The organism is Mycobacterium sp. IS-1264 (genome assembly GCF_001954195.1).
In the GTDB taxonomy this organism is placed as follows: Bacteria; Actinomycetota; Actinomycetes; order Mycobacteriales; family Mycobacteriaceae; genus Mycobacterium.
On sequence record NZ_MBES01000044.1, the window covers coordinates 1 to 55,494 of the forward strand.

Below are 55,494 nucleotides of genomic sequence, written 5' to 3' on the forward strand. Positions count from 1 at the left end.
CAGGGAAGCGCGCAAGCGCGCCGAGTCGGCCGAGATCTACACCCAGAACGGGCGCGGCGAGCTCGCCGCCAACGAGCACGCCGAAGCGCGGATCATCGACGAGTACCTGCCGACACCGCTCACCGAGGCCGAGCTGGCCGACGTCGTCGACACCGCGATCGCGCAGGTGGCCGAGGCCATCGGAGAGCGCCCCGGCATGAAGCAGATGGGACAGGTGATGAAGGCCGCCACCGCGATCGCGGCCGGCAAGGCCGACGGCGCGCGCCTGTCGGCGGCGGTCAGGGAGCGCCTCTAACCCAGGTTTGGCCCGTTTGCGCTAGTCGTCGCGGGGTACAGGTCGGTTATGACCAAGTTCGGCTACACCTTGATGACCGAGCAGAGCGGCCCCAAAGACCTTGTCCGCTATGCGATTTCAGCCGAAGACCGCGGATTCGACTTCGAAGTCTGCAGTGATCACTTCTCACCATGGCTGACATCTCAGGGACATGCACCGAATGCCTGGGCGGTGCTGGGCGCGGTGGCCAACGCCACCGACCGGGTCGATCTGTACACCTACGTGACCTGCCCGACCATGCGGTATCACCCCGCGATCGTCGCGCAGCAGGCGGCCACCGTGCAGATTCTCGCCGACGGGCGGTTCACCCTCGGGTTGGGCAGCGGCGAGAACCTCAACGAACATGTCGTCGGCGCCGGCTGGCCGACCCTCGAGCGCCGGCAGGACATGCTGCGCGAGGCCATCAAGATCATTCGCGAGCTGTTCGGCGGTCGCCTGGTGAACTGGCGCGGCGACTACTTTCAAGTGGACTCGGCCCGGCTGTGGGACGTGCCCGACGTGCCGGTCCCGATCGGCGTGGCGGCGAGCGGCCCGAATGGCGTCGAGAAATTCGCCAAGCTCGCCGATCACCTGATCGCCGTGCAACCCGACGCGGACCTGGTGAGCGCGTGGCATGCCGCGCGTCAGGCCGCCAACGGGACCGAAGGCGGTCGGGTGGTGGGGCAAATACCGGTGAGCTGGGATCCCGACCGCGACGCGGCGATCGAACGTGCCCACGACCAGTTCCGGTGGTTCGGCGGCGGCTGGGCGGTCAACGCCGACCTGCCGACGCCGGCCGGTTTCGCCGGCGCGACCCAATTCGTGCGCACCGAAGACGTCGCCGAGAGCATTCCCTGCGGGCCCGACCTCGATGCGATCGTCGACGCCGTCCGGCCGTACTGGGAGGCCGGGTTCACCGACGTGGCGCTGCTTCAGATCGGCGGCGACACCCAGGAGCTTTTCCTGAAGGAAGCGGCGGAACCATTGCTGCGGGCGTTGCGGGCCGCCGCGAACTGACCGCGAGTTTGGTGGGCTCTGGCAAGGGTATTCGAACTCCAACGTCAGAAGGAAAGGCATGATGTCAAACGAATTGCAAGGCAAGAGAATCGCCATTCTGGCCGCCGACGGCGTGGAGAAGGTCGAACTCGAGCAGCCGCGTGAGGCGCTGCAGGGCGCCGGGGCGGAAGTTCAACTGCTGTCGCTGAAATCCGGTGAGATTCAAGCGCGTAACCATGATCTCGAACCCGCGGGCACCTTCGCGGTGGACCGCACCGTGTCGGATGCCTCGGTCGACCAGTTCGACGGCCTGGTGCTACCCGGCGGGACGGTAAACCCGGACAAGTTGCGGCTGGATGATTCGGCGGTCTCGTTCGTCCGGGACTTCGTCAACTCGGGAAAGCCGGTCGGCGCGATCTGCCACGGGCCCTGGACGCTGGTGGAGGCCGGGGTGGCGGCCGGGCGAAGGCTCACCTCGTATCCAAGCATCCGCACCGACCTCCGCAATGCGGGCGCGCATGTCGTGGACGAAGAAGTCGTGGTCGACGGGAACTTGATATCAAGCCGGTCGCCGTCCGACCTGCCCGCGTTCTGCTCGACGGTGGTCGAACAGCTCGCCAGAGCCTCGGCATCCGCGTGAATCGGGCCCAGCGGTGACGGCCACCTATCCGGATCTGCGGTCGGAGCTGCTTGTAACCGAGTCGGCCCAGCCGGATGGCGGCGTCTATCCGCCGCAGGAAGACTCGGAATTGCTCGTCGACGCGATGCACCTGAGCGGACTCGTTCCGCGGCGGCGCGTGCTCGACCTGTGCACCGGCAGCGGCTTCGTCGCGATTGCCGCCGCCGAAATGGGTTGCGCCAGCGTCACCGCCTTCGACATCTGTCCGCACGCCGTGCGCTGCTCCCGGGGCAACGCGGCCGTCGCGGGTGTCGAGGTCGACGTCCGCGAGGGCTCCTGGATCGGGGCGCTGAGCTGCGAACCGTTCGAGGTGGTCGTGTCCAATCCGCCGTATGTGCCGACACCTCCCGCCGACGACACGGAGACGATCTCACCGAGCGCGGGTCCGGCGTGGGCATGGAATGCGGGTCCCGACGGACGGTTGGTGCTGGATCCACTGTGTGCATCGGCGTCAAACCTGTTGTGCCGCGGCGGTTCTCTGTTGCTCGTCCACTCGGCGCTGGCCGGTGTCCGCCAGTCGCTGGACTCGTTGCGGGCCACCGGACTCGACGCGGATGTCATTGCGTCCCAGTGGATTCCGTTCGGCCCGGTCATGTCCGCGCGGGCGGAGTGGCTGGAGGAAACCGGGCGGTTGCCACGCGGCTGCCGGGAAGAGGAACTGGTCGTGATCCGGGCGGACAAACCGTGACCGGCACCCGGGTGCAGGTGGTACCGAAGGGCCCGGTGCTGGTGTCCGGCCCGGTGCGCATCGAGATGCCCGACGGTCACGTCGTCGAATCCGACCGATTCATGGTCGCGATCTGTACCTGCGCGCGCAGCAAGGAGTACCCGCTGTGCGACACCAGCCACCGGCGGTGCCGCCGCACCGGCTCGTAGGAGCTAATCGAGGGGTCGCCGTAGCGATGTCTCGTCGCGCTTCCAGGCGGCGATGATGTTGTCCGCCAAGCGATTTTCGACCACTGCGTGCGCGCGCATTCCGAAGACCACGTCACGGTCGAGCCTCGGTTCGCGAGCGACGAGATCGCCGACCACGTCGAGGCGCACCACCTGTTCGTGCACCGCGTCGGCCTCGACGTGCTCGCGGTAGAAGGCAATGCACTCCGGCGGTGCGTCCAAGCGCTCGAGCGCCTGGACCATCCGTCGGGAGCCCGGCGGTGAGGTGATCTCGGTGGATGCGAAGTGCCCGATCGCGGCGCCGCGCAAGCGGCGGTGCAAGCCGAAAAGCGACATCAGGTTCACGGCCGCAAGCGCTTCGGCGGGAACGGCGTCGAGGTAGCCCAGATACGTCGAGTCCAGCCCGGCGGCCGCCAACAGGTCCGCGAAGAGCTGCTGGTGCAGCCGCGGGCCCTGGCCGGCGCCGTACTCGTCGAATTCGATCGCCACGAACGCCGCCTTGGCGCGGCCCGTCAGCCGTGGAATCGCCCAGGCGTGCGGATCGCCCTCTTTGAGGTGATACAGCGATCGGTGCACGAAGTATTCGCGCATCTGCTGCCAGGTCGCGGTGTCGCGCAGGTAATACGACGGTCCGGTGCCGTCGATGGGTTCGATCGAAATCGCGTCCATTTCCTCGGCCGACGTGCGGCCGGGATCGACGGGCCCGACGTCGCGACGCACGCCCGCCAAGAAAGCCCGCTCGAGTTCGGCGCGCAGATGCAGCAGGGCGGGATTCCACTCCCAGGCGGGATCCACGCCCGCGAAACCCCGGTAGTGCAGCTCGTAGCACATGCACAGGGCCAATTGCAGGTCCAGGCCGTAGGGATCGGAATCCCGCACGGAGGTGCTGACGCGGACGAGGTGATCGCCCGACGGCGGCCCCGTCAAGGCGCGACGGACCGCCATCGACAATGGCCCGTGCGCCGCGGGAAGGGCGGGTTCGACCGTGATCGATGCGCGGGTCACGCCTGTGGGTACCACCGTCGGGGAGCGCGCAAACGGTGCGCGACCATCAAACCTGATCGACAGACGATCGGAAGCTGATGTCGACGGTCGTTCCCGTTGGGGAACTGTCGATTTCCATGGTGTCGCTCAGCGCCCGCATGAGCACCAGGCCCCGCCCGCTGTTGCCCGGGTTGGCGGCCGGTGTCTTCCAGGAACCCGCATCGACAACCCGGACCCGGATGTCGCCCTCCGTGGCGTCGGCCTCGACCAGCATGAACCCGACGGGGTGTCCGCGATACGCGTGCTCGACGCAATTGGTACACGCCTCGTTGACGACCAGCACGATGTCGGCGGCCAACCCATTAGCCACCCCGACAGACTGCAGCCACACTGCAAGCCGGTGCCTAATGTTGACCAAATTGTCTGCGGCAGCATCACTTTCGATGCGAAAGCGCTTGGGCTGGTGACGGTATATCACCATCGCGACGTCGTCGTCGTACCCCGACGCGGGAGCCAGCTCACGCAGCACCGCATCCGCGACGCCGTCCAACGGAAGCTGCAGTGCTTCCGTCAAAACGTCTGCGGCGCGGGCGATTCCAAGGTCGATCGACTCGTGCTTCCGTTCCACCAGGCCGTCCGTGAACAGCATCAGCGTCGAGCCCGGCGGGAGCACCAACGAGGTTTGGGGGCGGGGTTCGTCCCGCCGTACCGCGAGGGGCACCGACGACGCGTCCGTCAGGACGCTCGTCGTGGCGGGCGCTGGCCCGGCGAGCAGTGCGGGCATGTGCCCCGCATTGCTGTACTGCAGCACCCCGGATTCGGTGTCCAGGATCGCCAGGAACACGGTGGTGCAGTAGGCATTCGGAATGAGAGACGCCGCCGAGTCGAGCTGCTCGAGTAGCAGCGCCGGTTCGGCGCCGTTGATCAGCAGGGCGCGGGCCGAGCTGCGGAGCTGACCCATGATCGCGGCCGCCGGCAGGCCCCGGCCCACGCAGTCGCCGACGACGATGCCGATGCGGTGGGCGCCGATCGGCAGCACGTCGTACCAATCGCCCCCGATCTCCAACGGCGGGACGGCCGGTTCGTAGCAGACGGCAAAGCCCGGCGGCGGCTCCAGCGGCGGCAGCATCGCGCGCTGCAGCGTCAGCGACGTCTCGCGGGCGCTCTCGAACTGCCGGACATGCTGCACGGCCAGGCTCAGATGCCCGATGAGCACCGTGACCAGCAGCCGATCCTCGGCACTGACCCAGCGGGGCGTACGAAACTCCAACCACAACGCGAGGTCTCCCGCACCGGAGAGCACCGCGACCAATCCCTGCGCCTTGCCGGGGCTGTCGGGCCGATCGACGGTCTTGGCCGTCAGCGGCAGCTGGTGACGCGCATCCTGAAATGTGTTGCGCAACCACGGATCAAGGTCGCGCCAGCTCAAGTCGGCGGGCTCGCCGGCCACCTGGACGGCCGGTTCTCCGTCGCCGTTCTGCCAGGAGACGGCCACCACGCGTTGCACGTCGATCGACGTCCGGCACTCGTCGAGGGTGATCGACAGCAGCTCGTCGACGCTTTTCGCCACGGCCACCGCGGTCGCCAGGCGCAGCACCGCGCTTTCGCGGGCCGCGAACGCCCGTTCGGCGGTGATGTCCCGAATCGTCCCCACGAAGGCTTCCCGGTGGGTGTCGGTCTCGCGGACCGCGTTGATGCTCACCGTCACCCAGGCGAGACGGCCGTCGCGGTGCCGAATCGGTGTGTCGTACTCGGCGCCGCCCTCGATGGCGACTCTGGCGATCTGTTGCCGCGCGGTCTTCTTGTCCACCAGCCACGGATGCGGCCAGCGATACGGCAAACCCTCCGCGGGATAGCCGAGGATTTCGATGAGGGCGTTGTTCATTTCGATCACGGTGCCCTCGTGATCGGCGACGAAGAACCCCTCCTGCAACGAATTCACCAGGGCGGTACGGAATTTGTCGCGATCGGCGAGATCTTCGGCGCGGGCGCGTTGCTCCGCGTAGCGCCTGGTTCCGTCGATGAATCCCCGCGTCGCGACGTCGAGCGGCGCCAGCGTCTGCAGCAGGAACTCCAGCGCGACCGGAGCGTCCACCCGGATGTCCTTGGAGAGTTCGAGCACCAGTTCGACGTGGTGCTCGACGATGTCGAGCGTGCTGATCTGTTCCTGCAGCGCCCGCCGCCCGAGTTCGTGGGCGACGGCCAGGCTGTCGTCGTCGCGGCTGTCGAGGTAGGCCCGCAACGCGGCGACGTATTGCGCGTGGAAGTCCTCGCCGCCGGTCACGTCGACACTCCGCGGTGGCGCGCGGCGAGCACCATGGCGTCGTCGGATTCCTTGGCGTACTTGGTCAGGATCTCCTCGGCGATGGCCACGGCCGGGGCCGCGAAGTCGAGGTGGTCCAGGTGCTCCTCGTTGATGCCGTCGGTGGCGAGGACGATGAGGTCGCCGGGGCGGATCGAAATGACCTGTGCCGGTTTGATTTCGGGGATGCGATAGCCGACGATGCCCGCGGCCAGGCGCGCGCTGGATCGAACGTGGATGCCGGCCGCGTCCTTGGCGAGCAGGTTGGCGGTGACGTTGCCGACCCCGGTCCACGTCAGCGTGCTGGCCGCGAAATCCACCCGCGCCAGGGTCATAGCGGCGCCTCTGGTGCCGCCCAGCACCCGGTGGCAGAGCTGGATCAAAACCTCGAGCCGTTCGCCACGGGCGGCTTCGAGCGCATCGATCGCACGCAGGGCGGCGGCCGCGGCGGCCGGACCGTGGCCGAGACCGTCCATCACACCGAAGAGGGCGGCGTCGCCGTCGATGTCGACCGCGAGGCCCCGGTCGCCGGAGGTTTCCTCGCCGGGCAGTGGGCGACCCGCCCTCGCCCACTCGATCGGTCCCAGCCGGCCGTTTTTATGCATGGCCCGGTACCCATTTCCACATCTCGATGACCGTTCCGCGGCCGCGTGCGGATTCCACGACCAATCGGTCCATCAGGCGGCGGGCCCCGGGGAGCCCCATGCCCAGCCCGCGGCCGGTGGAGTACCCGTCTTCCAGCGCGCGCTCGATGTCGGCGATGCCGGGGCCGTCGTCCTCGGCGCGTACCACCAGGGCCTTGCGGCCCTCCCGGTCCGCTACCCCGACCCGGACCGCGCCGCGACCCGCGTAGCTGGTGATGTTGCGGGCGATTTCGGAGATCGCGGTTGCGATCATGGTGACGTCGGTCAGCGTGAATCCGAGGTAGAGGGCTAGATCATGGCCGGCTTTGCGGGCTGCGACGATGTCGTCGGGGTTGTGGATGTCGACGACGATGTCACCCTCCACCGTCGCGCCCGATCGTCGATTTTCGATTCAGCAGGGCAAGGCCCTCTTCGAGGTCCAGGGCGGTGTTCATGTCGTCGAACGCCAGCCCCAGTTGCACCATGGCGAAGGCCACTTCGGGCTGCAGGCCGACGATCACGGTGTCCGCGCCGCGCAGCCGCGTCATGTGCGCGATGGTCCGCAGCGACCGCGCGGCGAACGAATCCATCACGTCGATCGCGGTGACGTCGACGATGATGCCCTGGGCGCGGAACCGGCTGACCCGCTCCATGAGGTCGTAGCGCAGCCGTTCGGTCTCGGAGTCGGTGAGTGCGGACTGCACCGTTGCGATGAGGATCGCGCCCTGTTTCAGGATGGGGACTGGCATGGGGTGCTCGTGCTAATGGTGGTTACCCGGTGGTCTCGCCGGTGCGGGTGACTTCGTAACCGAGCAGGCGTTCGGCTTCTTCGATACCGCCCTGCAGGTCACCGACGGCGTTCATCTTCGACAGGTCCAGCCCGATGGTCACCAGCGTCAGGGCGATCTCGGAGGACAGGCCGGTGATGATCACGCTCGCGCCCATCAGCCCCGACGCGTCGACCGTCTGCACCAGGTGGTTCGCCACCGTGGAGTCGATGGTGGGCACACCGGTGATGTCGATGACCACGACCTTCGCGCGGTTGGCGCGGATGGCCCGCAGCAGCTGTTCGGTGACCTGGCGGGCGCGCTGCGAATCCAGCACACCGATGATCGGCAGAATCAGCAGCTGCTCGCGCACCTGCAGCACCGGCGTCGACAGCTCGCGGATCGCCTCCTGCTGCTGGCGAATGATGCGCTCGCGCTCCTGTACGAAGCTGACGCCCACGGTGTTGGCGATGCGGTTGGCCGCCGGCTCGTAGGCGTCCAGCACCCGGTTGAGCATCCCGAACTCGGTCTGGTACTTCTCGAACAGCGAGCGGGCCAGCACGTCACGCAGCAGCAGCACGATGCCGAGCACCTCGTCGGTCTCCACGCCTCGCGGGATGATGCGTTCCGAGAGGTCCCGCGCATAGGCCTGCAGCGCCTCGACGCTACCGGTCTCGAGCACCTCGACGTAGTTGTCGTAGACGGCCGTGGCTTCGGAGAACAGCTCCTCGGGCGTCATCGCGGTGAGCAACTGCGCCTCGGTGATCCTGCGGGCCCACTCCTCGCGCAAAACGGTCCGGTTCTGCCGCAAATGCTGGACCAGCTGCGGCAACAGACCCTCGCTGGAGACGCTGCCCGGCTGCGCGGCGGTGGCTGTGGTGGCGAAATCCGACGGCGAATCTGACATCTGGCCTCCCAAGTGCCGCGTCGCGGTGCGCAGGTTCTATGGGGAGACTAGCCTGGACCGTCGCGGGGCAGGTGTCGAGGTCTTCTTCTTTCTCGCAGTTCGCAAAGCAGGCTACGCTTGCACCACACTCAAGGCCCAGGACGAAGGATCGCCATTGTCAGCTCCTGATTCGATTACCACGTTGGTTGCGGACCACGATGGCGTGTCCGTGGTCAGTGTGAGCGGCGAAATCGATTTGGTCACCGCTCCGGCCCTGGAACAAGCCATCACCGCGGTCGTCGCGGATGGTCCATCGGCGCTGGTCATCGATCTTTCGGCGGTGGAGTTCCTCGGCTCGGTGGGGCTGAAGATTCTCGCGGCGACCTACGAGAAACTCGGTAAGTCCACCGAGTTCGGGGTGGTCGCACGCGGGCCGGCGACCAGGCGGCCGATCCACCTGACCGGCCTGGACAAGACCTTCCCGCTGTATCCGACGCTGGACGACGCGTTGACCGCGGTACGGGACGGCAAGCTCAACCACTAATCTCACCCCGGGCGTGTCGGGCCGCCTGGCCTGTGCGCGGCGCGTCGGGACGCCAGTTCCCCACTGGCACAAGGCATTCGGCTATTGGTCACTGTCCACCCGCTTGCGCGCGGCCGCGCTGCGACGGAAAGCCGCTCCACAAACGCGCCGGCTGGTGCGATGATCACGGCCATGGATGTCGACCATCCGGAGCATGACCAGCACTGGGATCGCGAGGAACGCGGCGAAACCGAAATCCAACGGCTCGACCGCAATTGGAACAGCCTGCTGCAGGAGCTGCGGGTGGTGCAGACCGGGGTCCAGCTGCTGACCGGGTTCCTGCTCACGCTGCCCTTCCAGCAGCGCTTCGACATCCTCGGCGGGCACCTGCGGGTGGTCTACCTGGCGACGGTGGGATTTTCGGTGGGCGCGACGGTATTGCTCATATCCCCGGTGGCCATGCACCGGATGCTGTTCCGGCGGCATCGATTGCAGGTGCTGGTCTCGGCGGCACACCGGTGCGCCTATGCCGGGCTTGTGTTGTTGGGTGCCGCACTGACCGGGGTGACCGTCATCATTTTCGCCGCGGTGGCCAATCGCAACGTGGGCTTCATCGCGGGAGCGTGCGCGCTTGTCATGTTCGCGTTTTTCTGGTGGGTGTTGCCGTTGGTGCTGCGCACCCGGGGGATGTAACCATCAGCGGCTAGGCGCCAGCGCCGCGATGCGGGTGGATTCCAGGTGATCGAGGAGATCCAGCGGGCCCGCGAAGATCGGTTCGGCCCCGGCGGCCTCGAGCTCGCCACGGGCGATGCCGCCGCTCAGCATCCCGATGCACGGCAATCCCGCGCCCGCCGCGGCGTGGGCATCCCATACGGCATCCCCGACGAACACCGCCCGGTCGGCGTTTACGCCGGCCCGGTCCAGCGCGATCTTCACGATTCCCGGCTCGGGCTTGGCGGTGTCGACGTCGCGCGATGACGTCGTTTGGGCGATGACGTCGTCACAGCCGAGCGCCTTGCGCAGCAATTCGAGCTCGTCCTCCGGTGCCGAACTGGCCAGCACCACCTGCAGCCCCAGCCCGGCGACCCGGCGCAGCAACGCTTGCGCGCCCGGCAACGGCTGCAGTAGGGACGCCGTTTCGCGGTAGTAGCGGCTGTGTGCGTCGCTGAGCCTCTCCTGCACGTCGTCCGGGGCGTCGTCGGACAGCGTGCGCACCAACTTCGAGCCGTCCATGCCGATGCAGCGGTGAATGTGCCAGGCCGCGACCGTGATGCCTTCGGCGTCGAAGGCGCGCTGCCAGGCGTAGACGTGCAGGTAGTTGGAGTCGACGAGGGTTCCGTCTATGTCGAACAGAACCGCGGGGGCGCGGGCGGGTGTCATCGCTGCGGCATACCCACCCGCGGGGCCACCGACACGGCCGAGGCCGTTTCGCCGCCGCGGCCGGCGGGTAGACCTACGAATTCGAGGAAACGAGCTTGGTAGGCAAGCCTTTTCACTAGGAGCAATGGTGGATGATTCCCGGCACGACCCGGTTGATCATGCCCGTACCACCCGTCAGCACGCCGGCGAATCCATGAAGAACGGCGCCAATGCGCCCGGCTTGGCCGGGGTGGCGATCGCGGTGGTCGCCCTTATTGTGGGCCTGTTCGCGCTGGCTACCGGTCATGCGGCCGCCGGGTGTGTGGCGGTGATCCTGGCGGCCGCGTGCGCCGCGGCCGGCGCCGGCTGGCTGGCATACACCCACCGCCGGGTCCGGCGGTCCGAAGTGCGGCAATGGGCGGCCGCGGACGCCGACGCGCCCCCGCCCAGCAGCTGACAGGTGTGAACCACCCCCTAACGGGGTATCGCCTGAGCCACGGGTGAGTACAGACAAGTGCGCCAACCCGGTCCTCCTCCGAAAGGAGCACCCATGGCGACCGCAAGCGATTACGACGCTCGTCGCGTGTCCGACGTCGAGGCCCCGGACCGCTCGGGCCTGCGCGAACTGACAACCACGCTGTCCCCGTCGTCCACGGCCATCGTGGACGACGACCCCAACGACATGCCGTTCTTCGAGCTGCCCGGTGCGGACCTGTCCGGTGAAGAACTCTCGGTGACGGTAATTCCGCAGCGCGCCGACGAGTTCACCTGCTCGAGCTGTTTTCTGGTGCAGCACCGCAGCCGGATGCACACCTCGAGTTCCGGGCTGCCGGTCTGCACCGACTGCGCGTAGCCCCGCCCCGGCGATCGCTGCAATAAAATCGGGATATGGACGGCACTTTGGCGTTCGACGGCCGGTGTGGGATGTGCACCCTTGCCGTCAACCGAATCGCCCGGCTGGACCGGACGGGCCGGTTGCGCATCGAGCCGTGGCAGTCCCCGGAAGTGGCCGCGCGGGTGGGGGTGCCCGATGACCGGTTGACGGCGTCGGCGTGGTGGCTGGACTCGTCCGGCGCGGTGTTCGCCGGCGCCCACGCGATGAACGCGGCCCTTTCCGCGGCGCTCGGCACGCGACTGCCGTTGTGGATCTACCGAATCCCCGGCATCGGCGCGCTGCAGGAGGTCGTCTACCGCTGGGTGGCGGCACACCGATATCGCTTTCGCGGTGTGACACCGCTCTGCGAGGCCGACCCGAAGCGGTGCGCGTAGCAGCGGGACGCGTCTCGCCTACGCCGAATTGTCGTAGCCGTCGGCTAGCTTCTCCTCATGGAGAAGATGCTCGGGTCGCTCCTCGTGTTCGGGTTCGCTCTCCCTTGGTATTTCACTTCGAAGGGCACCGGCAGCGTGCCGGCCGGATTCCTGGCCGGTCTCGGCGGCCTCGTCGTGACGGTGCTTGTCCTGCTGTGGCTTTCGGCTCAGCGGGACCGCTTCCGAGTCGGATTGCAGCGCAGGCGTGACGTCAAACGCGCGGCGTCGGAAATGGCGGCCGTCGACCAGATGTCGGGTGTCGAGTTCGAGGAATTCGTTGCGGCACAACTGCGTACGAGAGGTTGGGGTGTCACGCACACCGCCAGCACCGGCGACTACGGGGTGGACCTGATCGCCAGGAAAGGCGGCACCCGCATGGCGGTCCAATGCAAGAGGCTGGCACGCGACGTCGGCGTCGCGGCCGTGCAGCAAGTCGTTGCCGGGGCGCGGCAGCACGGCTGCGCTCAAGCGGTCGTGGTCACGAATCAAGCATTCACAAAAGCGGCTCGCCGGCTGGCGACCACCCATCGCTGCCGCCTCGTCGGGCGGGAGCAATTGCAGATCTGGGCAGGCGCACCACTGACCTAGGCGCGCGCGCATTCACTTCATCGTTGCGAGATTGTGCCAAAAGCTTTTTAGGCTGTCCGTGCCGCCGAAGAGTGTGGTGAAGTTCGTGGAGTCGACGAGAACGACGTCGCCGGCCCGCGCACCGGACGGCGGCATCCAAATCAGCGCATTGAACTCGGTGTTGCCGGCCTCGGTGAATGGATGAGGTCGCGTCGGGTCGACCCGTTGCCTACCGAGCACGCGGAGGGAATCGCTTTCCGGAGCGGTCAGCTCGTAGTGGGGCAGATGCGGGTGAAAGTTGAAGGTCGTCACGTTGTCGAGCAGGCGTGGGGCGTCGAGATCGCGAATGCCGGTGAGCGGTGCGATCTCATTGGTTCCTTCCGTGACCGCGGGGCGAAGGCCCCATGTGTTGTGAACGGGAATGTCGAGTGCCGTCATGAGTGAACGGGTGTAGGCGGTGAACCGCTGTTGTCGTGGCACCAAGGGATCGCCGTGGTGCAGGTACTCGGTCTGCCGCTGGGCCATGTCATCGGTGAATCCGACGTCGTGGTGGGGCGCCAGCAGCAGGCATGTTCCCTCTCTTTTCAGCCACTCCCGGATGGCGGCGACTTCTTCGGCCGCTGCCACTTCTTCGCACGCCAAGTGGTCGAGCCCGAAGACCATCAGCGTGTCGGTGTCGGCCAAGATCCGTTCGTCGATCACTAGCTTGTAGCCCGCTTGGTCGACGCGTTGGAACACCGCGACCGGATGGCCGGTCGCTTCACCGGCCAACTCCTGGAAGGCGATCGTGGACCGGTGAAACAGCTCCAAGGTACCGGCGATGCCTTGCAGGAAGTTGGCATCGTCCCAGCCCGGCGTCTCATACTGCGGCCATGCTGCCCTGCGGACCTCGGTCATCGTGGAGAAGCGGTTGTCCAATGCTTCCAGGTTGCGTTGGGACTCCCATGGATAGCTCCAAGTCCAATAGATGCTGATGCGCCGTCCGCCAACGTGCGGGCGCGGCAGGTGAGTTTGGTTATACGTGCGTGCGGCGGGCAGTGTGCTCATGATCGTCCTTGGTGCTCAGTCGAGATTCGCGAGATAACGCATCGCTTTGATGCCCGGAAGAAAGAAGTAAGCCCCGCCGGACAGGGTTGTGAACGCCGGCAGACCCTTGAGCACGCGGCGGATCGGTCGCTTGGGTATCTTGAATTCCATTGTGCCGTCTTGTGTTCCGCAGATCGGATCGTGTTCGTTGCCGAGCTCGTGGAACGTGCGGTCGTTGATCCAGACGTTCTGGGCGAATTCGAACTGCCGGATCAAACTGGCGCAGATGATGAAGGCGGCGATGCCGCGATCGGCCCCGTCGTCGGGAGCGTCCTCCGGGAGCGCCGGCCCGTAAGTGGCCCCCCGGCGAATCATTCGTCGCCGGTTCATGTTGTGGGCGGTATCACGCGGGTTGAGTCGTCTCGCGTGAGCGCCCAAGGGACACGCATATCCGTGCGGATCCATCTCCTTGTAGTTGAAGTCGTTGTTGCGCATGGCATCCGCACCCAGCTCGGGATCGTCCCGTTCAGGCGCTAGGACCAAAGGAGCGCCGCTACGCCAGCGGCCCATGAACTTCGCGGCCAATAACTCCTCTTCGTCGGGCGTACGGGCGTTCGAGCGGATGTAGCTGCGGAACAGCCCGACATGCTCTTGCAGCCGTCGATACGCCGCGTAGGTGCCGTTACGCGAGAGCACTTCTGGCCGCGGCAAATTGGCTACGGGGCCGAGCTCATCGGGATAACCGAGGACAAACTCCCCCGCCTTCAGCGGTGCACCGGAGCCGGGCGTGGGTTCCTCACCCGATCCTTCGATCACGGGCTGCGACAGCCGATCTCGAAAACCGAAATGATCGTGTGCGTAGTTAAACGGTGGGGTTGCGTTCAAATCCAGATACGACAATCGCCGCACGCCTTCGCACCGGCGCACCAAGTCGTCGTGAGCTTTGGTGGCGCGGTCGTGCTCACTGTCGTCTCGCGCGAACAGGATGGCAATCGCGTGCAGCTCATCGCCGGCCAATCCGCCGATCCAGTTGTCGGGGTGGTTGCGCCCGGCGTCACCGAGAATGTCCGCCCTGGCGGCCATCCCTTGGCGGAACTCCTCCGGAAAGCTCGCGAGCGAATCCTCGGCCACGCCCAGCGCCCGCAGCCCGTTCCAGGTGAAACCCAGGGTGACCCAACGCGAGGTATCGTCGATCGTTTCTCGCACCGATGCGGCGGACTGGACCACATCGACCAGTTCAGAAAGCCACGCCCGGCCGGCGGCGGGTTCGTCGAACGACATGAATTCGTAGCGCCCGGTCATCGCCGGGGTACGCGTCAGCAGGATGTGCTGTATGTCGTCGAGCTCGAGCATCTGCTACTGCATTTGGTCCAGCATGGTTTGGAACGCGGCCTTCAGCCGCAGCGCCTTCTTGATCTCGTCGGCGGTGACGTAGGGATATTCGCCGTACTCCAAAAAGCTCGGGAACTGGTGCTCTCGGACGAACCGGATGAACGCCTCAGGGTTCTCCTTCCAGTCTTCGGGGAAGCCCTCCAAGTTCGTGAACACCGTCGTGATTCCGGTCTGACTGAACAGCTGCACCGCATCCTCGGTGTATTTGTCGAAGTCCGTGTCGAAGATGCCCTGGTACTGGAAGTGCAGCCCCGACCCCACATCGAAGAGCACCCAGCGCAGATAATGCAGCCGCAGGGGAGCGAGCACATCGGGACTTGCCTTGATGGCTTCTTCGATCTGCTTGCCATACGCACGGACCGCCTCTTCCCGTCCCTCCTTGACCTTCGCGATGATCGAAAAGCCGTAACACGCCGGCGTTCGAGGATAAACCGGCCCGTATCGACCCCGCTCGAGCTCGAAGTAGCCGTCCTTCGGGATGGCCACCGCCGCAGGCTTGCTCCACTCGTATTCCGCCATCGCCACTCCAAATTTTGTGCCGGTGTGCCGGACGCTAGCACTTGATCTCGCAGGTGCAAGCTGCTTTTGTCGGGGGACGAAGGAGATGAAGCATGCCTGCAGTGGCCGATCTTGCCCTGGGGATAGCGCCCATCGCCGGTGGAATGGCGCTCGGTGCGACGGCGGGATATCTGAAGGGTCCGGATGTCCGTCGCGCGATCAAGCAGGATATGGAACTGCTGAAGGAGCTACCGCCCGAACAGACCGAGCGGCGAGCAGAACTCCAAGCCTGCATCGATAGCCGCATCGATGACCTGATCGCCGCTGTCAACCGATACCGACCGCTGCGCGGCGCGGCGGCCGCCTATCGCGGCGGCTTGCGCGACGTCCTGCTGTTCGTCTGCGCGATTCTGTTCACCGTCGTCTGGTGGAGCGTCGATCACCACAAGAGCAACTGGCTGCCGATGTTCGTTGTTCTCATTGTGGTTTCGCTGGGAGCGGCCTGGTATGCGGTCCGGGGCCTGCACCACAGCGTGGCCAACTTGTTTCGTCGACGACCTGTTGGTCGGGGTGGCGGGATTTGAACCCACGGCCTCTTCGTCCCGAACGAAGCGCGCTACCAAGCTGCGCCACACCCCGCTTGAAGCCACGACAGCCTATCGCACGCGCCCGTCGCCTGACGAAACGCCAGGCTGGAGGCTAGGCCCAACGGCAGGAGCGCTCGAACTCGACCAGCGCGGCCGCGGGCCCGGTCGGATCGAGTCCCTGCGCACGGACCCACTCGTCGCTGAAATAGGTGTCGGCATAACGATCGCCGCTGTCGGCGAGCAGCGTGACCACCGAGCCGCTGCGGCCCTCGGCGACCATCTCGGCGAGCACGCCGAAGGCGCCCCACAGGTTGGTGCCCGTCGACGGCCCCACCCGTCGTCCCAGCACGGCGCTCACGTGGCAGGCGGCGGCGATCGACGCGGCGTCCGGCACGGCGACCATGCGGTCGACAACGCCGGGCAGAAACGAAGGCTCCACGCGCGGCCTCCCGATGCCCTCGATGCGCGACGACGTGGGCATCACGATGTCGTATCGGTCCTCGGCGTAGGCCGGAAAGAACGCGGAGTTGTCCGGGTCGACGACGCACAACCGGGTGGCATGGCGGCGGTAGCGGATGTAGCGGCCGATCGTCGCGCTGGTGCCGCCGGTGCCCGCGCCCACCACGATCCATTCCGGGACCGGGTGGTTCTCGTCGAGCATTTGCTCATAGATCGACTCGGCGATGTTGTTGTTGCCACGCCAGTCGGTAGCGCGCTCCGCGTTGGTGAACTGGTCCAGGTAGTGCCCGCCCGTCTCGTCGGCGACGCGCTGCGCCTCGGCGTACACCTCGCTGGAGTTCTGCACGAAATGGCAACGGCCGCCTTGTGATTCGATTAGCGCGACCTTGGCGGAGCTGGTGGCGGCCGGCATCACGGCGACGAACGGCAGGCCCAGCAGGTCTGCGAAGTAGGCCTCCGACACCGCCGTCGAGCCCGACGACGCCTCGACGACGGTGGTGCCCTCCGAAATCCACCCGTTGCACAGCGCGTAGAGGAACAACGAGCGCGCCAGCCGATGCTTGAGGCTGCCGGTGATATGGGTGGTCTCGTCCTTGAGGTACAGGGCGACATCGACATTCGCGCACCAGGCCGACGGCAGCGGGTAGCGCAACAGGTGGGTATCGGCGCTGCGGCGGGCGTCCGCCTCGATGAGCCGAATCGCGTTGTCGGTCCAGGCGCGCGGCAGGCTGCGGACCGCGATCCGGGCCCGATCGCTCAACGCACCGAAACTGCCGGCTGCGTACGGCCGAAGTTGCTGCTCGCGTCGCGGCCACCCATCGGGGTGGCGATCAACGTCAGCAGCGTCGCTTCGGGCCGACAGCAGAACCGCACCGGCGCATACGGCGACGTGCCGATGCCGGCCGAGACATGCAACAGCATATTGGCGCCCCAGCGCGACGGCCCCTTGGCGCGGGACCGATCCAGGCCGCAATTGGTCACCAGGGCGCCGTAGAACGGCAAACACAGCTGCCCGCCGTGGGTGTGCCCGGCCATCACCAACTGGTAGCCGTCGGCGGCGAAGCGATCCAGCACGCGCGGCTCGGGCGAATGAGTAAGTCCCAGCCGCAGATTCGCCGCCGGGCTGGCGGGCCCGGCGATCGTGTCGTAGCGGTCCCGGTCGATGTGCGGGTCGTCCACGCCCGCGGCGGCGACGTGCAGGCCGGCCACCTCGAACTCACGACGGGTGTGGGTGAGGTCCAGCCAGCCGCGCTCGGTGAACGCCGCGCGCAGATCCTGCCAGGGCAGCGGTTCACCCCGGACGCGGTGCGACGGCTTGGTCACGTAGTTCGCCGGGTTTTTCAGCCGCGGCCCGAAGTAGTCGTTGCTGCCGAACACGAAGACGCCCGGGCGGGAGAGCAGATCGCCCAGGGTCTGCACGACCGCGGGTACGGCCTTGGGGTGCGCGAGGTTGTCGCCGGTGTTGACGACCAGGTCGGGCTCCCAGCTGGCCAGCTCGCGCAGCCAAGCCTGTTTGCGGGGTTGGTGGGGAAGCATGTGGATATCGCTGATATGCAGCACCCGCAGCGGCGTGGAACCCGGCGTCAACACGGGCATGGTTATCTCGCGCAGGACGAACGCGTTGCGCTCGACGATCGAGGCGTAACCGATGCCGGCGACGGTGGAGCCGACCGCAACGGCGCCGGCGCGTATCAGGGCGCGCAGAACATCAGCCATGCAGGCAGCCTACTGCCGCTGGCGCGCTGACACCGTATCTGCTGCGCCGCAACGCCTACGGAGGCGGCTGTCCGGGCGCCGCCGGCGGCGGTGGCGCCAGCAACGGGATCGTGATCGGCGGCAGGCCCGGAATCTCCACCACCTGCGATCCGACCGGCGGCGGCCCGCCTTCCGGCGGCGGCGGCGGAGCCGGCGGGATGCCGTTGCTGACTTGGATGGTGATGATCGACCCCGGAATCGTTGCGCCGCTTGGCGTCGTTCCGACCACCTCGCCCTGCTTGGCAGTGCTGTTGACGAAGTTATTCTGGTCGGCGACCTGGAAACCCGCCTCCTTGATGCGCTGGCGCGCCGCGTCGATGTCCAGGCCGGCAACGCTGGGCACCCGCGATCCCGGTGACCCGTCGACATAGCGGGGATCGGTGGGCGGCAGTTTCACCTCGCCGAAGCTGTCGGCGATCGGTTTCATCGCGGTGAACCAGGTGCGGGCCGGCTCGTTACCGCCGTACAGGTCGCCCTCGCCGCAGTGGCGCAGCGGGGCGGAGCACAGGTCCGTGGGCGTGGTCGAGTCGTCATAGATGTAGTTCGCGGCCGCGTAGTGGCTGGTGAAGCCCACGAAAGCGGAGGATCGGTGTGCCTCGGTGGTGCCGGTCTTGGCGGACACCGGCAGGTTCCAGCCGGCCGCGCCGGCCGAACCGGCCGCCGTGCCGCTGCCGACCGCGTCCTTGCTCATCGCGTTGGCCATGGTGTTGGCCAGGCCCTCTGGTACCACCTGATCGCAGGTCTCGGTCGTGACGGCGACCTCGTTGCCGTTGCGGTCGATCAGCTTGTCGATCGGATTCGGCGGGCACCACACGCCCCCGGACGCCAGCGTGGCCGCGACGTTCGACAGCTCCAGCGCATTCAGCTCGATCGGGCCTAGCGTGAACGAACCGATGTTCTGCCGCTTGACGAAGTCGGCCAGGCTCTCGTTGCTGTCGGGGTTGTAGTCGCGGGCGGTGCCCGGGTCGGCGTAGGACCGCAGGCCCAGCTTGATCGCCATGTCCACCGTCCGCGTCACCCCGACCTGCTGGATCAGCTTGGCGAACGCGGTGTTGGGCGAGGTGGCCAGCGCCTCGGTCACGTTCATCGAGCCCTTGTAGTTGCCGGCGTTGACCACACACCAGGTGTCCTTGGGGCAGCCCTTGGCCCCACCGCTACCCATGCCCTTGGCCTGGAAGCGGCCCGGCACCTCGAGCGTGGCGTTGATGCCCATCCCCATGTCCAGCGCCGCGGCCGTGGTGAAGATCTTGAACACCGACCCTGCGCCGTCTCCGACCAGCGAGAACGGCTGTGGCCGCATCGTTTCACCGGCGTCGAGGTTCAGGCCGTAGGTGCGGTTGCTGGCCATCGCCATCACGTGGTGGGAGGTCTTGCCCGGCTGGATCACGCTCATCACGCTCGAGATGCCCGGCAGCGTAGGGCTGGCGAACTTGTCGATGGCCGCCTTGACCGGGATCTGCACGTCCGGGTTGAGCGTCGTGCGGATCAGGTAGCCGCCCCTGGCGACTTGTTCCTTGCTGATCCCGGCGCGAGACAGATACTCCTGCACGTAGTCGCAGAAGAACGCGCGGTCGCCGGCCGCGATGCAGCCCCGGGGCAGCTCGTTAGGTTGCGGCAAGATCCCCAGCGGCTGCGCCTTGGCGGCCCGCAGGGCATCGGCCTCCTGCGGAATGTTCTCGATCATGGTGTCCAGCACCAGGTTCCGCCGGGCCAGCGCGCCGTCCGGGTTCGTGTACGGGTTCAGCGTGCTGGTGGACTGCACCATGCCCGCCAGCAGCGCCGCCTGTTGCCAGTTCAGGTCCGACGCGTTGATGCCGAAGTAGGTCTGCGCCGCGTCCTGCACGCCGAAGGAGTTGTTACCGAACGAGACGAGATTGAGGTAGCGGGTCAGGATCTCGGGCTTGGTGAACGTCTTGTCCAGCGTGAGCGCCATCCGGATCTCGCGCAGCTTGCGCGCCGGGGTGGTCTCGACCGCGGCGCGCTTTTCGGCGTCGGTCTGGGCGGTCACCAGCAGTTGGTAGTTCTTGATGTACTGCTGCTCGATGGTCGAGCCGCCGCGAGTGTCGACGTCGCCGCGCGCATAGCCGGCCAGTCCGGTCAGCGTGCCCTTCCAGTCCACGCCGGCGTGCTCGGCGAACCGCTTGTCCTCGATCGAGACGATCGCCAGCTTCATCGTGTTGGCGATCTTGTCGGTGGGCACCTCGAACCGGCGCTGCGAGTACAGCCAGGCGATCACGTTGCCCTTCGCGTCGACCATCGTCGACACCGCGGGTACCTGTCCCTCGACGAGCTGTGCCGAGCCGTTGGCGACGACTTCGGACGCCCGGTTCGACATCAGGCCCACCCCGCCCGCGAGGGGGAACATCAGCGCCGTCGCGACGACGCTGGCCAGTAAGCAACACCCCGCAAGCTTCAGAATCGTAAGGGCAACCGGCGGGCGCTCTGGCATGCGTACAAGAGTAGCGGCCCCCTATCGTCCGACGTTCCCGTCAATTTTTTTCCCGCCCGCAATGGGCCGTGACCAGCGGACTTGCCGGTTGTCCACAGCCAATATTTTCGGTTGCGTCACGAATCGGGTACCAAAAGTGGGTACACGACGTTACGTGCCGACTTATGATTTGGGACGAGACGGCACGATCGTCCCAAAAAAGTGTTATGAGACTGTTGCGCAATTGGCACCTGACCACCTAACTTAGACACACGGTGAGATGCAGGTAACACCGAAACTCACAGTGTGGCGTAGATCGCAGCTGGGTCTGCACCCGAGGGAGGCGGTCGCGAATTGCGACCGGGAGGAAGGGAACAGCTCGTGTCAGTAACACGACCGGCCGCGCGTCGGACGAACATCGCGGCTGCACAGGGGGTATTACGCAGCGTTGACGCGGAAGAGCGGATTGCCTGGGTATCCAAGGCACTCTGCCGGACAACCGATCCGGACGAACTGTTCGTCCGCGGCGCCGCCCAGCGCAAGGCCGCAGTGATCTGCCGTCACTGCCCGGTAATGCAGGAGTGCGGTGCCGACGCACTCGATAACAAGGTCGAGTTCGGAGTGTGGGGCGGCATGACCGAGCGTCAGCGCCGGGCCCTGCTCAAGCAGCACCCCGAGGTCGTCTCCTGGTCGGATTTCTTCGACAAGCGCCGCAGCCGCGGCGTCGGCTGACCCTCCGGCGCGGACAACTAGGTTGCCGGCCACTGGGGCCGCTCCCGGGTAGCTCACGGCGAGCCAGGCTCGTTCATCATTACGTTTCTGTTACGGCGCAGGACGCCGCGTTTTATTGAGGCGTGTTCAATATGAAGTGGCTTGTGCGCAATAAGGATTCGCCAGCTACAACTGACCCGTGTCAAATAGTCCGGCCGAGCCGGAAGCGGGTCTAAACCACGCGTCGAGGGTTGCGCGACCCGCTATTTATCGTGCCGCCGCGAGCCCGTTGCCGGTCGCGGTGATCTGATCGGCGAGCGCCCGCAGGGCCTCCAGATCCGAAACATCGAACGGCAGCGAGGGCACCCCGATGACCGGCACATGCGGGTTGGCTCCGGTAAAACGGGACAGCAGCCGGATCTCGCGCTTGGCGGTTTGGGCGCGATCGGCATGGATTTGCAGGATGGCCGCGGCCAGCGAAGCGGCCTCGGAGTCCGCCTGCGCCTCGAGGGTTTCGTGTCCGTCGATCGCCCGCTCGGCCGGCAAAGCGCACAACATCGGATGGGTGCGGTTCAAGACCAGCCCCGCCAGCGGCATGCCCTCCTGCGACAGCCGATCGACGAAGAAGGATGCCTCGCGCAGCGCGTCCGGTTCCGCCGCGGAAACCACGACGAACTGCGTGCCGCGCCTCTTCAGCAGGGCATACGTGCGGTCCGCCTTCTCGCGGAACCCGCCGAACGTGGCGTCCAGCGATTGCACGAACGCCGCCGCGTCGGCCAGCATTTGCGAACCGAGCACGGTCGACAGCGCCTTCATCGCCAAACTCATCGCGCCGGTCACCAGCCGCCCGATGCCCCGGCCGGGCGCCAGCAGCAGTCGCCACAGCCGGCTGTCCATGAAGCTGCCCAGCCGTTTGGGCGCATCCAAGAAATCCAGCGCGTTGCGCGACGGGGGAGTGTCCACCACGACCAGGTCCCAGCGGTCCTGGCTCAGCAGTTGACCGAGCTTCTCCATCGCCATGTACTCCTGCGTCCCGGCGAGCGACGTGGCGACCGTCTGGTAGAACTGGTTGTCCAGAATCGCCTGCGCCCGATCGGGTCCGGAGTATTGGACCACCATCTCGTCGAAGGTGCGGCGCATGTCCAGCATCATCGCGTGCAGCTCACCGGTGACTTCGGGCGCGAGCGCCACCCGCTGCGGGGTGTTGCCGAGGTCGTTCACACCCAGCGCCTGTGCCAACCGCTTGGCCGGGTCGATCGTCAAAACGCATACGGTGCGGCCATATTCGGCCGCACGCAACGCCATTGCGGCCGCGGTGGTGGTCTTGCCCACGCCCCCGGCGCCGCAGCACACCACCACCCGGTTGGAAGTGTCGGCCAGGATGGCCGCCATATCAAGGGTTTTGGGTGTGACGCTCATCGAACCCCCTGTTGCGCAAGCGATTCCGAAAGTTCGTACAGGCTGCCGAGGTCGACACCGTCGGAGATCGCCGGCAGTTCCAGCCGGGGCACGTTCAGCGCGTCGAGCTGTTGCGCGGTCTCCGCGCGCGCCGCGATCCGCGTCGCATGCTGGATGGTCTCGGTCAGCAGACCGGCGAAATCGGTGTCGCTGAGCTTGATTCCGGCCATCTCGAGCCCGGCCCGCACCGAGTCCGCGTCGACGTCACCCTCGGCGGCCTTCGCCAGGTCGCGGGGCTCGAGGTACGACGGGATGTTCCGATTGACGATCACGCTGCCGATCGGCAGCCCCATCTCCGCGAGCTCTTCGATGGCCTCCATCGTTTCCTGCACCGGCAGCGCTTCGAGCAGGGTGACCAGGTGGATAGCGGTTTGGTCGGAGTGCAGCAACCGCACCACGCCCTCGCTCTGCGAGTGCACCGGCCCGCCCTTGGCCAAGTCCGACACCGCCTTGGTGACGTCGAGGAAACGGGCGATGCGGCCGGTCGGCGGGGCGTCGACGACGATCGCGTCGTAGACCGGATTCTTGGACCCCTTGTCCTGGCGGACGACGGCCTCCTTGATCTTTCCGGTGAGCAGGACGTCGCGCAGACCGGGCGCGATCGTCGTCGCGAACTCGATCGCACCGATCCGGCGCATCGCCCGCCCTGCGATGCCGAGGTTGTAAAACATGTCGAGGTATTCCAGGAACGCGGCCTCGATGTCGATGGCCAGCGCGTTGACCTGACCGCCGCGTTCGGCGCTCGCGATCTTCAGCTCCTGGTAGGGCAGCGGCGGAACGTCGAAAAGTTGCGCAATCCCTTGGCGCCCTTCGACTTCCACGAGGAGGACCTTGCGGCCCCCCGCCGCCAGGGTCAGTGCCAGCGCGGCCGCGATCGTCGACTTACCCGTGCCGCCCTTGCCGGTCACAAAATGCAAGCGGGCCTTCGACAGGCGCGCCGGCCAGCCGACGGAGCTACCGCTGCCAGGTGTGGTTGCCACCATCGCATGCTAGCCCGAGCATTGCTCGGGCTGACCAGAGCCGTTCAGCTCCGACCGATAAGCTCGCGGCATGAGCCAGGCATGGGAGTACGTGACCGTTCCGCTGCTGACGCACGCCACCAAACAGATCCTCGACCAGTGGGGCGACGACGGGTGGGAGTTGGTGGCGGTACTGCCGGGGCCCACGGGTGAGCAGCACGTCGCGTACCTGAAGCGCCCCAAGTAACGGGCCCGCGTTCATGACCGCATCGGCCCGGCTCGGCCAGCTCGGCGTCACGCTTCCGCAGGTGGTTGCGCCGCTGGCCGCCTATGTTCCGGCGGTGCGCACCGGCAACCTGGTCTATACGGCGGGCCAGCTGCCGATGGAGGCCGGGAAGCTCGCGCGCATCGGCAAGGTCGGCGCGGAGATCACCCCCGATGAGGGCAAGGCGTTGGCGCGCCTCTGCGCGCTCAATGCGCTGGCCGCGGTGGACTCGCTGGTCGGCATCGACGCGGTGACCCGGGTGGTCAAGGTCGTCGGGTTCGTCGCGTCCGCGTCCGGTTTCCACGGCCAGCCCGGCGTGATCAACGGGGCCTCGGAGCTGCTCGGCGAGGTCTTCGGCGACAACGGCGCGCACGCGCGTTCGGCGGTCGGCGTCGCCGAGCTCCCCTTGGATGCGCCAGTGGAAGTCGAGTTGATCGTGGAGGTCGGCTAACGGCCATGACCGAGGCTGCTGCGTCGCTGAGCCATCCCGCATACGGCAGGTTGCGGGCGGTCACCGACACGGCCTCGGTCCTGCTGGCCGACAACCCCGGCTTGTTGACGCTGGAGGGCACGAACACCTGGGTGCTTCGTGGCCCGCGCAGCGACGAGCTGGTGATCGTCGACCCGGGGCCGGACGACGACGCGCACATCGACAACATCGCCGCGCTGGGCCGCGTCGCGCTGGTGCTGATCAGTCATCGCCACGGCGACCACACCGACGGCATCGACAAGCTGGTCGAGCGGACGGGCGCGACCGTGCGCTCGGCGGGCAGCGGGTTTCTGCGCGGCCTCGGCGGTGAGCTGACCGACGGCGAGGTGATCGATGCGGCCGGCCTGAAGATCACGGTGCTGGCGACCCCGGGGCACACCGCCGATTCGATGTCGTTCCTGCTCGACGACGCCGTGCTGACCGCGGACACCGTGCTGGGCCGCGGCACCACCGTCATCGACAAGGAAGACGGCAGCCTGGCCGACTACCTTGAATCGCTGCGGCGACTGCGGGGCCTCGGCCGCCGCGCCGTGTTACCCGGGCACGGACCGAATCTGGCCGACCTGGAGACCGTCGCCGCCGGCTACCTGATGCATCGCCACGAGCGCCTCGAGCAGGTGCGCGCCGCGCTGTGGGACCTCGGCGAGGAGGCCACGACGCGCGAGATCGTCGAATACGTCTACGTCGACGTCGACGAAAAGCTCTGGGACGCGGCCGAATGGTCCGTTCAGGCGCAACTGGACTATCTGCGCCGAGACTGACTACCTACGTCGAGACTGTAATTTTGCGGAAGAAGTGCGAGTAGAGGCCTGCAAAATTACAGGCTCGACGCAAACGCGCTAGCGGGCGCGGCGGGCCAGCCGTTCGGAGTCCGAAATCAGCACGCTCTTGCCCTCCAGCCGGATCCAGCCGCGGTGGGCGAAATCGGCGAGCGCCTTGTTCACCGTCTCCCGGGAGGCGCCCACCAGCTGGGCGATCTCCTCCTGCGTCAGGTCGTGGGTGACCCGCATCGCGCCGCCCTCCTGGGTGCCGAAACGCTGCGCAAGCTGCAGCAGCTGCTTGGCCACCCGGCCGGGCACGTCGGTGAAGATGAGGTCGGCGAGATTGTTGTTGGTCCGCCGCAGCCGCCGGGCGAGCACCCGCAACAGCTGCTCGGCGATCTCCGGTCGGTCGGCGATCCAGGCCCGCAGCGCGTCGCGGTCCATCGACACCGCGCGCACCTCGGTGATCGTCGTCGCGCTGGAAGTCCGTGGCCCGGGGTCGAAGATCGACAATTCGCCGAACATGTCCGACGGGCCCATGATCGTCAGCAGGTTCTCCCGGCCGTCCGGTGAGCGGCGCCCGATCTTGACCTTCCCCGCGACGATGATGTACAGCCGATCGCCCGGCTCCCCTTCCGCGAAAACCGTGTGCCCACGGGGGAAGTCGACGGGTTGGAGTTGCTTGGTCAGTGCGGTGACCGCGCCAGGCTCAACCCCTTGGAAGATTCCTGCCCTTGCCAGGATCTCGTCCACGTTGCCTCTTCAGCTTTCCAACGATGTGATATCGGCAGGCCAACCGCTTGCCCGTCTGACGAGTCTAGAGGTAGGCCCTATGTGTCCAACGTGCCAACGCTACACACGATTGACGTGTCTAGTCCCCCTAAATTGCGGATTGCCGCGCGAATGCGTTCGTATTTGGGACGGCAACCGGGCCTCGCCGACGGTCGCGGCGGCCCTGGCAAAGATCACCTCGGCCCGATGCCTGCCGACGTGCGATGCCTCGGACGGAGACTGGGCGAGCTGCTGGGCCTGGCGTCGATGCAGGTAATCCAGCGCCTCGGGCATACCCTCGCGGGCCAGCGTGTGCACGTCCACGGCCTCCGCGTACGCGAGAAACTCGTCGACGTCGGTGGTCGTGACCGTGTTGTGGGCGACCTCGGTTTCCAGCCGCCCCAAACCGAGCGTCGCAAGCATCAAAAGCCCGGGAACGCAGGCCACCAGCAACCACGACACAAGGAGAGTAAACATGTCCAAGGTCTCAGCGAGATCACGAAATCAGTACTCTGTCGTAGGTGACAGTGGCAAAGCCGTCCGCACGCTCCAAGTCCACGCAATCCACCCCAGGCGCCGCCCTGGCCCGGCGCTGGTCCGACGAAACCCGAACCGGGTTGGTGCGACGCGCCCGCCGGATGAATCGTGCACTGGCGCAAGCGTTTCCGGATGCGCACTGCGAACTGGATTTCACCTCGCCGCTCGAGTTGACGGTGGCCACCATCCTCTCGGCGCAGAGCACCGACAAACGGGTGAATCTGACCACGCCCGCGTTGTTCAAGCGATACCGCTCCGCGCTTGATTATGCGCAGGCCGACCGCACCGAACTGGAAGCCCTCATCCGCCCCACCGGCTTCTTCCGCAACAAGGCAACGTCGCTGATGGGCCTCGGGCAAGCGCTGGTGGAACGGTTCGACGGTGAGGTGCCGTCGACCATGGCCGAGTTGGTGACGTTGCCCGGGGTGGGGCGCAAAACCGCCAACGTCATCCTGGGAAACGCCTTCGGTATCCCCGGAATCACCGTCGACACCCACTTCGCGCGGCTGGTCAGCAGGTGGCGCTGGACCGACGAGAAGGATCCGGTCAAGATCGAGCACGCGGTCGGCGACCTCATCCCGCGCGCCGAGTGGACCATGTTGAGCCACCGGGTGATCTTCCACGGCCGCCGGGTGTGCCACGCCCGCAAACCGGCATGCGGGGTCTGCGTGCTCGCCAAGGACTGCCCCTCCTTCGGCCTGGGCCCCACCGAGCCGCTGCTCGCCGCGCCCCTGGTGCAGGGCCCGGAAACCGAGCACTTGCTGGCGCTGGCCGGGCTGTAAATCAAGGCCGGTGCCGGTGGCCCGTAAGACGCGTTGGACCATCGCGATCCTGGCGGTGGTGGTGGCGCTGGCCGTGGCGCTGCTGGCGCAGCTGCGCGAGCGCCCCTCGACGACCGCGACCTCGCCGCCGACCGCCGCTCGTGAACATCGCGACGCCGATACGCCGGCGGCGCTGGCGGGGCCTCGCGAGCGCGCGGGGCTGCCGCCCTGTCCCGCGGCCGGGGGCGGCCCCGGTCCGGCGGCGCTGCGCGGTGTGACGGTGGAATGCGCCGCCGATGGCTCGGCCGTCGACGTCGCTGCGGCGCTCGCCGGGCGCCGCGTGATCCTCAACTTGTGGGCGTATTGGTGCGCGCCGTGCGCGGCCGAACTGCCCGCGATGGCCGAGTATCAACGGCGGGCCGGCCCGCGCGTGATGGTGGTGACCGTGCACCAGGACGAGAACGAGACGGCGGCGCTGCTGCGGTTGGCGGAGTTGGGCGTTCGGCTGCCGACGTTGCAGGACGGTCGCCGCCGGGTGGCGGCGGCGCTGCGGGTGGCAAACGTGATGCCCGCGACGGTGGTGCTGCGGTCGGACGGTAGCGTTGCGCAGACGCTGCCGCGGGCTTTCGCGAGTGCCGACGAGATCGCGGCTGCGGTCGGAAACGACGCGGGCTGAGGGCAAGGAGGCGCCGGTGAGTGCTGCGGTCGTCCCACTGACGCCTGACGTCTGCCCGCCCTGGTTGCGTCCGCTGGTCGACAATGTCGGTCAGATCCCCGAGGCGTATCGGCATCGGCTCCCGGCCGGCGTGCTCGCGATGGTGACCGCGGCCAAGGCCGCGTCGTCGATGGCGACATTGCGCGGCGACGGGCGCGAGGCCGCCGTGCTGGTGCTGTTCTCGGGTCCGGAGTCCGGCCCGCCCGACGGCGGCCTGCCCGACGATGCCGATCTGCTGCTGACCGTGCGCGCCTCGACGTTGCGCCACCACGCCGGCCAAGCCGCATTCCCCGGCGGCGCATCCGATCCCGCCGACGACGGTCCGGTGGCCACCGCGCTGCGCGAGGCGCAGGAAGAGACCGGGATCGACGTGCGCAGGCTGCATCCGCTGGCCACGATGGAGCGGACATTCATTGCGCCGTCGCGTTTCCACGTGGTGCCGGTGCTGGCCTATTCACCCGATCCCGGCCCGGTGGCCGTCGTCGACGAGACCGAAACCGCGATCGTGTCGCGGGTTCCGGTGCGCGCCTTCATCAATCCGGAGAACCGGCTGATGGTGTACCGCGGCGCCCTCGGCCGTCGTTGGGCCGGCCCGGCGTTTCTGTTGAACCAGATGCTGGTTTGGGGATTCACTGGCCAGGTGATCTCCGCGGTGCTCGACGTCGCCGGCTGGGCCCTGCCCTGGGATACCACCGACATTCGCGAATTGGACGAGGCGATGGTGCTGGTCGGTGGCGAGGACGGTGCCCGATGAATTCGATGACGCCTTCGCAGTGGCTGGATATCGCGGTCCTGGCGGTCGCGTTCATCGCGGCCATCTCGGGTTGGCGTTCGGGCGCGCTGGGCTCGCTGCTGTCGTTCGTCGGCGTGTTGCTCGGCGCGATCGCCGGGGTCCTGCTGGCGCCGCACATCGTCAGCCACATCGCCGCCCCGCGCGCGAAATTGTTCACCGCGCTGTTTCTGATCCTCGCGCTGGTCGTGGTCGGGGAGGTCGCCGGTGTGGTGCTGGGGCGCGCCGTGCGCGGCGCGATCCGTAGCCGCGCAATCCGATCCGTCGACTCGGTCATCGGGGTGGGGGTCCAGCTCGTCGTCGTACTGACCGCGGCCTGGCTTTTGGCGACGCCGCTGACGCAGTCGAAGGACCAGCCCGAGCTGGCCGCCGCGGTCCGGGGCTCGCGGGTGCTGGCCAAGGTCAACGAGGTAGCGCCGCCCTGGCTCAAGACCGTGCCCAAGCGGCTCTCGGCGCTGCTGAACACCTCCGGGCTGCCCGCGGTGCTGGAGCCGTTCAGCCGCACCCCGGTCATTCCCGTCGCGTCGCCGGACCCGGCGCTGGCCAACAACCCGGTCGTGCAAGCCACCGCGGCGAGCGTCGTGAAGGTGCGCAGCCTGGCGCCCAGCTGCCAAAAAGTGTTGGAGGGCAGTGGATTCGTGATATCGCCCGACCGGGTGATGACGAACGCGCACGTGGTGGCCGGATCCAGCAGCGTGCAGATATACGCCAGCGGCAACCCGCTGGATGCCACCGTGGTGTCCTATGACCCGTCGGTCGACATCGCCATCCTGTCCGTCCGCAACCTGCCGCCACCGCCGCTGGCCTTCGCTGAAGGCGAGGCGAAGACCGGCACCGACGTGGTGGTGATGGGTTATCCCGGCGGCGGCAACTTCACCGCCACCCCGGCCAGGATTCGGGAGAACATCAAACTCAGCGGGCCCGACATCTACCGCGACCCGCAGCCCGTCACCCGCGACGTGTACACCATCAGAGCGAATGTGGAGCAAGGCAATTCGGGTGGACCGTTGATCGACCTGAACGGCCATGTGCTCGGCGTCGTGTTCGGCGCGGCCGTCGACGACCCCGACACCGGCTTCGTGTTGACCGCCACCGAGGTGGCCGGACAGCTGGCCCGGATCGGGGACACCGCCCAGGTCGCCACGGGCTCCTGCGTCAGCTGACCACGTTCTCGAGAAACCTCATCAGATGCCTGTTGATCTCCTCAGGCGCCTCTTCGTGGCTGAAATGCCCTGCGCCGCTGATGGATACGTATCGCCCCTGGGGCGCGTAGCGCCGGCTGTGGTCGACGGGATCGGCCAGCACGTAGGGGTCCTCGTCGCCGCGCAGGTGTAGCAGCGGAATGCCGAGCTGGCCCGACATCGCTCTCATGAATCGCCGGCCTTCGCCCCGCAGCTGGCTGCGCACCGCCCAGCGTTGGTACTCCAACGCGCAATGTGCGGCGCCGGGAATTTGGATCGCCGTACGCAAATAGCCAACGGTTTGCGAGAAGTCTTCGGACGCAACCCATTTGGCGGAGCTGCGGCTACGGACCAGCCGCTCGATCTCCGCGCCGTTGTCCCGGGTCAGCTGGCGCTCGGGCCAGATCGGCAGCTGATAGCGCAGCAAGGTATGCAGCAGCGCGTAGCTCTGGTCGCGACGCGTCAGCGTGGAGCGGCGCAGCGCGCTCGGATGCGGCGAGCTGATCAACGCGATGGCACGCACCAGCCGGGAATGCAACAGGGCGGTCGTCCAGCAGGCCAGGCCGCCGTCGGCGTGGCCGATCAGCGTCGCCGACGAATGCCCAAGCGCGCGAATGAGTCCGGCCGTGTCACCGGCGAGCGTCCAGCCGTCGTAGCCGCGGGGTGGCTTGTCGCTGCCGCCATAGCCGCGCAGGTCGACCGCGACGACCCGGGCGCCGCGCAGTCCGCGCAACTGGTGCCTCCAGGACCACCAGAACGAACCGAAACCGTGCAGCAGCATCACCAGCGGCCGCGCCGAGGCCGGCTCCGCGGGGGGTCTAGCCGCGTCCGGGTCGGCGGGCAGCGCCTCGACGACATGGAATCGGATGCCGTTGGCGTGCACGTCCAAATGGCGCCATGGCCCGTCGATGCGGGTCACCGACGGATCCGGCGCTGGCATCTACCAACCCGAGGGATCTGCCGGAGCTCGGTCGGAAGCACCGTCCGACGCGGGGAGCCTGGGTGTGGCGGCCTTGTCGTGGCCCGGCGTGAGTGCGGTGCGGGTCTCCCTGACCGATTCGATGGTCTCCCGCGGTCCCCGGATTCGGCGGACCTTCAGGAAACCCAGCAGGGCCAGGACCGCGCCGACGACGACCATGATCGCGAACACGATCAGGAAGGCCACCCAGCGCCACAGCCAGTCGTCGAGCAGCTCGGCGAGGAAGAAGAAGAAAAAGAAGGTGGAGTAGAACAACACCACCAGCGCTGCGATGAAGTAGACGCTGCCGGTCAAGCCCTTCTTGACGTCGCGGGTGATCTCGGCGCGGGCCAATTCCACCTCCGCGCGCACCAGCGTGGACACCTGAGTGGTCGCGTCCTTGATCAGATCACCGATCGACGGGTCGGCTGGCCTGGCGTGCGGGTCGGCCAGCGGAATCGTGGTCAGCGTGCTCGGCACACCGTTCTTGCGATCGTTACTCACAGACGGTCCTCTCGGTTCGCTGTCGTCGCGGTTCATGTTGCCATGCGCCGCGGTGCCAGACGAGGCCAGCCGACGACCGCCGCAGCACTGGCGGAGCCCCGGTGATCATTTAGACTGGCGCAGCTGGTCTCCGACGTTCCGATCGGCTGACGGGAGTTTCGATTGCGGACGGCACATCGGTGCTTCGTGGCGGCGATGGTGGCCGTGCTGGTGGGCCTGCTGGGTTTGCCCGTCCGCGTCGCGGGTGCCGACGACAGGGTTCCGTTGGGTGGCGGCGCGGGGATCGTCATCAACGGGGACACGATGTGCACGCTCACCGCGATCGGCAACGACGCGGCCGGCGACCTGATCGGCTTCACCTCCGCGCACTGCGGGGGCCCCGGCGCGCAGGTCGCCGCCGAGGCCGCGGCGGGCAGGGGCACGCTGGGAACGATGGTCGCAGGGAACGACAACCTCGATTACGCGGTGATCAAATTCGATCCGGCCAAGGTGGCTCCGGTGGCCGTCTACAACGGGTTCGCGATCAACGGCATCGGCCCGGATCCGACGTTCGGCCAGGTCGCGTGCAAACAGGGCCGCACGACGGGCAACTCGTGCGGTGTCACGTGGGGGATGGGCCAGACCCCGGGCACCATCGTCATGCAGGTGTGCGGCAACCCCGGTGACTCGGGGGCGCCGGTCACCGTCGACAACCTGCTGGTCGGCATGATCCACGGCGCGTTCAGCGACAACCTGCCGACCTGCATTATCAAGTACATTCCGCTGCACACCCCGGCCATCGTGATGTCGTTCAACTCGATCCTGGGCGACATCAACGCCAGGCATCGGCCCGGTGCGGGATTCGTGCCGGTGCCGGCCTGACCTACTTGGCCGCCCTGATCGCGTCGAACACGCCGGGATCGAGCAGCGTCGACGTGTCGCCCAGCTCGCGGTTTTCGGCGACGTCGCGCAGCAGCCGCCGCATGATCTTGCCGCTGCGAGTCTTCGGCAGCTCCGGCACCACATGGATCTCGCGCGGCTTGGCGATCGGCGAGATCTCCTGTGCGACGTGAGCACGCAGCTCGTCGAGCGTGCCCTGGTGCGCGTCGTCGCTGTCGCACAGGACGACGAACGCGCAAATTGCCTGGCCGGTGGTCTGGTCGGTGACCCCGACCACCGCCGCCTCCGCGACGCCGTCGTGGCCGACGACCGCCGATTCCACCTCGGCGGTGGAGATCCGGTGCCCCGACACGTTCATCACGTCGTCGATGCGGCCCAGCACCCAGATCGCGCCGTCGGAATCGAAACGGGCGCCGTCGCCGGCGAAATAGAAGCCTTTGTCGGCGAATTTCGACCAGTACGTCTCGCGGTACCGATCCGGGTCGCCCCAGATGCCGCGCAGCATCCCCGGCCATGGCTGGTCCAATACCAGGTATCCGGTGGCGTTCTGGGCGTTGTCGCTCTCGGGCCGTAGCGGATCGCCGTGGTCGTCGACGATCTTGGCCGAGATCCCCGGCAGCGGTGTCATCGCCGAACCGGGTTTGGCCGCAGCGATTCCGGGCAGCGGCGAGATCATCGCGGCGCCCGTTTCGGTCTGCCACCAGGTGTCCACGACCGGGATTTGGTCGGCGCCGAAGACCGCGCGATACCAGCGCCAGGCTTCCGGGTTGATCGGTTCGCCGACAGATCCCAGCAGCCGCAGGCTGGACAGGTCATGGGCGTCGGGGATCTCGCGTCCCCACTTCATGAAGGTGCGGATCAGGGTGGGAGCGGCGTAATAGATTGTGACGCCGTATTTTTCGATGATCTGGAAATGGCGGTGCTGATCCGGGCTGGCCGGCGTGCCCTCGTAGAGTACCTCGGTGACACCGTTGGACAGCGGGCCGTAGACGCCGTAGGTGTGTCCGGTGACCCAGCCGATGTCGGCGGTGCACCAGAAGACGTCGGTCTCGGGCTTGACGTCGAAGATGTAGTAGTGCGTGTAGGAGCATTGCGTCAGGTAGCCACCGCTGGTGTGCACGATGCCCTTGGGCTTGCCGGTGGTACCCGAGGTGTACAGCAGGAACAGCGGCTGCTCGGAATCGAACGACTCGGGGGTGTGTTCGGGCGACGCGGTGTCGACGACGTCGTGCCACCACACGTCGCGGTCGGCGTTCCACGACACGTCAATCCCGGTGCGGCGCACCACCAGAACCTTCTCGACGGGACTGTCCGGATCCCCGACTGCCTCGTCGGCCGCATCCTTGAGCGGCGCGGCCTTGCCGCGGCGAAACTGCCCGTCGGTGGTGATCAGCAGTTTGGCCTGGGCATCGGCGATTCGGGCCCGCAGGGCCTTCGAGGTGAAACCGGCGAACACCACGCTGTGCATGAGGCCCAGCCGCGCGCAGGCCAGCATCGCGACGACGGCCTCCGGGATCAACGGCATATAGATGGCGACCCGGTCGCCCGCGACCAGCCCGAGGTCGCTCAGCGCGTTGGCGGCTTTGCATACCTCGGCCTGTAGATCGGCGTAGGTCAGGCTGCGGCCGTCGCCGACGGGCTCGCCGACCCAGTGGATGGCGACCCGGTCCCCGAGGCCGGCCTCGACGTGACGGTCCACGCAGTTGTAGGCGACGTTGAGCTTGCCGCCGACGAACCACTTGGCGAACGGCGCCTCCGACCAGTCCAGCACCTCGGTGAACGGCGTCGTCCAGGACAGGCGGTTGGCCTGTTCGGCCCAGAAGGCGAGCCGGTCTCGCTCCGCTTCGTGGTACAGCTCCTCGCGGGCGTTGGCCTGTTCGGCGAACCCCGGCGGCGGGGGGTACGTGGAGGGCCCTTCGGTGGGGGTCGCGGTCACTGGCTACTCTCCTATGGTTTCGGCTCGTCAACCGTCAGTGAGCCTAGCCCCGCGAGTTGAACCGCCGCGCTCCAATCCAATCCCAACGCATGCCCGCGTAACGCATAATCACCGGTGTGCCGGGACCTGCCGGGCGGCGCCGTCGCCGAGGAGTCCCCAGCATCGTCGTGGTGGCATCGAACTGCGCGGCCGCCACGCTGCTGGGGGCGCCCGCGTGGGCGGCGCCGGTCGAGACGGGCGACCAGCCCACGCCGTGCTGGTCCGAGCAGGTCGCCGTCAGCGCCTCGCCGGCCCAGGGCGCCGTGGGTCACCGCTCGCTGGCGCTGATCTTCAGCCTCGCGGGCGGCGCGGAGCCGTGCACGCTCACCGGCTACCCCGGCGTCGACGCCGGCAATGGCGGTCCGCCCCTTCACGCCGAACCCACACCACGCGGATACATGGGCGGATTGCCGGCCGGCATCGACGCGCCGCAGCCCGTCACCCTGTCGTTGTCCCAACAGGGTCAGGCGATCCTGGAGGGCATGGCGGTCGACGCCGGCGGCAACCCCTGTCCCACCTACACCGACCTGGCCGTCAGCCCTCCCGACATCGTCCAGGTGTTCACCGTGCCTGCCGGCATCGACGCCTGCGCGCTGCAGATCCACCCCATCACCGTCGGTCAATCGTCTTGAAACACCTTGTGGCGTAAGTCATTTCGCTGATGCGGTCGTCCGGCAGCGTTGACGTATCGGCGGCCAACCGATTATCGTGTCGTGACCCCTCGGCGAGACGACCAATCCGATTGCGGGAATCGTGATCAGCGCTGCCAAGTACCGGACCGCGGTGGCGACGCTGGCCGCCTGGACGCTGGTGGTCGCATCGGGTTGCGGCGGCGGAATGCTGAGCCCCGATCTGGTGGTGGTGAACGGCGGGGAGCCGCCCTACCCGCTGATCCCGACCAGTACCAACGACAGCAACGGCGGAAGGATCATCGACCGGCTCTTCGCCGGGCTGGTGTCCTACGACGCCGCCGGAAACCCCGCGAACGAGGTTGCCCAATCGATCGAGACGACGGACTACGTCAACTACCGCGTCGTCCTCAAACCAGGATGGAAATTCACCGACGGCTCGGCGGTGACCGCCCACTCGTTCGTCGACGCGTGGAACTACGGGGCGCTGAGCACCAATGCCCAACTGCAGCAAAGCTTTTTCAGCCCGATCGCCGGGTTCGACGAGGTCTCCGGGACGACCGGCGACGGCAAGCCGGCCCCCGGGCGCACCACCATGTCCGGGCTGCAGGTGGTCAACGATCTCGAGTTCCGCGTGCGCCTCAAGGCGCCGACCATCGACTTCACCTTGCGGTTGGGCCACAGCGCGTTTTACCCGCTGCCCGACGCGGCGTTCCGCGATATGGCGGCGTTCGGCCGCAACCCGATCGGCAACGGACCGTACCGGCTCGCCGACAGCCCGGACGGGCCCGCCTGGGAGCACGACGTCAAGATCGACCTGCGGCCCAACCCCGACTATCACGGCAACCGCAAGCCCCGCAACAACGGCCTGCGATTCGACTTCTACGCCAACCTGGACACCGCGTACGCCGACCTGCTGTCGGGCAATCTCGATGTCCTGGACACGATTCCGCCGAGCGCGCTGCCGATCTACAAACGCGACCTAGGCAACAACGTCACCAGCGGACCGGTCGCGGTCAAACACAGCCTCGACACGCCGCTGCGGCTGCCGCATTTCGGCGGCGAGGAAGGGCGGCTGCGCCGGCTCGCGCTATCGGCCGCCGTCAACCGGCAGCAGATATGCCAGCAGATCTTCCTGGGCACCCGCACTCCGTCGCGCGATTTCACCGCCAGATCGTTGCCGGGCTTCGATCCCAACCTCCCGGGCAACGAGGTGCTGAACTTCGATCCCGGTCGCGCGCGCCAACTTTGGGCACAGGCCAACGCGATCTCGCAGTGGAGTGGACAGTACGTGATCGCGTACAACGCCGACGCCGGGAACCAGGAATGGGTGGACGCGGTGGCCAACAGCATCAAGAACGTGCTGGGCATCGACGCGGCCGGCGCACCGCAGCCGACCTTCGCCGGATTCCGCACGCAGATCACCAATCACAGCATCGCGACCGCGTTCCGTGCCGCCTGGCAGGGCGACTACCCGTCCATGATCGAATTCCTTGCCCCGCTGTTCGCCACCGGGGCTGGGTCCAACGATGTGGGTTACTCCAACCCCGAGTTCGATGCGGCGCTCGCGGCCGCCGAGGCCGCCCCTACATTGCCGCAGTCCAATGCCATGACCAACGACGCGCAGCGAATCCTGTTCCACGACATGCCCGTTGTGGAGCTGTGGGACAACGTCGGCGTGGTGGGCTGGTCGACGCAGGTCAAAAGCGTCGGAGTCGCCTGGAACGGCCTGCCCGATTACGAGAACATCGTGAAGGGCTGAGATGGGCTGGTACATCGCGCGCCGCATCGCCATCATGGTGCCGGTCTTCATCGGCGCCACGCTGTTGATCTACGGCATGGTTTTCCTGCTGCCCGGTGATCCGGTGGCGGCGATGGCGGGAGACCGCCCGCTGACCCCGGCGGTCGCGGCGGCGCTTCGTGCCCGCTACCACCTCGACGACCCGTTCATCGTGCAGTACCTGCGCTATCTGGGCGGTGTGCTGCACGGCGATCTGGGCCGGTCGTTTTCCGGGCTGCCGGTCAGTGCCGTTCTCGCGCATGCGTTTCCGATCACCATCAGACTGGCGCTGATCGCGGTGGCGGTGGAAGCGGTGCTGGGGGTCGGGTTCGGCGTTGTCGCCGGGCTGCGTCAGGGCGGCATCTTCGATGCCACGGTCCTGCTCACCGGCCTCGTCATCGTCGCGATTCCGATCTTCGTCCTCGGCTTCCTCGCGCAATTCGTGTTCGGCGTTCGGCTCGGGATCGCGCCGGTAACGGTGGGTGAGCGGGCGACCTTCGCCCGGCTGCTGCTGCCCGGGATCGTTTTGGGTTCGGTGTCGTTCGCGTATGTGGTGCGGTTGACCCGATCCGCGGTGGCCGCCAACGCGCACGCCGATCACGTGCGCACCGCCACCGCGAAGGGACTGTCGCGACCGCGCGTCGTGACGGTGCACATCCTGCGCAACTCGCTGATCCCGGTGGTGACTTTCCTCGGCGCCGACCTGGGGTCACTGATGGGCGGGGCCGTCGTCACCGAAGGCATCTTCAACATCCATGGTGTCGGCGGCGTGTTGTTTCAGGCCGTCACCAGACAGGAGGCGCCGACGGTGGTGTCCATCGTGACGGTGCTGGTGCTCGTGTATTTGGTCGCCAACCTGGTGGTGGACCTGCTCTACGCCGCCCTCGACCCCCGGATCCGCTATGGCTGAACACATCCCGATCCATCACGGTTTCTGGCGCGACACCTGGCGCACGCTGCGCCGGCGCCCGAAGTTCGTCGTCGCCGCCGCGCTGATCGTCGTCATCGTCGTCGTCGCGATCTTCCCCGAGTGGTTCACCGGCATCGATCCCACCTATGCCGATCCCAGCCAGAGCCTGCTTCCCCCGTCGGGCGCGCACTGGTTCGGCACCGACTTGCAGGGCCACGACATCTACGCGCGCACCGTCTACGGGGCGCGGGCCTCGGTGATGGTGGGGCTGGGGGCCACCATGCTCGTCTTTCTGGTCGGCGGGGCGCTGGGCGCGCTGGCCGGCTTCTACGGCGGCTGGATCGACGCCGTGGTCTCGCGGATCAGCGACATCTTCTTCGGATTGCCCCTGCTGCTGGCCGCCATCGTGCTCATGGGCGTCTTGCACCACCGCCGGGTGTGGACGGTGATCGTCATCCTGGCCGTGTTCGGCTGGCCGCAGGTGGCCAGGATCGCACGCAGCGCCGTGCTGCAGGCGCGGTCAAGCGATTACGTTCTCGCGGCGAAGGCCTTGGGGCTGAGCGACTTCCAGATCCTGCTCCGGCATGCGCTGCCCAATGCGTTGGGCCCCGTTTTCGCGGTGGCCACCCTTGCCTTCGGCGTCTTCATCGTCACCGAGGCCTCGTTGTCCTACCTCGGCGTCGGATTGCCTACCTCGGTGGTGTCCTGGGGCGGGGACATCAACCTGGCGCAGAGCCGGCTGCGGTCCGGCTCGCCGATACTGTTCTATCCGGCCGGCGCCCTGGCGATTACGGTGCTGGCGTTCATGATGATGGGTGACGCGCTGCGCGACGCCCTGGATCCGTCATCGCGGGCGGTGCGAGCGTGAACGAAGCGTTGTTATCCGTCGAGGGTCTGGAAGTCACGTTCGGTGACCACGCCGCCGTGCGCGGAGTCGATCTGACGGTGGCGCGCGGGCAGACCGTCGCGGTGGTGGGCGAATCCGGATCCGGCAAATCCACCACGGCCGCCGCCGTCCTCGGCTTGCTTCCGCCGGGCGGGCGAATCACGGCCGGACGCATCATGTTCGACGGTCGCGACATCACGTCGTTTGATCGGAAGGCCGATCGCCGGTTGCTCCAATCGATCCGTGGGCGCTCCATCGGATACGTGCCGCAAGATCCGATGACCAACCTCAACCCGGTCTGGAAGGTGGGCTTTCAGATCCGGGAAGCGTTGCGGGCCAACACGAATGACCGTGGGGCGCGGCGGCGCGCGCTGGAACTGCTCGCCGAGGCCGGCGTGCCCGAGCCGGCGAAGCTGGCCGGCCGCTACCCGCATCAGCTGTCCGGTGGCATGTGTCAACGCGCCCTGATCGCCATCGGTTTGGCCGGCCGGCCGCAGTTGCTCATCGCCGACGAGCCGACGTCGGCTCTGGACGTGACCGTGCAGCGGCAGGTGCTCGACCATCTGCAGCGCCTCACCGACGAGCTGGGCACCGCGCTGCTGCTGATCACCCACGACCTCGCGCTGGCCGCCGAACGCGCCGAGCGTGTGGTCGTGGTCCATCGCGGCGTCGTGGTGGAATCGGGTGCGGCACAGGTGATCCTGCGGGACCCGCGGCACCAGTACACCCGGCGGTTGGTGGCCGCGGCCCCGTCGCTCACGGCCCGCAGCCCCCGAAGCCGGCCCGCGGATGGCGAGCACATCATGGTGGCGTCCGAGCTGACCAAGGTCTACCGGGAGTCGCGTGGCGCACCGTGGCGGCGGGGCGAGTTCCGCGCCGTCGACGACGTGTCGTTTCGCCTGCGACGGGCCAGCACCCTGGCGATCGTCGGGGAGTCGGGCTCGGGCAAATCGACGGTGGCGCGGATGGTGCTCGGCCTGCTGCAACCCACGTCGGGCTCGGTGGTGTTCGACGGCACCCGCGTCGCCGACACCCTGGACCGGGACGCGGCGATGGCGTTTCGCCGGCGAGTGCAGCCCGTGTTCCAAAACCCATACAGCAGCCTGGATCCCATGTATTCGGTGTTTCGCACCATCGAGGAGCCGTTGCGGATCCACCAGGTGGGCGACCGCGGGCAGCGCCGGCGCGCGGTCCGCGAGCTCCTCGACCAGGTGGCCCTGCCGTCGTCGGTGCTGGGGCGGCTGCCCCGCGAGCTGTCCGGCGGTCAACGGCAACGGGTCGCGATCGCGCGGGCGCTGGCGCTGCGGCCCGAGGTACTGGTGTGCGACGAGGCAGTGTCTGCGCTCGACGTCCTGGTGCAGGCGCAGATACTCGAGCTGCTGGCCCAGCTGCAGGCCGAACTCGGCCTGGCCTACCTGTTCATCAGCCACGACCTGGCGGTCATCCGGCAGCTCGCCGACGACGTCCTGGTGATGAGGGCGGGCCGGGTGGTGGAGCGAGCACCCACCGAGGAGCTGTTCGCTCGGCCGGGTCACGAGTACACCCGTCAGTTGCTGGAGGCCATTCCGCGCGCGCCGGCGCCGCCGCGCTAGGTTGGCAACCTGTGACGGCTGACCCGCTGGCCCCGCTCATGGAGCTCCCCGGCGTCGCCGAGGCGAGCGACCGAGCCCGCGACGCGCTGGGCCGGGCCCACCGCCACCCCGCGAATCTGCGGCGCTGGCCGGTGACCGCCGCCGAGGCGGCGTTGCGGTCCGCGCGCGCCTCGTCGGTGCTCGACGGCGGGCCGGTGCGGCTGGAGGACCTGGCGGCGGCTGCACCAGACGGGCCGGCGGCCGGTGATCCGGTGTTCGGCGGAGCGCTGCGGGTGGCCCAGGCGCTGGAGGGCGGCGGGGGTGCCCTGGTCGGCGTGTGGGAACGAGCGCCGCTGCAGGCGCTGGCCCGGTTGCACATGCTGGCGGCGGCGGACCTGGTCGACGACGATCGGCTGGGTCGCCCGCGGGCCGACGGCGAGGTTGGCCCCCGGCTGGAGCTGCTGGCGGATTTGGTGACCGGCCGCTCACGGGCTCCCGCGCCGGTGGTCGCCGCGGTCGCACACGGAGAGCTGCTGACGCTCAAGCCATTCGGCAGTGCGGACGGCGTGGTGGCCCGGGCGGTGTCGCGGCTGGTGACGATCGCGAGCGGCCTGGATCCCCACGGACTCGGTGTGCCCGAGGTGAGTTGGATGCGCCAGCCGGCGGACTACCGCGGGGCCGCGCAGCGGTTCGCCGACGGCACGCCGGAGGGGGTGGGCGCTTGGCTGGTGCTGTGTTGCCGGGCGATGCAGGCCGGCGCGCAAGAGGCGCTGTCGATCGCCGAATCGCTGCCGAATCGATAGCTTCCAATCGGTAGCCAGGGGGCCGCAAAACGGCGGTGGATAATTCGTCCGAATAAATGTAGAGCGGGCGACGTCCCGAAATATTCGGTCCGCCGCCCGCTAGCACGGAACCCGGTTACCAAGCGTGCATATCTGGGCTGCGTGGGTGGCCTCGGCGATCTTGCGACGCTTCCGGCTGCAACCCCACCCAAAGGGCCGTCGACACCATCCGCTTTTCGCAATTACGCAGGCCCGCAACACTTCTGCCATTATCGCGGCTATGACTCCGCGTGGGTGCCGGGTACCGTGCTGGGCGCCCGGATCGGGAGATCGAACCTTCTCTTCCGGATCGACCTAGGCCTCACCGGGCTTCCGTGGTTCCATTTGTACTACTGGAGCCTTAGCACAGCAAGGCCCAATTCCGCGAATGTTGCGAAGTGACACCGGACGGGGTGCTTGAGGTGTTTGCTGTGGGCCCGCCGGCGCGCATCGCGGGCGGGGCACCTCAGCGCTCGAACGCGAAGCGGCGCAACAACGAGTAGGTAACTGCCCCGGCGGCCAGCGCGCTGATTCCCACCGCGGCGGTGGTTGCGATCGCCGCGCCCGACGGCGCCGGAATTCGGTCCCGCAGGGACACCGGCCGGGAAAACATCAGCACGGGCCAACCGCGATCGGTGGCTTCTTTGCGCAGCCCGCGGTCGGGGTTGACCACACTCGGATGGCCGACGACCTCGAGCATCGGCAGGTCGGTGATCGAGTCGGAATAGGCGTAGCAGTGCTCTAGCGGGTAGCCCTCGCGGGCGGCGAGCTCGCGAATCGCCTGTACCTTGCCCTCGCCGTAGCAGTAGAACGCCACCTCGCCGGTGTACTTGCCGTCCTCGACGACCATCCGGGTCGCCATCGCATGCGTTGCGCCCAGGGCCCGCGCGATCGGCGCAACGATTTCCTCCCCGGAGGCCGAGACCACCACGACGTCACGGCCGCACAACTTGTGGGCGGCGATCAGGTCCGCGGCCTCCGCGAACACCAGGGGAGTCACGATGTCGTGCAGCGTTTCGTTGACGATCGACTTGACCTGAGCCACGTCCCAGCCGGTGCACATATTGGCCAAGTGAGTGCGCATCCGGTCCATCTGGTCATGATCGGCACCGGAGAGCAGAAAGATGAACTGGGCGTAGCTGGACTTGAGCACGGCGCGACGGTTGAGCAGTCCCTGAGCGAAGAACGGTTTGCTGAACGCCAGTGTGCTGGACTTGGCGATGATCGTCTTGTCGAGGTCGAAGAAGGCGGCCGTGCGGGCGTGGGTGGCGGCGGTCGCCGACGTTTGCCGTGAAGTTTGCTGGTGCGCGGCCGGGTCGAAGACGGTCACCCGCCTAGCATATGTCGACGCTCCGACCGGGCGGCGGCCCTGCATTCAAATCGGCGCTTCGGCGACGTGTGGCGGGCGGGACCGCCGGTGTTTTTGCGGCTCAACGTGTTTTTCGGATAGAAGAAGCTATTGCGTTAATGCGCACTGTCATGTGTATAGTAAGCAGTACTCGGCCTGAGCCGAGGGTGTATCAGCCCGACCCCCCGGGGCTGATACACGACGACCCTCGCCTCCTCCCCCCCTGGCGGGGGTCGTCCCTTTTCTGGGGTAAAAAATTCGGTCGTTCCGCGCGATTGGCGCGGCCCGGTGCGCGTTGCGGGGACCGGGTGATCCGTAAGCTGAGCGCGCGTTGGGCAACGCCTTTGTGCACACTTGCGTCTCTCTCCACAAATCCGGGTTTGGCACTGGTGTCCCAAGGTCATGGCCGCGCACGGTGAGTGGGTGACTGCAAATACCCGCGTCGTGTCGCCGGGGTCGGCCGGCGTGCTGGCGGCGCTGACCGATGCGGAGTTGCGCGAAGAACTCGACCGGGTGGCCGCCGCGGTCGGAGTTCGGGTGGTCCATGTCGGCGGTGCCGTAGTGAGTAGGAAAACGTGGTCGGCCGCCGCGGCGGTGGTGCTCGACGCGGCGGCGGCCGATCGATGCGCGCAGACGGCGCTTCCGCGGCGCGCACACGTCAACGTGTTGACCGCCGCCGAACCCACGGCGGCGACGTGGATGGCAGCCATCGCCGTCGGCGCCCAGCATGTGCTGCGGATGCCTGCGCAGGAAGATGAATTGATCCGCAACCTCGCCGAGGCCGGCGAATCGGCGCGTGAGGACGGGCCGCGCGGCGAGGTCTTGGCCGTGATCGGCGGGTGCGGTGGGGCCGGTGCGTCTTTGCTGGCCGCCGCCGTGGCCCTGGCCGCCAGCGACGCGCTTTTGGTGGACCTCGATCCCTGGGGCGGCGGCATCGATTTGCTGATGGGCGGCGAGACCGCGCCGGGTCTGCGGTGGCCCGATCTGGCACTGCAGGGCGGACGGCTTAACTGGTCGGCCGTGCGCGATGCCCTGCCGCGACATCGCGGAATCAGCATGCTGTCGGGAACGCGGCGCTCCTGCGAATTGGACGCGGCGCCGGTCGAGGCCGTCGTCGATGCCGGTCGCCGCGGGGGAGTCACCGTGGTGTGCGATCTTCCCCGCCGCCTCACTGATGCGGCCCAAGCGGCGCTCTACGCCGCCGATCTCGTGGTCGTCGTCAGCCCGTGCGAAGTGCGGGCGTGCGCTTCGACCGCGGCGATCGCCCCGGTGCTTGCCGCGATCAATCCGAATGTCGGGCTGGTCGTGCGGGGACCGTCGCCGGGGGGATTGCGCGCGGCCGAGGTCGCCGATATTGCCGGCTTGCCGCTGCTGGCGTCGATGAGGGCCGAGCCCCAACTCGCGGGGCGGGTTGAGCAAGGCGGTCTGCGCCCGGGGCGGCGATCCGCGCTCGCGGTCGCGGCTCGCCGGGTGCTTGCCGTGCTGCCGCGTGCGGGCTCGGGTGCTCAGGGCAGGGCGGCGTGAGCGGCTCGCTGATCGACCGGGTGCGCGAGCGGTTGGCGGCGGAGTCCGCCCCGCTGCGGCCCAACGTGGTGGCCGCCGCGATTCGGGCCGAATCCAACGGGGTGCTCGGTGATACCGAGGTTCTCGCCAATCTTCGTGTGCTGCAGACCGAGCTCACCGGTGCCGGCATCCTCGAACCGTTGTTGTGCGCGGACGGCACGACCGACGTCTTGGTCACCGCGCCCGACGCGGTATGGGTCGACGACGGAAACGGCTTGCGGCGCAGCCAGATCCGGTTCGCCGACGAGGCGGCGGTGCGGCGGCTGGCGCAGCGTCTGGCCCTGGCCGCCGGCCGGCGGCTCGACGACGCGCAGCCCTGGGTGGACGGGCAGCTGACCGGCATCGGTGCCGGCGGGTTCGCGGTGCGGCTCCACGCGGTGCTGCCGCCCGTCGCCGCCGGAGGGACCTGCTTGTCGCTGCGGGTATTGCGGCCGGCCACACAGGATTTGGCGGCGCTTGCCGCGGCGGGCGCGATCGAGCCCCGGGCCGCCGCGCTGGTCGCCGACATCATCGCCGCCCGGTTGGCCTTCCTCGTGTGCGGCGGGACGGGAGCGGGGAAGACGACCCTGCTGGCGGCGATGCTGAGCGCCGTGTCGCCGGCCGAGCGGATCGTGTGCGTGGAGGATGCCGCCGAGCTGGCGCCCCGACATCCGCATCTGGTCAAGCTGGTCGCGCGGTGCGCCAACGTCGAGGGCGTCGGCGAGGTTCCGCTACGCCAACTCGTCCGGCAGGCGCTGCGAATGCGGCCCGATCGCATCGTGGTCGGGGAGGTGCGGGGCGCCGAAGTGGTGGACCTGCTGGCCGCGCTGAACACGGGCCACGACGGCGGGGCCGGCACGGTGCATGCCAACAACCCCGGCGAGGTTCCCGCCCGGCTGGAGGCGTTGGGGGCGCTCGGCGGTCTGGAGCGGGCCGCTCTGCACAGCCAACTGGCCGCGGCGGTCCAGGTGTTGCTGCATGTCGCCCGGGATCGCGCCGGCAAGCGCAGGCTCGCCGAGATCGCCACGCTGCGCCACGTCGACGGCCGGGTTCGGGCGGTCACGGTGTGGCACGCGGACCGGGGAATGACCGACGACGCCGAGGACCTGCACCGCATGCTCCGCGCCCGGACGCCGGCATGTCGCGCCCGCGACGATGCAGTGGGGGCACCTCCCGCTTGCGGGGGACGAAGCGATGAGGAGGAGCGGCGCGAATGAATAGTCCGGTCGCGCCCGCGCTGCTGATGTCGTTCGCGCTCTTGGTCTTTCCGGCGTCCCCGCGGCGCCGGCTCGCCACCGCGCCGCCGCCCGGCCGGCGAGTGAGGGTCGGTACGGGCGGGGCCGGCGTCGCCATGGCGTGTGCCGCGGTAGCCGCCGCCGTCCTGCTGCCACTGACGACTGTCCTCGCCGTCGCGGCGGCCGGCGCAACGGCGGGCCTGCGTTACCGCCGGCGGCGCCGCGTGCGGCTCGCGACGGACGAAGGTCGCACGATGGAGGCCGCCCTCGATGTGTTGGTCGGCGAATTGCGGGTGGGTTCGCATCCGGTGCATGCGTTCCGCGTGGCCGCCGACGAAACCGCCGGCGCCGTCGCCGGGTCGTTGCGCGCCGTGGCGGCGCGGGCCAGATTGGGCGCCGACGTCGCGGCCGGCCTGCGCGCCGCGGCGCGATCATCGGCTCAGTCCACGCACTGGAATCGGCTCGCGGTGTGCTGGCAATTGGCCAACGACCACGGGTTGGCGATAGCCACCCTGATGCGGACGGCGCAGCGCGATATCGCCGAGCGGCAACGGTTCTCGGCGCGGGCGGCATCGGGCATGGCCGGGGCGCGGGCCACCGCCGCCATACTGGCGGGGTTGCCGCTGCTGGGCGTGCTCCTCGGTCAGCTGATCGGGGCCCGGCCGGTCGAATTTCTGCTCAGCGGGCATGGCGGCGGGTGGCTGCTGGTGGTCGGGGTGACGCTGGGGTGCATCGGGCTGTTGTGGTCGGACCGGATCACAGCTCGGGTCGTGGCATGAGCACCGCGGCGGTGTTGCTCGCCCTGGCACTATGCATCGGGCCCGGACCGTCGGTGGTTCGGGCGCGGGCGGGGACGCCGTCGCCCGCCCCTCGGCCGCGGTCGCGGGCCGAACCAGGAGCGGACCCGCTGGCGGTCGCATCTAGCCTCGACGTGTTGGCTGCGTGCCTGGGCGCGGGCATGGCGGTGTCGACCGCCGCGGCGGCCACCGCCGCGTCCGCGCCACCGAAGCTGGCCCGAGTGTTGCGCAGAGCCGCCGATCTCCTGGCACTGGGCGCGGATCCCTTTGTGGCATGGGCGATCCCGCCCGACCTGCGGGCCGCGGAGGTCGACGCGCAGACCGATGCCTTGCTGCGGCTGGCGCGGCGTTCGGCAGCCTCGGGTGCCGCGTTGGCCGACGGCGTCGAGGACTTGGCCGACCAGTCTCGGCAGGACGCCTCGCACGCGGCCACCGCCGCCGCCGAGCGGGCCGGGGTCTTGATCGCCGGGCCGCTCGGACTGTGCTTCCTGCCGGCCTTCGTGTGCCTCGGAATCGTGCCGGTGGTGGCCGGGCTGGCCGGCGATGTTTTCCAGTCGGGCTTGCTGTGAAAGTGACATCGCAGAAGAGAGGATGCATTGGTGGTCAACATGTTTCGCGTGCTCGTGGCCCGCATTTCGGTCTTGGCGGCCGACGAGTCGGGCATGTCCACGGTCGAATACGCCATCGGGACAGTCGCGGCGGCCGCGTTCGGCGCGATTCTTTACACCGTCGTCACCGGCGATTCCATCGTGTCGGCGCTGACCAACATCATCGGTCGAGCCCTCAATACCAAGGTTTAGCCGGGTGTGACGGCGCGAGCACCGTGGAAGCGGCGCTGGCGATCGCGGCGTTGGTCGTGGTGTTGGTGCTGTGTCTGGCAGGTCTGTCCGCGGTGTCGATGCAGGTGCGCTGCGTCGACGCGGCGCGCGAGGCCGCCCGGCTGGCCGCGCGCGGTGACGAACGCTCGGCCGTCGACGCCGCTCGCCGCATCGCACCGGCGGCCGCCCGGATCCAGGTGCGCCGAGACGGCGATTTTCTGGTCGCTACCGTGGTCGCTCGGTCAAAACTGTTGCCCGCGTTGGATATTTCTGCGAAAGCGGTCGCCGCGGCGGAGTCCGGGCGATGATCGGGGCTCGGCGACCGTCCTCGCGGCCGCGATGGTTGCGGTGCTGTTGTGTGTCGCGGGCGCCGGCGCGTACGTGGGCTCGGCGGTGGTGGCGCGTCACCGCGCGCAGGCGGCCGCGGATCTCGCCGCGTTGGCCGCCGCGGCACGGATGCCGTCCGGAGTGGAGGCCGCGTGCGCGCGGGCGACGGCGGTGGCCCGCGAAATGCGGGTCGACGGTGTGCAGTGCGGGGCGGACGATCTCGATGTCGTCGTCACCGTCCAGGTCGCCGTCGCCTTTGCCGGCCCGGCGCGGGCGGCCGCTCGGGCGGGCCCGGTGTCAGAGCCTTAGGTCGTGTCGGCTTGGGCTGGAGGCAATCCGGCGGCGGCGATTTCCTCGTCTGTGGGCAACCGCAGTGAAACCAGTCCGGCGAAGATATCGGGTTCGAGCTCCACCTGGTTGACAGTGACGTGCACGGGCACCCAATCGGCGTCGTGACCGCGCATCCGAAGCACGCGGCTGGTCGGGCCGTCGGCGAATTCCTTTGTCATGGCGGACATCAGGGGTTGATCGTCGGGGTGAACCCTGGGCCGGTCCGTGTCGCTGCCCCGCCAGTCGTAAAAGGTGCAGGGCTCGTCGAGCCACTTCAGCAGCGTCCAGTTGTGCAGGTCGACGAGTGCGCGGTGGACACCGGCCTGCGCCAGTCCGTTGAGGATCCGCTGCGCCAGATCGTCGGCGGATACCGACGGACCCCTGAGGTCGGCACGCCAGTTCATCGCTCGCGCGATCAGGTGATCCCGGCCGTCCGGCCCCGGTTCCAGCGCGGTGCGCGCGACGAATCCTATCCGGGCGGGGTTTCCCTGCCAATCGGTGAGATCCCATGTGCTGTACAGCGTTTGGCCCGGCTTCGCCCGCACCGCCATGGCCAGCACCTTGGTTTCGTTGGGATTGAGGGCACGCGACGGAAGGTCTTCCGCGAAAGCTCTGCCGAAGGTGACCTCGACGTCGGGGTTCTTGCCGCTGTTGGCCAGCGACTCCCGGGTGTCGGTCGCCACGCCCAGGGTGAGGTCCCACTTCAACGGGCCCGGCACCGGCCGCTCGGGGGGTTCGATATCGGCGGGGCCGGTCCACACGTGCACACCGTGCATGCGGCCATCGGACATCAGCACCGGCTCGGTGCGGATGACCCGATCGCGCTTGGGGGTGATGCTGGTGAGGCTCTGACCGGTCTGCACCGACTCGGTTATCGCCGTCCGAACCGCGGACAGCGAGGGACTGCGGCGCAGGAACGTCGTGATCGGGACGAGATTTTTGAGTTGGCGCCCTTGCGCCACCACAGCGGGTTCGTCCCCCAGCGTCTCCACGAGCAACCAGTCGTGGGCCATGCGCTCGATTTTACGGCGGTGCGGGCGGCCCTTGGTTCCCAGCGCCGGTTATGAAGGCAACCGCCGGTCGCCGGGTGGCCGGCGAATTTGCAAATCCCAGCGCAGCCTTGGTAGCTTCTGGCATTCGCCGCGCGTGTAATTGGCGTACAGGCATTTCTTTAGCAAAAAGGAAATGTGCCCTCGGCGCGGCCGTCGCGATGCCATCCGTGGAGGTCGACCGTTGAGGGGTCGGTCGCCGTCCCGCGGATCGGCCCACGCGACGCTTAGGGCAACTCCGCCAGCACGAGGCGCAGCACCTGGATTGCACCCGCTTTGTCCAGCGGGTCGTTGCCGTTGCCGCATTTGGGGGACTGCACGCACGACGGGCATCCCGTCGCGCATTCACAGGCCTCGATGGCGGCGGCGGTCGCTCCCAACCAGGTGCGCGCCCGGCGGAAGCCGCGTTCGGCGAATCCCGCGCCGCCCGGGTAGCCGTCGTAGACAAACACACTGGGCAGGCCGTCGGGACCGACCGCGGTCGACATGCCGCCGATGTCGCCGCGGTCGCAGCTGGCCACCAGGGGCAGCAGGCCGATGGCGGCGTGCTCGGCCGCGTGTAGCGATCCGGGAATCCGCAGTGCGTCGATGCCGTTGCGGTGCAACGCTTCCGGCGTGATGGTGTACATCGCCGCGGTGGTGTCCAGCGTGTGCTCCGGCATGTCCAGTTCGACGAAGTCGATGACTTCTCCGGAAAGCCGGCGACGCAGGTAGCCCACGACCCGATGGGTGACCCTGACTGGCACCACACCCAAGACGACGGGCCCGAACTCCAACCGCTCCCCGCTGCCCGTGACGACGATGTCGGTGAGTTCCCGGGCGAAAGTGGCATACCCGGGATCCTCGGCGTGCACGAACGCGATCGCGTCGTCGGTGTCCAGCGAATCGACGACGTAGCTCTCGCCCTGGTGCAGGTACACCGCCCCCGGGTGGACCGAGGCCGGCGCCTGGCCCACCCCGACGCTGCCCAACAGCCGACCGGTGTCGGCCTCCACGATGACGATCTGCCCACCCGCGGAGCCGCGGATATCCACCGCACCGTGGGGCTCCAGCCCCGGCGCGGGGAAGTACTTGCCGTTGCGGCGGCGCAGCAGCCCGTCGTCGACCAATCCCGAGGCCACCTCCACCGCACCGAAATCGGACACCTCGGCGTCGTCTAGCGGCAGTTCGGTTGCGGCACAAAGGAGTTGGGGTCCGAGAATGTAGGGGTTGGCGGGGTCGATCACCACCCGTTCGACGGGCTTGTCCAGCAGCGCGGCGGGGTTGTGGACCAGATACGTGTCCAGCGGGTCGTCGCGGGCGATCAGCACCACCAGCGCGCCCTGCCCGCGCCGGCCCGACCGTCCGGCCTGCTGCCAGAACGAGGCCACGGTCCCGGGAAATCCGGCGAGCACCACCGCGTCCAGCCCGGCGATGTCGACGCCCAGCTCCAGCGCGTTGGTGGTGGCCAGGCCGCGCAGCCGGCCCTCGGCCAGTGCGCGCTCGAGCGCGCTGCGGTCCTCGGCGAGATAGCCCGCCCGATACGACGCCACCGTCGGCGATAGCCCCGGCGCGATGTCGTCCAGCCGCGCCCGGGTGCCGAGCGCCGTCAGTTCCGCCGCGCGGCGCGACCGGACGAACGTCAGGGTCTGCGCCCCCTCGGCGATCAGATCGGCCATCACGCGTGCCGCCTCGGCCCCCGCGGAGCGCCGCACCGGGGCGCCGTTCTCGCCGGTCACGTCGGCCCGCAGCGCGGGCTCCCATAACGCCACCGTGCGGGCGCCCTGGGGTGAACCGTCTTCGGTGACCTCCTCCACCGGAAGGCCGATGAGTTCGGCGGCCGTCGCGCCCGGCGAGTCCGTCGTCGCGCTGGCGAACACCACCGTGGGCGCCGATGAGTAGCGTGCGCACAGCCGCAACAGCCGGCGCAGCACCATGGCCACGTTCGAGCCGAAAACCCCACGGTAGTAATGGCATTCGTCGACGATGACGAAGCGCAGGCCGCGCAACAGGACGGCCCAGCGCGCGTGGTTGCGCAGTATCGACAAATGGATCATGTCGGGATTGGAAAACAGCCAGCGCGAGCGCTCGGGGGCGAAGCGGCGCACCTCGGCGGGGCTGTCGCCGTCGTAGGCCGTGGGGGCGACGTCTCGCAGCCGGGGAATGGCCGTCGTCAGGGCGTGCGCGGCGCGCAACTGATCGTGGCCGAGCGCCTTGGTCGGCGACAGGTATAGCACGCGGGCCCGCGGATCCGTGGCCAGCGCGTTGAGGACCGGAAGCTGGTAGGCCAGCGACTTGCCCGACGCGGTGCCGGTGCTCACCACCACGTGACGCCCCGCGTGGGCCAGTTCCGCGGCGCGGACCTGGTGCGACCAGGGGGATGTGACACCGCGATCAGCGAATGCGCGCACCACGTCGGGCTCGGCCCAGTCCGGCCAGCCCTGCCGCCGGCCGCCCCGCGCCGGCAGCTCGGCGACGTGGCGCAGCGGATGCTCGCCCGCCGCGGTACCGGCGAGCGCGGCGGCCAGCAGGTCACTGCCGAAACTCGCCACCTCATGCCCTCCAAGAATCAGCCCGCGACACAAGTCTGTCGCCGACGCGATGAACATGGTTGACTGTTTGCGGTCGCAGCTTCTGTGTTCGTGTCACACTTTCGCAGGAACAACGTTGCGGCCGCGGTTCCTGCGAGGTTATAGGTCGGGTGAAGTTCCGGCGACTACGCGAGGTATGGCGGTCGTACTCGGCCCGGGGCATCGAAAGGCGGCGCCCCGCATCCAGAAGAAAAGGAAAGATCGAGAGATGCCACAGGGAACTGTGAAGTGGTTCAACGCGGAGAAGGGCTTCGGGTTCATTGCACCCGAAGACGGATCCGCAGATGTTTTTGTCCACTACACGGAGATCCAGGGTTCGGGCTTCCGCACCCTCGAAGAAAACCAGAAGGTCGAGTTCGAGATCGGCCACAGCCCTAAGGGCCCCCAGGCCACCGGAGTCCGTTCCGTCTAACTGAGCGGATTCACGACGGAAACCCCCCGTACAGTCCCGTTTTACGGGCCAGGCGGGGGGTTTTCTTTCTACCTCCATCGCTGTGGAAAGCCCGCGGATTCCCGGCTCACCGCCAACCTCAACGCGTGGGCGGGCGACCTGGCCTACTGTCGGTTAGCGTGAGCCAGCTTTCCTTCTTCACAGCGGAGTCGGTGCCGCCCGCGGTCGCCGATCTCTCCGGGGTGCTGGCAGCCTCCGGGCAGATCGTGATGGTCGGTGCCCCGGACGTCCAGGGTGCCCGGCTTTCCGTGGTCGTGGATGAGCTGTGGCGCGCTACCGCGCTGGCCGAGATGATCCGCGAGGCGGGGTTGGTCCCCGAGATCGGCCGCACCGACGAGAACACCCCGCTGGTAAGGACGGCCGTCAACCCGTCGTTGACCTCGATGGCCGCCGAGTGGACGCGCGGGGCGGTCAAGACCGTCCCGCCGCGCTGGCTCCCCGGGCCGCGCGAGCTGCGGGCATGGACGCTGGCGGCCGGCGCGCCCGAAGGTGACCACTATCTTCTCGGGCTCGACCCGCACGCGCCGGACACCCATTCGCCGCTGGCGTCGGCTCTGATGCGGGTCGGGATCGCGCCGACGCTGATCGGCACCCGCCGCGGCCGGCCCGCGCTTCGGATCAGCGGCCGTCGGCGGCTGTCGCGACTGGTAGAGAACGTGGGGGAACCCCCGAATGACGCCGCCGCGTTGTCGGTGTGGCCGCGGATTTAGCGGCTAGATTGGGCCCGCGTCTCGGGGAGTCGGTTTGCATCGGCCCACCCAAGGGTGCGAAATTGTCAGGTGCCCGCAGGCGAAGGAACGCTGGCGTATCTGAATTTCATCGGAATTTCGGAAGCCGGCCTGTCATTCTTCCTGCAGGGCGGTCCCGCAGGGGGGCCGGGACAAGAGATGGAGCGTAAGCGCAGTTGGCTGACGAAGAAGACCGCGGCACCAGCGGAAATGGGAGCCGGCGGCGACTTGTCATCGTCGAGTCGCCGACTAAGGCGCGCAAACTGGCCAGCTACCTGGGCTCGAGGTACATCGTCGAGTCCTCGCGCGGCCACATCCGCGACCTGCCCCGCGCCGCCGCCGACGTTCCGGCCAAATTCAAGTCCGAGCCGTGGGCCCGGCTCGGGGTCAACGTCGACGCCGACTTCGAACCGCTCTACATCATCAGCCCGGAGAAGAAGAGCACCGTCACCGAGCTGAAGGGCCTGCTCAAGGACGTCGACGAACTCTATCTGGCCACGGATGGCGACCGCGAAGGCGAAGCCATCGCCTGGCACCTGCTGGAAACCCTCAAACCCCGCATCCCGGTCAAGCGGATGGTGTTCCACGAGATCACCGAGCCGGCCATCCTCGAGGCCGCCGAGAACCCGCGCGACCTGGACATCGACCTCGTCGACGCGCAGGAAACCCGCCGCATCCTGGACCGGCTCTACGGCTACGAGGTCAGCCCCGTGCTGTGGAAGAAGGTCGCGCCGAAGCTGTCGGCGGGCCGGGTGCAGTCGGTGGCCACCCGCATCATCGTCGTGCGCGAGCGCGACCGGATGGCGTTCCGCAGCGCCGCCTACTGGGACGTCATCGCCAAGCTGGACGCCAGCGTGTCCGACCCGCAGGCCCAGCCGCCCACCTTCATCGCCCGGCTGACCAACGTCGACGGGCTGCGCGTGGCCACCGGCCGCGATTTCGACTCGCTGGGCGCGCTGCGCAAGGCCGACGAGGTCGTGGTGCTCGACGAGGCGCAGGCGACCGAGCTGGCCGCCGGGCTGCGCGGCGGGCAGCTGAGCGTGGCGTCGGTCGAGGAGAAGCCCTACACGCGGCGCCCCTACCCGCCGTTCATGACGTCGACGCTGCAGCAGGAGGCCGGCCGCAAGTTGCGCTTCTCCGCGGAGCGCACGATGAGCATCGCCCAGCGGCTCTACGAGAACGGCTACATCACTTATATGCGTACCGACTCCACGACGCTGTCGGAGTCGGCGATCAACGCCGCGCGGACCCAGGCCCGCCAGCTCTACGGCGAGGAATACGTCTCCCCGTCGCCGCGCCAGTACACCCGCAAGGTCAAGAACGCCCAGGAGGCGCACGAGGCAATCCGTCCGGCCGGGGAGACGTTCGCGACCCCGGACGCGGTGCGCCACGAACTCAACGGCGACGACTTCCGCCTCTACGAACTGATCTGGCAGCGCACGGTCGCCTCGCAGATGGCCGACGCGCGCGGCACCACGCTGAGCCTGCGGATCGCCGGCACCGCGGGCGAGCGGCAGGTGGTGTTCTCCGCGACCGGGCGCACCATCACGTTCGCGGGCTTCCTCAAGGCGTACGTGGAAACCGTCGACGAGCTGGCCGGCGGCGAGGCCGACGACGCCGAGCGGCGGCTGCCGCACCTCACCGAGGGGCAGCGGCTGGACGCGCTGGAGCTCACCCCCGACGGTCACGCCACCAACCCCCCGGCGCGCTACACCGAGGCCTCGCTGGTCAAGGCGCTCGAGGAGTTGGGCATCGGGCGCCCGTCGACGTACTCGTCGATCATCAAGACCATCCAGGACCGCGGCTACGTGCACAAGAAGGGCAGCGCCCTGGTGCCCTCGTGGGTCGCGTTCGCCGTAACCGGTCTGCTGGAGCAACACTTCGGCCGGCTCGTCGACTACGGCTTCACCGCGGCGATGGAAGACGAGCTCGACGAGATCGCCTCGGGCAACGAGCAGCGCACCACGTGGCTGAACAACTTCTACTTCGGCGGTGACCACGGCGTGCCGGAGTCGATCGCCCGCTCCGGTGGCCTGAAGAAGCTCGTCGGCGTCAACCTCGAAGGCATCGACGCTCGAGAAGTCAACTCCATCAAGCTGTTTGACGACGCGCAGGGCCGCCCCGTCTACGTCCGGGTCGGCAAGAACGGCCCCTACCTGGAGCGCACGATCACCGGCGACGACGGCGAGCCGACGCCGCAGCGGGCCAATCTCAACGACTCCCTGACGCCCGACGAGCTGACGCTGGAGGTCGCCGAGGAGCTGTTCGCCACGCCGCAAGAGGGACGGGTGCTCGGGGTGGACCCGGACACCGGCCACGAGATCGTCGCCAAGGACGGTCGCTACGGGCCGTACGTGACCGAGATCCTGCCGGAGCCCCCGGCCGACACCAATGGCGAGCCCCCCAAGAAGGGCAAGAAGCCCACCGGCCCCAAGCCCCGGACGGGATCGCTGTTGCGCAGCATGGATCTGCAGACGGTCACTCTCGAGGATGCGCTGAAGCTGCTGTCGCTGCCCCGCGTCGTCGGAGTGGATCCCGAATCGGGCGAGGAGATCACCGCGCAGAACGGGCGCTATGGCCCATACCTGAAGCGCGGCAGCGATTCTCGCTCGCTGACGAGCGAGAACCAGATCTTCGAGATCACGCTCGACGAGGCGTTGAAGATCTACTCCGAGCCGAAACGTTCTGGGCGCCAAAGCGCTTCGGCGCCGCCGCTGCGGGAGCTGGGGACCGACCCGGCGTCGGGCAAGCCGATGGTCGTCAAGGACGGCCGATTCGGGCCCTACGTCACCGACGGCGAGACCAACGCCAGCCTGCGCAAGGGCGACGACGTCATGTCGATCACCGACGAGCGCGCCGCCGAACTGCTGGCCGACCGGCGGGCCCGTGGCCCGGCGAAGCGGCCCGCCAGGAAGGCGTCGCGGGCGCGCAAGTCGCCGGCGAAGAAGGCCGCCAGGCGTAGCTAATCCGGCGGGTCACATGATCTCGCTGGATACCTCTTCGGACGCGCGCTCCGGTGTGTCTTCGGCCGGAGTGGCGAGCTGCAGCGGCCGGGCCAGCTGAGTGGGTGCGGCGCGCCCGCGCAGCTCGACGACCTCCCCGACATCCCAGCACAGGGCTTCCGCGTCCAGCGCGCCGCTGACCGCGATCGCCGACGCGAGCACGTGCCCGGCCTCGAGCTTGGCCAGCTCGGTAAGCCGCGCGGCCTCGTTGACCGGATCGCCGATCACGGTGTATTCGAAGCGGGCCTGCGCCCCGATGTGACCCGCGATGGCCCGACCGGCCGACACCCCGATGCCGAACTCCGCGGACCCGATCACCGGCAGGAGTTCGTCGTGCAGCTCACGCGCGGCCGCCAGCGCGCCGCCGGATGCGTCCGGGTGCTCGATCGGCGCGCCGAAGATCGCCAGCGCCGCGTCGCCCTGGAACTTGTTGACGAACCCGCCGTGCCGGCCCACGGTGTCGACCACCACGCGGAAGAACTCGTTGAGCAGATGGACCACCTCGGCAGGCGGGCGCGTGGCGGCCAGCTGCGTCGAGCCGACCAGGTCTACGAACAGCACCGCGACGTCGCGCTCCTGCCCGCCCAACTCGGTGCCGCGCTCCAGTGCCCGGCGGGCGACGTCTTCGCCGACGTAGCG

61 protein-coding genes and 1 tRNA gene (1 of these 62 only partly in view) are annotated in these 55,494 nt (G+C 68.1%); 37 read left to right on the forward strand and 25 right to left on the reverse strand.

From position 1 onward, the window contains the following. The 5 genes from A5744_RS07465 to A5744_RS07485 form a co-directional block, all read left to right on the forward strand. Positions 1-295, forward strand: a 295-nt coding sequence (locus A5744_RS07465) for a GatB/YqeY domain-containing protein (RefSeq protein ID WP_170874444.1), incomplete at its 5' end; no start/stop codon positions are given. A gap of 48 nt (positions 296-343) precedes the next feature. After that, positions 344-1,330: an LLM class F420-dependent oxidoreductase gene (locus A5744_RS07470; protein ID WP_076059742.1), complete on the forward strand. Its 987-nt coding sequence runs from the start codon at positions 344-346 to the stop codon at positions 1,328-1,330. Positions 1,331-1,391: 61 nt separating this feature from the next. Then, positions 1,392-1,949 (forward strand): type 1 glutamine amidotransferase domain-containing protein, encoded by a 558-nt coding sequence (locus tag A5744_RS07475; protein ID WP_076059851.1) that lies wholly within the window; start codon positions 1,392-1,394, stop codon positions 1,947-1,949. A 46-nt stretch (positions 1,950-1,995) separates the two neighbouring features. Next, positions 1,996-2,676: a HemK2/MTQ2 family protein methyltransferase gene (locus tag A5744_RS07480; protein ID WP_076059852.1), complete on the forward strand. Its 681-nt coding sequence runs from the start codon at positions 1,996-1,998 to the stop codon at positions 2,674-2,676. Beyond that, entirely contained in the window at positions 2,673-2,864 is a 192-nt protein-coding gene (locus A5744_RS07485; RefSeq protein WP_076059744.1) for a CDGSH iron-sulfur domain-containing protein, read from the forward strand. The genes A5744_RS07480 and A5744_RS07485 overlap by 4 nt, the downstream gene beginning before the upstream one ends. A gap of 3 nt (positions 2,865-2,867) precedes the next feature. Here A5744_RS07485 and A5744_RS07490 read toward each other — a convergent pair whose 3' ends face one another. Genes A5744_RS07490 through A5744_RS07515 form a run of 6 tightly spaced genes read right to left on the reverse strand, consistent with a single transcriptional unit; the run spans position 2,868 to position 8,465 of the window. Beyond that, positions 2,868-3,887 (reverse strand): iron-containing redox enzyme family protein, encoded by a 1,020-nt coding sequence (locus tag A5744_RS07490; RefSeq protein WP_076059746.1) that lies wholly within the window; start codon positions 3,885-3,887, stop codon positions 2,868-2,870. A gap of 46 nt (positions 3,888-3,933) precedes the next feature. After that, on the reverse strand, positions 3,934-6,150 hold the full coding sequence (locus A5744_RS07495) for a SpoIIE family protein phosphatase (RefSeq protein WP_076059747.1): 2,217 nt from the start codon (positions 6,148-6,150) through the stop codon (positions 3,934-3,936). Then, positions 6,147-6,773: a SpoIIE family protein phosphatase gene (locus A5744_RS07500; RefSeq protein ID WP_076059749.1), complete on the reverse strand. Its 627-nt coding sequence runs from the start codon at positions 6,771-6,773 to the stop codon at positions 6,147-6,149. Before A5744_RS07500 ends, A5744_RS07495 begins: the two co-directional genes overlap by 4 nt. Next, a complete protein-coding gene (locus A5744_RS07505; protein WP_076059751.1) occupies positions 6,766-7,176 on the reverse strand; it encodes an anti-sigma regulatory factor in 411 nt (136 codons plus the stop codon). Before A5744_RS07505 ends, A5744_RS07500 begins: the two co-directional genes overlap by 8 nt. Beyond that, on the reverse strand, positions 7,166-7,540 hold the full coding sequence (locus A5744_RS07510) for an STAS domain-containing protein (RefSeq protein ID WP_076059753.1): 375 nt from the start codon (positions 7,538-7,540) through the stop codon (positions 7,166-7,168). The genes A5744_RS07505 and A5744_RS07510 overlap by 11 nt, the downstream gene beginning before the upstream one ends. A 22-nt stretch (positions 7,541-7,562) precedes the next feature. Next, a complete protein-coding gene (locus A5744_RS07515) occupies positions 7,563-8,465 on the reverse strand; it encodes an STAS domain-containing protein (protein ID WP_076059754.1) in 903 nt (300 codons plus the stop codon). A gap of 154 nt (positions 8,466-8,619) precedes the next feature. Here A5744_RS07515 and A5744_RS07520 point away from each other — a divergent pair, with 154 nt between their 5' ends. Beyond that, positions 8,620-8,988, forward strand: coding sequence for an STAS domain-containing protein (locus tag A5744_RS07520; RefSeq protein WP_233148049.1), 369 nt, complete (start codon positions 8,620-8,622; stop codon positions 8,986-8,988). Between the two features lie 171 nt (positions 8,989-9,159). Next, positions 9,160-9,660, forward strand: a complete 501-nt coding sequence (locus A5744_RS07525; protein ID WP_076059854.1) for a DUF6328 family protein — start codon at positions 9,160-9,162, stop codon at positions 9,658-9,660. A 3-nt stretch (positions 9,661-9,663) separates the two neighbouring features. Here the strand turns inward: A5744_RS07525 and A5744_RS07530 are convergent, their stop codons facing one another. Then, positions 9,664-10,347, reverse strand: a complete 684-nt coding sequence (locus tag A5744_RS07530) for an HAD family hydrolase (RefSeq protein WP_076059758.1) — start codon at positions 10,345-10,347, stop codon at positions 9,664-9,666. Between the two features lie 124 nt (positions 10,348-10,471). Between A5744_RS07530 and A5744_RS07535 the strand changes: the two genes are divergently transcribed. From A5744_RS07535 to A5744_RS07550, 4 genes are all read left to right on the forward strand, one after another. After that, on the forward strand, positions 10,472-10,783 hold the full coding sequence (locus tag A5744_RS07535; protein ID WP_076059760.1) for a hypothetical protein: 312 nt from the start codon (positions 10,472-10,474) through the stop codon (positions 10,781-10,783). A gap of 93 nt (positions 10,784-10,876) precedes the next feature. Continuing rightward, on the forward strand, positions 10,877-11,179 hold the full coding sequence (locus tag A5744_RS07540; protein WP_076059761.1) for a DUF4193 domain-containing protein: 303 nt from the start codon (positions 10,877-10,879) through the stop codon (positions 11,177-11,179). 35 nt (positions 11,180-11,214) lie between these two features. Beyond that, complete coding sequence (locus A5744_RS07545; protein ID WP_076059763.1) at positions 11,215-11,595, forward strand: DUF393 domain-containing protein; 381 nt, start codon at positions 11,215-11,217, stop codon at positions 11,593-11,595. Positions 11,596-11,652: 57 nt separating this feature from the next. Continuing rightward, on the forward strand, positions 11,653-12,222 hold the full coding sequence (locus A5744_RS07550; RefSeq protein WP_076059764.1) for a restriction endonuclease: 570 nt from the start codon (positions 11,653-11,655) through the stop codon (positions 12,220-12,222). A 12-nt stretch (positions 12,223-12,234) separates the two neighbouring features. Here the strand turns inward: A5744_RS07550 and A5744_RS07555 are convergent, their stop codons facing one another. The 3 genes from A5744_RS07555 to A5744_RS07565 are packed head-to-tail and all read right to left on the reverse strand — an operon-like array spanning position 12,235 to position 15,138. Continuing rightward, on the reverse strand, positions 12,235-13,248 hold the full coding sequence (locus tag A5744_RS07555) for a hypothetical protein (protein WP_076059766.1): 1,014 nt from the start codon (positions 13,246-13,248) through the stop codon (positions 12,235-12,237). 15 nt (positions 13,249-13,263) lie between these two features. Continuing rightward, positions 13,264-14,580, reverse strand: coding sequence for a peroxidase (locus tag A5744_RS07560; protein ID WP_076059768.1), 1,317 nt, complete (start codon positions 14,578-14,580; stop codon positions 13,264-13,266). Positions 14,581-14,583: 3 nt separating this feature from the next. Continuing rightward, positions 14,584-15,138, reverse strand: a complete 555-nt coding sequence (locus A5744_RS07565) for a hypothetical protein (RefSeq protein WP_076059856.1) — start codon at positions 15,136-15,138, stop codon at positions 14,584-14,586. Positions 15,139-15,230: 92 nt separating this feature from the next. Here A5744_RS07565 and A5744_RS07570 point away from each other — a divergent pair, with 92 nt between their 5' ends. Further along, on the forward strand, positions 15,231-15,701 hold the full coding sequence (locus A5744_RS07570; RefSeq protein ID WP_076059770.1) for a hypothetical protein: 471 nt from the start codon (positions 15,231-15,233) through the stop codon (positions 15,699-15,701). Here A5744_RS07570 and A5744_RS07575 read toward each other — a convergent pair. The 4 genes from A5744_RS07575 to ponA2 all read right to left on the reverse strand — a co-directional run bounded on the left by A5744_RS07575 (position 15,680) and on the right by ponA2 (position 20,367). Further along, positions 15,680-15,756: transfer RNA gene (locus A5744_RS07575), tRNA-Pro, on the reverse strand. The two genes, A5744_RS07570 and A5744_RS07575, sit on opposite strands and share 22 nt — an antisense overlap. Before the next feature lie 60 nt (positions 15,757-15,816). Continuing rightward, entirely contained in the window at positions 15,817-16,923 is a 1,107-nt protein-coding gene (locus A5744_RS07580; RefSeq protein WP_076059772.1) for a PLP-dependent cysteine synthase family protein, read from the reverse strand. After that, on the reverse strand, positions 16,920-17,879 hold the full coding sequence (locus tag A5744_RS07585) for a metallophosphoesterase (RefSeq protein WP_076059773.1): 960 nt from the start codon (positions 17,877-17,879) through the stop codon (positions 16,920-16,922). Before A5744_RS07585 ends, A5744_RS07580 begins: the two co-directional genes overlap by 4 nt. Before the next feature lie 55 nt (positions 17,880-17,934). Beyond that, positions 17,935-20,367, reverse strand: coding sequence for a transglycosylase/D,D-transpeptidase PonA2 (gene ponA2, locus A5744_RS07590; protein WP_076059775.1), 2,433 nt, complete (start codon positions 20,365-20,367; stop codon positions 17,935-17,937). Positions 20,368-20,727: 360 nt separating this feature from the next. Between ponA2 and A5744_RS07595 the strand changes: the two genes are divergently transcribed. After that, positions 20,728-21,078, forward strand: a complete 351-nt coding sequence (locus A5744_RS07595) for a WhiB family transcriptional regulator (protein ID WP_076059777.1) — start codon at positions 20,728-20,730, stop codon at positions 21,076-21,078. A 246-nt stretch (positions 21,079-21,324) separates the two neighbouring features. Here A5744_RS07595 and A5744_RS07600 read toward each other — a convergent pair whose 3' ends face one another. Beyond that, entirely contained in the window at positions 21,325-22,476 is a 1,152-nt protein-coding gene (locus tag A5744_RS07600) for an ArsA family ATPase (protein ID WP_076059779.1), read from the reverse strand. After that, positions 22,473-23,498: an ArsA family ATPase gene (locus A5744_RS07605; protein WP_076059781.1), complete on the reverse strand. Its 1,026-nt coding sequence runs from the start codon at positions 23,496-23,498 to the stop codon at positions 22,473-22,475. Before A5744_RS07605 ends, A5744_RS07600 begins: the two co-directional genes overlap by 4 nt. 67 nt (positions 23,499-23,565) lie before the next feature. On the opposite strand from A5744_RS07605, the gene A5744_RS24365 reads away from it, so the two are divergent. The 3 genes from A5744_RS24365 to A5744_RS07615 are packed head-to-tail and all read left to right on the forward strand — an operon-like array spanning position 23,566 to position 24,990. Then, the gene (locus A5744_RS24365; RefSeq protein WP_139329387.1) at positions 23,566-23,721 is read left to right on the forward strand and encodes a hypothetical protein; all 156 of its coding nucleotides are present in this window, start codon (positions 23,566-23,568) and stop codon (positions 23,719-23,721) included. Positions 23,722-23,734: 13 nt separating this feature from the next. Further along, a complete protein-coding gene (locus A5744_RS07610) occupies positions 23,735-24,190 on the forward strand; it encodes a RidA family protein (RefSeq protein ID WP_076059782.1) in 456 nt (151 codons plus the stop codon). A gap of 5 nt (positions 24,191-24,195) precedes the next feature. Continuing rightward, positions 24,196-24,990, forward strand: coding sequence for an MBL fold metallo-hydrolase (locus tag A5744_RS07615; protein ID WP_076059784.1), 795 nt, complete (start codon positions 24,196-24,198; stop codon positions 24,988-24,990). A gap of 78 nt (positions 24,991-25,068) precedes the next feature. Here the strand turns inward: A5744_RS07615 and crp are convergent, their stop codons facing one another. Both crp and A5744_RS07625 read right to left on the reverse strand, forming a co-directional pair. After that, a complete protein-coding gene (gene crp, locus A5744_RS07620; RefSeq protein WP_007772229.1) occupies positions 25,069-25,743 on the reverse strand; it encodes a cAMP-activated global transcriptional regulator CRP in 675 nt (224 codons plus the stop codon). Positions 25,744-25,842: 99 nt separating this feature from the next. Next, positions 25,843-26,238 carry a hypothetical protein gene (locus tag A5744_RS07625; protein ID WP_076059785.1) on the reverse strand — a complete coding sequence of 132 codons (396 nt, stop codon included), beginning with the start codon at positions 26,236-26,238 and terminating at the stop codon, positions 25,843-25,845. A gap of 104 nt (positions 26,239-26,342) precedes the next feature. Between A5744_RS07625 and nth the strand changes: the two genes are divergently transcribed. The 4 genes from nth to marP are packed head-to-tail and all read left to right on the forward strand — an operon-like array spanning position 26,343 to position 29,727. Next, complete coding sequence (gene nth, locus A5744_RS07630; protein ID WP_170874446.1) at positions 26,343-27,080, forward strand: endonuclease III; 738 nt, start codon at positions 26,343-26,345, stop codon at positions 27,078-27,080. 16 nt (positions 27,081-27,096) lie between these two features. Continuing rightward, complete coding sequence (locus A5744_RS07635; protein ID WP_076059857.1) at positions 27,097-27,735, forward strand: TlpA disulfide reductase family protein; 639 nt, start codon at positions 27,097-27,099, stop codon at positions 27,733-27,735. Continuing rightward, positions 27,710-28,528 carry a CoA pyrophosphatase gene (locus A5744_RS07640; protein ID WP_076059859.1) on the forward strand — a complete coding sequence of 273 codons (819 nt, stop codon included), beginning with the start codon at positions 27,710-27,712 and terminating at the stop codon, positions 28,526-28,528. The genes A5744_RS07635 and A5744_RS07640 overlap by 26 nt, the downstream gene beginning before the upstream one ends. A gap of 5 nt (positions 28,529-28,533) precedes the next feature. Next, positions 28,534-29,727, forward strand: coding sequence for an acid resistance serine protease MarP (gene marP / locus A5744_RS07645; protein WP_139329391.1), 1,194 nt, complete (start codon positions 28,534-28,536; stop codon positions 29,725-29,727). On the opposite strand, the gene A5744_RS07650 is transcribed toward marP, so the two are convergent. Both A5744_RS07650 and A5744_RS07655 read right to left on the reverse strand, forming a co-directional pair. Further along, positions 29,720-30,685: an alpha/beta hydrolase gene (locus A5744_RS07650; protein WP_076059790.1), complete on the reverse strand. Its 966-nt coding sequence runs from the start codon at positions 30,683-30,685 to the stop codon at positions 29,720-29,722. The genes marP and A5744_RS07650 overlap by 8 nt on opposite strands. Then, on the reverse strand, positions 30,686-31,243 hold the full coding sequence (locus A5744_RS07655; protein WP_076059792.1) for a phage holin family protein: 558 nt from the start codon (positions 31,241-31,243) through the stop codon (positions 30,686-30,688). It lies immediately after the preceding gene. A 126-nt stretch (positions 31,244-31,369) separates the two neighbouring features. On the opposite strand from A5744_RS07655, the gene A5744_RS07660 reads away from it, so the two are divergent. Next, positions 31,370-32,068 (forward strand): serine protease, encoded by a 699-nt coding sequence (locus tag A5744_RS07660; RefSeq protein ID WP_139329386.1) that lies wholly within the window; start codon positions 31,370-31,372, stop codon positions 32,066-32,068. A gap of 1 nt (position 32,069) precedes the next feature. Here A5744_RS07660 and acs read toward each other — a convergent pair whose 3' ends face one another. Beyond that, on the reverse strand, positions 32,070-34,022 hold the full coding sequence (gene acs, locus A5744_RS07665) for an acetate--CoA ligase (RefSeq protein ID WP_076059795.1): 1,953 nt from the start codon (positions 34,020-34,022) through the stop codon (positions 32,070-32,072). A 116-nt stretch (positions 34,023-34,138) separates the two neighbouring features. Between acs and A5744_RS07670 the strand changes: the two genes are divergently transcribed. The 6 genes from A5744_RS07670 to A5744_RS07695 all read left to right on the forward strand — a co-directional run bounded on the left by A5744_RS07670 (position 34,139) and on the right by A5744_RS07695 (position 40,640). After that, a complete protein-coding gene (locus tag A5744_RS07670) occupies positions 34,139-34,693 on the forward strand; it encodes a DUF4232 domain-containing protein (RefSeq protein ID WP_083662641.1) in 555 nt (184 codons plus the stop codon). Positions 34,694-34,817: 124 nt separating this feature from the next. Beyond that, the gene (locus A5744_RS07675) at positions 34,818-36,452 is read left to right on the forward strand and encodes an ABC transporter substrate-binding protein (RefSeq protein WP_076059862.1); all 1,635 of its coding nucleotides are present in this window, start codon (positions 34,818-34,820) and stop codon (positions 36,450-36,452) included. Between the two features lies 1 nt (position 36,453). Then, complete coding sequence (locus A5744_RS07680; RefSeq protein ID WP_076059797.1) at positions 36,454-37,380, forward strand: ABC transporter permease; 927 nt, start codon at positions 36,454-36,456, stop codon at positions 37,378-37,380. Next, positions 37,373-38,248 carry an ABC transporter permease gene (locus tag A5744_RS07685; protein WP_076059799.1) on the forward strand — a complete coding sequence of 292 codons (876 nt, stop codon included), beginning with the start codon at positions 37,373-37,375 and terminating at the stop codon, positions 38,246-38,248. The genes A5744_RS07680 and A5744_RS07685 overlap by 8 nt, the downstream gene beginning before the upstream one ends. Next, positions 38,227-39,858 carry an ABC transporter ATP-binding protein gene (locus A5744_RS07690; RefSeq protein WP_076059800.1) on the forward strand — a complete coding sequence of 544 codons (1,632 nt, stop codon included), beginning with the start codon at positions 38,227-38,229 and terminating at the stop codon, positions 39,856-39,858. Before A5744_RS07685 ends, A5744_RS07690 begins: the two co-directional genes overlap by 22 nt. 11 nt (positions 39,859-39,869) lie before the next feature. Further along, positions 39,870-40,640 (forward strand): oxidoreductase, encoded by a 771-nt coding sequence (locus tag A5744_RS07695; RefSeq protein WP_076059802.1) that lies wholly within the window; start codon positions 39,870-39,872, stop codon positions 40,638-40,640. Between the two features lie 484 nt (positions 40,641-41,124). Here A5744_RS07695 and A5744_RS07705 read toward each other — a convergent pair whose 3' ends face one another. Continuing rightward, entirely contained in the window at positions 41,125-41,988 is an 864-nt protein-coding gene (locus A5744_RS07705) for an HAD-IB family hydrolase (RefSeq protein ID WP_076059804.1), read from the reverse strand. A gap of 495 nt (positions 41,989-42,483) precedes the next feature. Between A5744_RS07705 and ssd the strand changes: the two genes are divergently transcribed. From ssd to A5744_RS07745, 7 genes are read left to right on the forward strand one after another with little or no spacing between them, the layout of a single operon-like run. After that, positions 42,484-43,530: a septum site-determining protein Ssd gene (gene ssd / locus A5744_RS07715; RefSeq protein WP_240562996.1), complete on the forward strand. Its 1,047-nt coding sequence runs from the start codon at positions 42,484-42,486 to the stop codon at positions 43,528-43,530. Continuing rightward, positions 43,527-44,765: a TadA family conjugal transfer-associated ATPase gene (locus A5744_RS07720; protein ID WP_139331278.1), complete on the forward strand. Its 1,239-nt coding sequence runs from the start codon at positions 43,527-43,529 to the stop codon at positions 44,763-44,765. The genes ssd and A5744_RS07720 overlap by 4 nt, the downstream gene beginning before the upstream one ends. Beyond that, positions 44,762-45,562, forward strand: a complete 801-nt coding sequence (locus A5744_RS07725; RefSeq protein WP_076059808.1) for a type II secretion system F family protein — start codon at positions 44,762-44,764, stop codon at positions 45,560-45,562. The genes A5744_RS07720 and A5744_RS07725 overlap by 4 nt, the downstream gene beginning before the upstream one ends. Then, the gene (locus tag A5744_RS07730) at positions 45,559-46,149 is read left to right on the forward strand and encodes a type II secretion system F family protein (protein ID WP_205866295.1); all 591 of its coding nucleotides are present in this window, start codon (positions 45,559-45,561) and stop codon (positions 46,147-46,149) included. The genes A5744_RS07725 and A5744_RS07730 overlap by 4 nt, the downstream gene beginning before the upstream one ends. Before the next feature lie 39 nt (positions 46,150-46,188). Continuing rightward, complete coding sequence (locus A5744_RS07735) at positions 46,189-46,380, forward strand: DUF4244 domain-containing protein (protein WP_076059867.1); 192 nt, start codon at positions 46,189-46,191, stop codon at positions 46,378-46,380. Positions 46,381-46,403: 23 nt separating this feature from the next. Continuing rightward, positions 46,404-46,706, forward strand: coding sequence for a TadE family type IV pilus minor pilin (locus A5744_RS07740; RefSeq protein WP_076059810.1), 303 nt, complete (start codon positions 46,404-46,406; stop codon positions 46,704-46,706). A 31-nt stretch (positions 46,707-46,737) separates the two neighbouring features. After that, on the forward strand, positions 46,738-47,034 hold the full coding sequence (locus A5744_RS07745; RefSeq protein WP_083679233.1) for an Rv3654c family TadE-like protein: 297 nt from the start codon (positions 46,738-46,740) through the stop codon (positions 47,032-47,034). On the opposite strand, the gene A5744_RS07750 is transcribed toward A5744_RS07745, so the two are convergent. Next, positions 47,031-48,068: a PAS domain-containing protein gene (locus A5744_RS07750; protein WP_076059812.1), complete on the reverse strand. Its 1,038-nt coding sequence runs from the start codon at positions 48,066-48,068 to the stop codon at positions 47,031-47,033. The two genes, A5744_RS07745 and A5744_RS07750, sit on opposite strands and share 4 nt — an antisense overlap. 263 nt (positions 48,069-48,331) lie before the next feature. After that, positions 48,332-50,635, reverse strand: coding sequence for a DEAD/DEAH box helicase (locus tag A5744_RS07755; RefSeq protein ID WP_076059871.1), 2,304 nt, complete (start codon positions 50,633-50,635; stop codon positions 48,332-48,334). A gap of 247 nt (positions 50,636-50,882) precedes the next feature. Between A5744_RS07755 and cspA the strand changes: the two genes are divergently transcribed. The 3 genes from cspA (at position 50,883) to topA (ending at position 54,819) form a co-directional block, all read left to right on the forward strand. Next, positions 50,883-51,086: a cold shock protein CspA gene (cspA, locus tag A5744_RS07760; protein ID WP_007166602.1), complete on the forward strand. Its 204-nt coding sequence runs from the start codon at positions 50,883-50,885 to the stop codon at positions 51,084-51,086. 158 nt (positions 51,087-51,244) lie between these two features. Continuing rightward, entirely contained in the window at positions 51,245-51,835 is a 591-nt protein-coding gene (locus tag A5744_RS07765; protein WP_076059813.1) for a hypothetical protein, read from the forward strand. A 194-nt stretch (positions 51,836-52,029) separates the two neighbouring features. Further along, complete coding sequence (topA, locus tag A5744_RS07770; RefSeq protein WP_076059815.1) at positions 52,030-54,819, forward strand: type I DNA topoisomerase; 2,790 nt, start codon at positions 52,030-52,032, stop codon at positions 54,817-54,819. A 9-nt stretch (positions 54,820-54,828) separates the two neighbouring features. Here the strand turns inward: topA and A5744_RS07775 are convergent, their stop codons facing one another. Beyond that, a protein-coding gene (locus tag A5744_RS07775; RefSeq protein WP_139329389.1) for an adenylate/guanylate cyclase domain-containing protein crosses the window boundary here: on the reverse strand, positions 54,829-55,494 show its end. Its footprint extends 1,005 nt past the window's final position; only the last 666 of its 1,671 coding nucleotides appear in the window; its start codon lies off the right edge, out of view; its stop codon occupies positions 54,829-54,831.

What these genes read in the sequence shown, in the direction of transcription:
- A5744_RS07470 (WP_076059742.1), top strand. Translation starts at nt 344, where the DNA reads ATGACCAAGTTCGGCTACACCTTGATGACCGAGCAGAGCGGCCCCAAA.
- A5744_RS07475 (WP_076059851.1), top strand. Translation starts at nt 1,392, where the DNA reads ATGTCAAACGAATTGCAAGGCAAGAGAATCGCCATTCTGGCCGCCGAC.
- A5744_RS07500 (WP_076059749.1), bottom strand. Translation starts at nt 6,773, where the DNA reads ATGCATAAAAACGGCCGGCTGGGACCGATCGAGTGGGCGAGGGCGGGT.
- A5744_RS07510 (WP_076059753.1), bottom strand. Translation starts at nt 7,540, where the DNA reads ATGCCAGTCCCCATCCTGAAACAGGGCGCGATCCTCATCGCAACGGTG.
- A5744_RS07515 (WP_076059754.1), bottom strand. Translation starts at nt 8,465, where the DNA reads ATGTCAGATTCGCCGTCGGATTTCGCCACCACAGCCACCGCCGCGCAG.
- A5744_RS07525 (WP_076059854.1), top strand. Translation starts at nt 9,160, where the DNA reads ATGGATGTCGACCATCCGGAGCATGACCAGCACTGGGATCGCGAGGAA.
- A5744_RS07530 (WP_076059758.1), bottom strand. Translation starts at nt 10,347, where the DNA reads ATGACACCCGCCCGCGCCCCCGCGGTTCTGTTCGACATAGACGGAACC.
- A5744_RS07535 (WP_076059760.1), top strand. Translation starts at nt 10,472, where the DNA reads ATGGTGGATGATTCCCGGCACGACCCGGTTGATCATGCCCGTACCACC.
- A5744_RS07540 (WP_076059761.1), top strand. Translation starts at nt 10,877, where the DNA reads ATGGCGACCGCAAGCGATTACGACGCTCGTCGCGTGTCCGACGTCGAG.
- A5744_RS07545 (WP_076059763.1), top strand. Translation starts at nt 11,215, where the DNA reads ATGGACGGCACTTTGGCGTTCGACGGCCGGTGTGGGATGTGCACCCTT.
- A5744_RS07550 (WP_076059764.1), top strand. Translation starts at nt 11,653, where the DNA reads ATGGAGAAGATGCTCGGGTCGCTCCTCGTGTTCGGGTTCGCTCTCCCT.
- A5744_RS07555 (WP_076059766.1), bottom strand. Translation starts at nt 13,248, where the DNA reads ATGAGCACACTGCCCGCCGCACGCACGTATAACCAAACTCACCTGCCG.
- A5744_RS07560 (WP_076059768.1), bottom strand. Translation starts at nt 14,580, where the DNA reads ATGCTCGAGCTCGACGACATACAGCACATCCTGCTGACGCGTACCCCG.
- A5744_RS07565 (WP_076059856.1), bottom strand. Translation starts at nt 15,138, where the DNA reads ATGGCGGAATACGAGTGGAGCAAGCCTGCGGCGGTGGCCATCCCGAAG.
- A5744_RS07570 (WP_076059770.1), top strand. Translation starts at nt 15,231, where the DNA reads ATGCCTGCAGTGGCCGATCTTGCCCTGGGGATAGCGCCCATCGCCGGT.
- A5744_RS07585 (WP_076059773.1), bottom strand. Translation starts at nt 17,879, where the DNA reads ATGGCTGATGTTCTGCGCGCCCTGATACGCGCCGGCGCCGTTGCGGTC.
- ponA2 (WP_076059775.1), bottom strand. Translation starts at nt 20,367, where the DNA reads ATGCCAGAGCGCCCGCCGGTTGCCCTTACGATTCTGAAGCTTGCGGGG.
- A5744_RS07600 (WP_076059779.1), bottom strand. Translation starts at nt 22,476, where the DNA reads ATGAGCGTCACACCCAAAACCCTTGATATGGCGGCCATCCTGGCCGAC.
- A5744_RS07605 (WP_076059781.1), bottom strand. Translation starts at nt 23,498, where the DNA reads ATGGTGGCAACCACACCTGGCAGCGGTAGCTCCGTCGGCTGGCCGGCG.
- A5744_RS24365 (WP_139329387.1), top strand. Translation starts at nt 23,566, where the DNA reads ATGAGCCAGGCATGGGAGTACGTGACCGTTCCGCTGCTGACGCACGCC.
- A5744_RS07610 (WP_076059782.1), top strand. Translation starts at nt 23,735, where the DNA reads ATGACCGCATCGGCCCGGCTCGGCCAGCTCGGCGTCACGCTTCCGCAG.
- A5744_RS07615 (WP_076059784.1), top strand. Translation starts at nt 24,196, where the DNA reads ATGACCGAGGCTGCTGCGTCGCTGAGCCATCCCGCATACGGCAGGTTG.
- A5744_RS07625 (WP_076059785.1), bottom strand. Translation starts at nt 26,238, where the DNA reads ATGTTTACTCTCCTTGTGTCGTGGTTGCTGGTGGCCTGCGTTCCCGGG.
- marP (WP_139329391.1), top strand. Translation starts at nt 28,534, where the DNA reads ATGACGCCTTCGCAGTGGCTGGATATCGCGGTCCTGGCGGTCGCGTTC.
- A5744_RS07650 (WP_076059790.1), bottom strand. Translation starts at nt 30,685, where the DNA reads ATGCCAGCGCCGGATCCGTCGGTGACCCGCATCGACGGGCCATGGCGC.
- A5744_RS07655 (WP_076059792.1), bottom strand. Translation starts at nt 31,243, where the DNA reads ATGAACCGCGACGACAGCGAACCGAGAGGACCGTCTGTGAGTAACGAT.
- A5744_RS07680 (WP_076059797.1), top strand. Translation starts at nt 36,454, where the DNA reads ATGGGCTGGTACATCGCGCGCCGCATCGCCATCATGGTGCCGGTCTTC.
- A5744_RS07685 (WP_076059799.1), top strand. Translation starts at nt 37,373, where the DNA reads ATGGCTGAACACATCCCGATCCATCACGGTTTCTGGCGCGACACCTGG.
- A5744_RS07725 (WP_076059808.1), top strand. Translation starts at nt 44,762, where the DNA reads ATGAATAGTCCGGTCGCGCCCGCGCTGCTGATGTCGTTCGCGCTCTTG.
- A5744_RS07730 (WP_205866295.1), top strand. Translation starts at nt 45,559, where the DNA reads ATGAGCACCGCGGCGGTGTTGCTCGCCCTGGCACTATGCATCGGGCCC.
- A5744_RS07735 (WP_076059867.1), top strand. Translation starts at nt 46,189, where the DNA reads ATGTTTCGCGTGCTCGTGGCCCGCATTTCGGTCTTGGCGGCCGACGAG.
- A5744_RS07745 (WP_083679233.1), top strand. Translation starts at nt 46,738, where the DNA reads ATGGTTGCGGTGCTGTTGTGTGTCGCGGGCGCCGGCGCGTACGTGGGC.
- A5744_RS07750 (WP_076059812.1), bottom strand. Translation starts at nt 48,068, where the DNA reads ATGGCCCACGACTGGTTGCTCGTGGAGACGCTGGGGGACGAACCCGCT.
- cspA (WP_007166602.1), top strand. Translation starts at nt 50,883, where the DNA reads ATGCCACAGGGAACTGTGAAGTGGTTCAACGCGGAGAAGGGCTTCGGG.